Consider the following 41,801-nt stretch of genomic DNA (forward strand, 5'->3'; position numbering starts at 1 on the left):
TTCCTTCACATCAACCAGGATCGTTCCCGTCGGCAGCCTGGTCGCTGGAACCGGTAGAATCCCTGCCTTGAACCAGCGCCAGGCCGTCTGGTATCGTACGCCGTTTTGCTTTGCCCATTCTGACAGCTTCATGGGATTACTATAACATAGAAAAGCATAAATCACTGCACTATCGCCAGCAGTTAACAACCCCTAAGAACAGCACTGGGGAGGATTGAGACTCAAGACACGAAAAGCCACTCCAACGAGGCAAAGGTTGACCGGCGAAACCCTCGTGGCGCTTCGATCCTTGAGGAGCAACCGGGGGAAGCGGGGGCGAACTCAGGGCAGGTATCAAGTACATCGCCCAGGCAGCGGGATGAAGGATCAGGCCATGGAGGGTCCGTTTCTCGATATCGGGTCTGGGGAACTCAGCCACATGGAGATGGTGGCCACAACAAGATACCTGCTGAATGGGCACAGCCCTGGCGCTGGAGAACCCGGAAAGTGGAACCTACCCCGCAGCCTCGACCTGGCCAATAGGGATGCCATGGTCACGGCCAACTAATCCATCCAACACGGACCCATTAGGCAGGAGTCTGAGGAGCCGTGACCTAATTGATCACTTGTGGAATAGGGCTCTTGAAACAGGTGAGGGGGGGGTAGACCCTGAGCATTCGCAGCGCTTTTGTCCTAGCCCTTATCCTAATGGGGGCTCTCTTGTACGCCATTGCCCCTCCAATCACGGTGGCGCCTGGTAGCGCGCTGGATGCCTCCTCACATGCTGGTGACGAGGCTCCGGGCGTTTCCTCCCCAGAACTGGATGTGCTTCCCACAGCAACTGAACCCCTGGTCTACCGGGAACCCCTGGTGTACCAGGACGGTGTGTTGTTGGAGCACGGTTACCCTGACTTCACGCGAGACATAAAGGTGGTGAGAAGGGAACCGGAAGTCCAGCGCTTCACCAACTACCCAGGGGGATACGTGGTAGGTCTTCCACCGGGAATGGAGCTGGACTTCAAGTACTCCCCGGCCTATGTCCGGGCACTTTGCGCAGAACTGGATATCAAGATCTCCAGGGAACGCTCCCCCTATGGGGACGTGGAGATGTATCTCAGGGACTATCCAAACCGCTTCACAGCCCGGGAGGACTTCAGCTCCCACCGGCAAGTCAACGGGATCGAGCTCATTGAAGACACCTGGCAGGTACTCAACGGGCACCGTGCCCGTATAATAGCCCTCCGCCGCACTCCTGCGGCCGGCAGCGAGGAGACGCAGAACGAGTACCTGCTCGCGTACGTGCTTGCCTCTCAGCGGGAGTTCTACTGTCTCTTCTTCAGGACGGAATCCCTGGAGGCCCAAAGGGCTGTCATCGAAGGTGTTCTCGGCTCCTTCACCCCGGTGGAGCCTCAAGGCTCCGCCCGGTTCAACCTGGATCTCCATCCAGTGCCAGGCAACTGGAACGCAGAGACCCGGGCATTCTATGACCAGATGGTGAGCGGCGAGGGCTTCTACTGGGGGGTCTTTTACCCCTGGGCCCTTACTGACCCGGAGGCCTACGAGAGAGTGACAGTAATGGAGCGGGCTCTCGGGTTCGAGTTTCCCATTCTCCTGCACTACCTCCACGCGGACCATCCCTTTCCCACCGGTGGCATGCAGCAGGCATTTGAACGGGGGCAGGTTGTCGAGCTGACCATGCAGACGGTGACCTTCGACAGCGAGAACGCCGGTCTCAGAAGCGCCCACTGGGCACTGCTTGACGGCGAGATGGACGATGTACTCAGGGAGTTCGCCCGGGATGCAAAGGCCTTTGGGCACCCCTTCCTCTTCCGTCTTAACAACGAAATGAATACCGACTGGACCCAGTACGGTGGCGTCAGAACCCTGCTGGACGTCGACGTGTACATAAAGGTCTGGCAGCGCATTTACCGTATCTTCAAGGAAGAAGGGGTGGACAATGCCATCTGGGTCTTCAACCCCAACGAGTGCAGCTACCCACCCATGAACTGGAACCACCACTCCTGTTACTACCCAGGGAATGAGTATGTGCATGTGATTGGCCTCACCGGGTATAACACCGGCGATTACTTCAAGGGGGTGACAGGGGAGCGGTGGAGGTCCTTTAGCCAGATCTATGAGCCCCTTGCCTTGCAGTACAGGGCGCTGTACAGCCAGTTCCCGTGGATAATCACGGAATTCGCCAGCAGCTCGGTGGGCGGTGACAAGGAACGGTGGATCCGGGAGATGTTTGCGGCCCTGCCCCGGTTTCCTGAGATACGGGCGGCTGTGTGGTGGTCGTACGCCGACTTCGATTACAGGCCAGGCCGGGAGGACATTGCTGCCAGGCGCTACTGGCTGGACGAGTCCGAATCATACCTTTCGGCATTCCGGGCCGGGCTAGCCGGCCAGGGGCTCATTGAGTAGGCTGTCTACCCCTGGTGCATTGACCGTTAGGGTAGAGGCAATAGATTGGAGGAGGGACCATGTCCAGGGTGAAGATCGGCGTTGCACAGATGGAATGCAGGCTGGGGGATTGGGAGAAAAACCTGCTAGTGGCCCGGGACCTTGCCGGGCGCTGCCTGAGCCTAGGGGCACGGCTCGTTGTTTTCCCGGAGATGTTCAATACAGGGTATGTTCTGGATGACAGGATCCCAGCCCTGGCCGAGGAGGCCTTTCCCGCCACCATTGAGTCCCTTTCGCGACTCTCAACCCAGCATGGGGTTTACGTTCTTGCCGGAATACCTATCCCGGGAACGCCCAAACCCATGAACGGCCTTGTGCTGGTTACTCCTGAGGGGAATGCAGCCTATGGGGGGAAGATGCACCTGTGCCATGTTGGAGGAGATGAGGGGGCGCAGATGTCTACTTCCAGCGAGGCCTTTTGTTTTGACGCGGGCGGGGCGCGGATGGGTGCGTGCGTGTGCTATGATGTTGCCTTTCCCGAGGTCGTGAGGGTACTCGCGCTGGAGCGGGCGAAGGTGGTGCTGGTGCCAGCGGCGTGGAATCTGTCGCCCAGGGCCTACGTCTACGACATCTGCACGAGATCCAGGGCGGTGGAAAACGGGCTGTGGGTGGTCACGGCCAATCAAACCGGAGGCCCCCGTGACAGCGCCTTCTTCGGGCGTAGTCGCTTCGTCAATCCCAAGGGGGAAGTCACCGGTGAGATGGGTGGTGAAGAAGGCGTCATGGTGCAGGAAGTGGATGCGGGCCTGTACGACACCATGGTTACCGCAGGTTCAGCCTATCCCTTCCTTGAGGATCGTGTGCCTGGCTGCTATGGCAGGCTCGTGGAGTAATTGCATGGCTTTCGGTTTTACCTCAAAATGACGTGGAGGTAGCGGGCCTACACCGAAAAGTCAGCCACCAAGAACTGCCTGCAACGCCATGCATTGAAACCAGTTGGGGCTGGAACTGCTATTGATTTGCAGCAGTCTACCTGCTGGTGAGGCGGAGATACCTAAACCCGAAGGGTCTTACGGTGGCCCCTATCCTTTTCCCGGGAGGAATGCGGACCCGTGGTGATGGGTCCAGCCGAAGGTGTGGTCTTGCACAGAAGGTAACGCCATATCCCACCTTGAGAAGGATAAGAGATGACTTCTAGGGAAGGCTGAAGGAGGAAGCCTTCAGGAGTGACTGAGCACAACAGGGTGCCAGGGAAACAACAACACACAACACCGGATTGATTGAAGAGAACCTGCAGACACTTGCCTCCTTGGGGGAGGTGAGTGAAGACTCCTTCCTAAGGAGTTTCAGAGAATACGATGCAGCAAGGTATAACCTGCAGGCCACCATCGAGGCCATGCTGGATATCTGTAACCACGTCATATCCCGGATGACCCTGGGAATGTCAACGGTCATGCAATTCACCCACCTGAGGGGAAATTCCGTCAAGTAATTCACACATCCCAGAGTCAGGTAATTCACCCACCCTTAGTGTCAAGGAATTCACCCACATAAGGGGTCGTGGAGCGCAGCGGAGAATACAGCCATTCTGGTGATAAGAGAGAAGAAGGAGGCACCGGAATGGCACGGAGGGATTTCGCTGTGCGCGTTCTCATTGAGATCTACCTTCACTGGCAAGCGGGGAGTTCAATTCGGAGAATAGCATCGAGTTTGGGGACAGACAGAAATACGGTCAGGAAATACGTTCGGAGAGCGGAAGAAGCCGGAATCACCCGAGACACACCCGTATCTGAGGCAGATTGGGTTCGGTTCATACGGGAGGCTTTTCCGTTTACTCATGACCCTTTCGCACGGTGCGTGAGCTTTGAGGGTCTCGAGCCGTACAAGGAGCATATCCGGGAAGCTTTAAAGGAGAACAAAGCCAGTACTGTATGGCAAAGGCTCAAGGACGAAGCAGGTATTGGCGTAAGTGAGAGCACCTTCAGGCGATACACAAAGGCAGCGATGCCGGAGGTGCTATTGGTTTCACGTCCCACCGTATGGCGGCCCGAAGTTGCCCCTGGTGAAGAAGCCCAGATAGATTTCGGTTACCTTGGTCTTTGGGAGGATCCACCTGGAGTCAGGAAGAAAGCATGGGGCTTCATCATGGTGCTCTCCTTCAGCCGCCACATGTTTGTTCGAGTCGTCACGCGGATGGATAACCGGAATTGGCTCATGTGTCACGTGATAGGCTTTGAGTTTTTTGGAGGACGTCCCCAAAGGCTTGTCCTGGAATATGTTCCGCGGAACATATTCGACCACCATTTTCCCAGGAGGTTTTTTGCTGTCAAAAGTCATTCAAAAGTCTACAGGAATGCTTGATCACCTTCTTCCACGTACTGCCGTCCTGGGACTTACCCTGGCAGGTTTTCTTGCCGAAATCGGCGTCCGTATCACGCCTCCTGTCTCCAGACTCTTCCCGCTTCCCGGGCATGGCATGGGACGGAATGGCTTTGCCGTCTACCGCAAGGCGAGTCCCTAAATCCGGAAGCAAGCCCCTTAATTCCTCTATCACCCGGTCGAAGATGCCCTGGACCATCTTCTCCTTCTTGAGCACCTTCCCAAGAAACCGGCTATATACCCATGAAGGTGGCACATCCTGTAGACCACATACGTATCTGATCCGGGCATTCCGCCCAAGTTCCCGCCTTAGGCTTTCGATGGATGGATGCCCAAACACCACACCCGCCAGGATCGAGTTCCACACCCCGCGTATTGGGTAATCGTCCCTGCCGTTTCCCCTCTCGGACTCCAATTCTCTCATCAATTCCCCATCGGGCATGTGCTCCACTACCAGCCTAAGCCGCTCCAGGTCCCCAAGTTCCTCAATCTCCTCCCACCCAAACAGCCGCCCCTGTGGTATAATTGCCATGGGTGATCCTACATCCTGTCAGGGGTTTTGTGCGTCAAACATCACTTCGACAACGAGGGCAGGATTACCTGGTTCTTTCTTGGGGTCGATTTCCGAAAACCCTCCCTATCTACGACCAAAAACCCCACGTATGCACTATCCCGTGGGGTAAACCTTTTCTTCCCTCAACTATCATCCATGCTCAGCCTGCCGATTTTCTGGAACGCAAATGGCTCAGAGGACTTTGAGGATTTCGTTAAAGCCATAACCCGCTTGTTGGAGAAGGAGACGGGCAAGGCTCCACTGGTTTGAACTCCGCCAGGAGGCCCGCAGGTAATACCACAAGATTTAGGAATTTCCCCCTGCCAAGAAGGAGAAACCTCCATGGTGTAGAATAATCAGCAAGTAAGGAACAACGCCGTTCCCCTGGCAACGAAGCCTGTTGAGCCGACGACTGTCGGCCAGCAGGCTGTATTCTTTCTCAGTACCCAAAAAAGGAGGAGTTCGTAGTGTCCACCTCAAGTTTCGGAAGGCCGGGGCAGCAGTTCGCGTGGGATAACCCGCCAAGGGTACTATTCGGACCCGGCTCACTGGAGCACGTCGGAGACGAGGTTAAGGCGCTGGGGCAAGAGTCCAAGAATGTGCTGGTCATCACTGACAAGTTCCTCGAGAGTTCGGGGGTGATATCCAGGGTCACTGACCAGATGTCAAAGAGCGGCCTGGACGCTACGGTGGTTGCCACCGAAGCCACAGAGCCGGACATGGAGAGCATGAGGCATGTTGCCTCAAGGGCCCGGGAGAAAGACTTCAGTGTGGTCCTGGGTGTAGGCGGAGGCAGCTCCATGGATAGGGCCAAGGTTGCCGCCCTGATGGCCACCAATCCGGGTGACGTCAAGGAGTACTCCGCTCCCGCCGACACTGACGGGATGGTTCGTTCTCATGCCCTCCCTAAGGTGCTCGTTCCCACCACCTCGGGAACAGGAAGTGAGGTCTCCAACACCGCAGTACTGAGCGAAGCCGGCATCAAGACCTGGATTACCAGTTCCCAGCAGCTGGCCGCAGTAGCCATAGTGGACCCGGTGCTGACCCTTACCGTCCCGCCCTACGTCACGGCTGGCACAGGGATGGACGCCCTGAGCCACTGCGCTGAGGCAGTGATGTCCATGCAGTCAAACCCCCTGTCGGATTCCATGGGCCTGGAGGGGATCCGCCTTGTAGGGAAGAGCCTGCGCAAGGCCTACTATTGGGGTGAGGACCTGGAGGCCAGGACCGACCTGTCGTTCGCAGCGATGCTGGGCGGGTGGGTGATAGGTTTCCCCTGGGTCGGAGGGCCAGCGCTTCTAGGGCACTGCGTATCTGAAGGCATATCGGCAAGGTACTCCATCCCCCACGGGGTTGCTTGTGGGGTGGCCCTTCCCTACGTAATGCAGTTCTGCATGGCGAACCCGTACTGCGAAGGAAAACTTGCCTCGATTGCCACTGTCCTGGGGAAGGACATAAGCGGCCTGTCCCAGCGAGACGCTGCCAAGGCCGGTATCAAGGCTGTATTCGAGTTGATGGAGGACGTGAGCCTGCCGCTGTGCCTGAAGGATGCGGGCGTACCGGAAAGCGACCTGGACGAAGTCGCGGACTACCTGGTCAATGAGAGACAGTTCATGTATGACCTGGCAAGCTACAACCCCGTGAGGCTTACCACCGAAAACACCCGGAAGTTCATGCGTGACATGTACAACGGCAACACGACGGTCTGACCAGGAGGGATTAAAGGTATGAACCGGTTGGATTGTGATCCTAGTCTGTGTACAGACTGCCGCACCTGTCAACTGGCATGTGCCTTCGAGAAGGTGGGTACCTTCAACCCCCGGAAAGGCGTGTTGAGGATCGCTGTGGAGAAGGACGGCGTGTGGGCAAGGCCATGGGTCTGCCTCCAGTGCAGGAACCCGGTATGTGCCAAGGTGTGTCCCTCCGAGGCCATTGCCCGGGATGAGGAGACCGGCGTAGTGAAGATAAGCGCGGACGACTGCACCGGGTGCGGCGAGTGTGCCAAAGCGTGTCCTCAAGGCGTGATCGTCATGGACGGTGACATTGCGCGGAAGTGTGACCTTTGCGGGGGAAGTCCATCTTGCGTGGAGTGGTGTCCTACCGGGGCGCTCTCTTACGGTGGGAGGTGAACAGCCATGTCCTATGCGGGGAAAATCCTGCAGATTGACCTGACTAGCAGGAGGCACTCCTTCGTCCCACTGCCTCAATGGGCAAAGGAGAGTCTCATCGGAGGCAAGGGCCTTGGAGCGAAGATGCTCCTTGAGAGTTTCAAGGACAAGGCATTTGGGCCATATGACCCGGAAGCCCCGTTGATGTATGTCTCAGGCCCACTCACGGGTACGATGGCGCCTTCGATGAGGGGATGCGTTGTATGCAAGTCTCCTCTGACAGACATGTTCAATGACTCATACTTCGGAGGTCATTTTGCCCAAGAAATGAAGTACGCCGGGTACGACGCCATAGTCATTACCGGGCAGGCCCAGGAACCTTCGTACATCGTCATAGACGATGAGAGCGTGGAGATACGGCCTGCCCGAGAAATGTGGGGCCTGGACACGTACGAAACCTACGCGTGGCTTCGCAAGAACCTCGGTGACGATGGCTTCAGGATCTCGTGCATAGGCCCTGCAGGGGAGAACCTGGTGAGGTACGCCGTGGTGGATTGCGACCCCCACAGGCAGGCCGGTAGGTGCGGCGCCGGGGCGGTCATGGGTTCAAAGAAGCTGAAGGCCGTGATCATCAGGGGCACAGGTGGCCCTCGGGTAGCTGACCCCCGTGGTTTCATCGAGGCTGTGCGGGAGGCAACGAAGGAGATCGCGGATTCCACCTCAAGCCTGGCACTGGCCAATTCGAGCAGCCTCTCGCTCCTGGACTTCTCCAACACCTACGGGTTCTTCCCAACCAGGAACTTCTCCGACGGGTGGTACGAGAAGGCTGACCCCATCAACGTGGATGGCCAGTCCAAGCTCTGGGTCCGGCACGTAGGGTGTGCCGGGTGTCCCATTCACTGCAGCAAGATGGTGTACCTGTCCAGCGGGCAGGTATGCGACAACGTGGAGTATGAGACCACTGGCCTTCTCGGCGGGAACCTCGACATAGCGGACCCGTGTGACCTGGCAGAGTTCAACGAGCTGGCCGACCGCATGGGGCTAGACACAATTAGCCTTGGTGCGGTCCTCGGCTTTGCCGCGGAGGCCTTCAAGGAAGGACTCCTGAAGAGCGATGAGTGGAGAGAAGGGGGCATTGCCTTCGGCAACTCGGGCGGTCTCATGGCTCTATCGAAGGACATAGCCTACAGGCGTGGCACCGGCGACCTGCTCGCCGAGGGACTCGAACGGGTAACCGGTGAGTTGGGACCGAAGAGCCGGGAACTTGGGTGCTTCATCCAGGGCCTCGAGACGCCGGCCTGGGGCCCGAGGGGCTCAGCTGGGATGGGGCTTGCCTACCTCAGCGGCGACCGGGGTGGCTGCCACCAGCGGGCCTTCCCCATCGGCTATGAGACAGAGGGAACATGGCTCGACAAGCCCGTTGAGGACGGTCGCAGCACGCAGGGCAAGGCCGAGATCGTGGCATGGGAGCAGAACCTCCTGGCAGGCCTTTACTCCCTCGTTGCCTGCGAGTTTGGGAGGTCCGGGATCTCCACGGGATCCTACATCAGGATGCTCAACGCGGCCACGGGCCTCTCCTATGATGAGAAGGCCTTCTTCGAGACAGGGGAGAGGATCTGGAACCTGATCAGGTGCTTCAACCTGTCTCAGGGGTGGACCCAGGAGAGCAAGGCCAAGATGCCACCACGCTTCCGCCAGCCCCTGCCCAACGGGATGATGAAGGGCCACGCCTTTGACGAACAGACTGAAGCCTTCCTCCTGAAGGAGTACAATTCCGTCCGGGGATGGAGTGCCAGCGGTGAGCCCCTTCCCGGAACCAAGGCAAGACTGAAAGTCAACGATCTACTGGGCAAGACGATGTTACGGTAGGCCTACGGAGGAAACCCCATATGCCAATTGTGAGAGTCTGGACAGCCGGCGGATTGACTCCATGCAAGCACACGGGTAAGGATGAGGTGGTACTTGAACCGAAATCCACTCTGCGAGACTTGTTCAAGGTCTTGGGCTTGTCACCCGGACCCGGAGTGGTGGTTCTAGTGGATGGAAGACGCATTGAACTCGATGACCTTCTTCCGGACGGCTGTGAGGTTACAGTCTTCCCGCACGTTGCGGGGGGAGCCTAGGACGACTGGAGCACCTCTAAAGGTGTTGCCAGGGCTAGAGACAGGTTCACTGGAAGGCATGCGGGCGGGCCAGGTGGAACAAGAAGGGGAAGACCAGTGATGCCATGGCCCGCCGCATGCCCGGTAGCGGCGGCTGGAACAGACGGCCCTGGATGATGATACCGGAATCACGGCAATAGGAAGCCAAGATGGCTAGGATGCCTTTGCCTGGGGGCAATGGTGCAAGTCTCAGGCGTTCCCTGGAACCAGCTTTTCGGCTACGCCAGGGCTTGGGGGGGACATCTGGAAAGACATTGCCAGAACATTCCCATAAAATCAAGGGGGGTTGAAGCTGGATGAGCCGGAAAAACAGAGGGTTCCTCGTCATTAGCAGGTATGTGATGGTGGTGATGTTGATCACGGTCATGATGGTATTGAGCGGTTGTTCGCAGGGAGCATCCGCTCCGCCGGAGAATTCCTCCGGCAGCAGTATTTCAGCTCCGAAGGGCGAGCCCATCAGGTGGAGACTCCAGTCCTATGCAGGTTCTGCCCTGAACGAGCACGTTGTGCTGAACGCCATCAAGGAGTTCAATGAAGCGGCAAACGGAGAGATGATCATTGAGGTGTACGCCGCTGACCAGCTGGTCCCTCAGTCGGAGATCTTCCGGGCACTGAAGGATGGGACCATCAACATGGCGGTCAGTGACGATGACTCAATGGCCTCCCCCGTGGATGTCTCCATCTTTGCCGCCTACTTCCCGCTGGCCGCGCGCACCGGGCTGGATGTGAACGTCCTGTGGAACTGGTATGGACTGAATGAGATCTGGGAAGAGGCCTACGGTGAGATAGATGGCGTGACTTGGATAAGCCAGGGTAGCTGGGACCCCTGCAACATCGCTTCCGTCAAGCCCATTAACAGGCTGGAGGATCTTAAGGGCCTCAGGTTGTACATGTTCCCCACTGGCGGCAAGTTCATGCAGCGCTTCGGCGTTGTACCGGTGACCATCCCCTACGAAGACGTGCAAATGGCTATCCAGACCGGGCAGCTGGACGGTGTTGCCTGGTCTGGCATCACTGAGGACTACACCGTGGGATGGGCCGATGTCTGCAAGTACTATCTCACCAATCCCATCTCAGGAGGTTGGTCTGGCGGCTGGTTTGCCAACACGAAGGCCTGGGAGGCCCTGCCGGACCACCTGAAGACCATGTTGAGACTGGCAATAGACAAGTCTCACTACTACAGGCTCCACTGGTACTGGTGGGGAGAGGCTCACTACCGCGTGAAGGGTGACAAGTTGCAGCTCACAACTATCCCGGCAGACGAATGGGCCATCGTGGAACAGGAGGCACTCAAGTTCTGGGACGAGATTGCTGCTCAGAGCCCCAGGTGCGCCGAGGTTGTGGAGATCCTGAAGGAGTACGCTGACATCTTGGAGAAGGCCGGTCCTCCCTACAAGTAAGGACCACAGGGTTCAGGATTATGCGCTTGGTGGTGGATAAACGTTGTTAGAGAGACAGATGAGAGCGTACGTACGCTTCACGGACAGGCTGACCGAGGTAGTTGGCGGTTTCGCCAAGTACCTGATCTTCCTGCTCATGGGGATCTTGATTTACGAGGTATTCTCGCGAACCATCTTCAACAAGCCTCACATCTGGCAAGTCGAGATGTCCGCGTTCACCATGACGGCCTACTACATGCTTGGCGGCGCCTACACCCTTATTCGCGAAGGGCACGTGAGGATGGACCTTTTCCACTACAAGTGGTCGGCCAGGGGAAAGGCCGCTGCTGATGTGATCACCTTTCCCATAATCATGGTGTACATGGCCATCTACCTTTATGGCAGCATCACGTCCCTGCAGTATGCCATGGAGTACCGCCAGGTAACGTACTCGTCATGGGGACCGCCCCTGGCGCCCATCAAAGTCATTATGCTCATCGGGATCGCCTTGATGACCATGCAAATGCTTTCGGAGTTCTTCAAGAACCTCTTGAGGATGAGAGGGAGGGAGACCACTAGATGAACTACGAGATGATAGCCATTCTGATGTTCCTTTCCATGCTCACCCTCCTTCTTACGGGCCGCCACATATTTGCGGTTATCGGCTTTGTGGCGGCCCTCTTCGCCCTTTTCCTGTGGGGCGAAGGGTCCTTAGAACTTGCCTACCACGGAAGCTTCAAGCTGCTGAACTGGTACGCGCTGGTAAGCCTCCCGATGTTCATCTACATGGGCTACATGTTCTCAAAGTCAGGAATAGCGGATGACCTCTACCAGATGATGTATGTCTGGTTTGGCCCGGTCAAGGGCGGCTTGGCCATAGGCACTGTGATCCTGATGTCGATCATCGCAGCCATGAACGGCCTGAGCGTGGCCGGTATGGCCATTGGAAGCACCCTGGCTTTGCCGGAAATGCTCAAGCGCGACTATGACAAGATTATGGTTACAGGGGTTATCCAGGCGGGCAGTTCACTGGGCATCATGATACCACCCAGCGTGGTCCTGGTTCTTTACGCGATGATAGCGCGGCAGCCGGTTGGGCGGTTGTGGATGGCGGGCATCTTGCCTGGCCTGCTCCTGGCGGGCCTGTTCATTCTCTACATCTACATAAGGTGCCTGTTCCAGCCGCACCTGGGGCCTGCGGCGACGCTGGAGGAGCGGCAAATCCCCCTGGCGAAGAAGCTGGCACTGCTCAGTGCCGGAGTGATCCCCCTGATCATCATCTTCACCATGACGGGACTGTTTCTAATGGGGATCACCAGCATGGTAGAGTGCTCAGCGGTGGGTGCTCTCGCAGTGACGGTGGTTGCCCTTGCCAAGCGAAGGCTCGACTGGAAGGGAATGATGGAGGTACTTCACGAAACCCTGAATGTGAGCTGCATGTTCATGTGGGTCATCTCCGCGGCCCTGGCCTTCAGTTCTGTGTTCGATGGTCTTGGTGCAGTGAAGGCTCTGGAGAACGTGTTTCTCAACTATAACTTGAGCCCCTGGGCGGTAATGGGGGTGATGCAGATATCCTACCTTCTAATGGGCACATTCCTGGACGACACCGCCATGCTGATCATCGTTGCCCCGCTCTACGTTCCGCTTGTAATCAAGCTGGGCTTTGACCCAATCTGGTACGGGGTTCTGTACACTATTACCTGCCAGGTTGCCTACTTGACACCGCCCTTCGGGTACAACCTGTTTCTCATGAGGGCCATGGCCCCCAAGGAGATAACGCTGGCGGACATCTACCGTTCGGTGGTTCCCTTTGTGCTGATCATGTGCCTTGGGTTGTTGATCGTCATGGCGTTTCCGCAGATCGCATTGTGGATCCCTGACATGTACTTCTCGAGATAGGCTGGTATGGCCTAGTCACATCAATCCGGACAGGTCTACACTGTAGGAGGGTGACCAGGCAGTATTTGCCGAGAGCCGAGGAAAGGAGGTGTGCTAGCCCCGGTGCTGGCGGTACCAGTGTGCGAGGACGTTTCGCTCAGTAGTGTCCCTCGTCTTGCGAGATGGCACCTGAGGGGAGCCCATAGGCGAGAGGCAAAGGTTCGGAGTAGGTCAACCTAGTACATGCGCCAGTGTTAACGGGTAAGGCGAGGGGGCGCCCATTATCTTTAGCGGCTGAGTCGTAGGATATGGGCCGCAGGCCAATGAGGCGCTTCCCGGGGCCTTCCCGCGAATCTAGGGAGGTAGCGGAGCCCGCCTGACTTTGCGTGATGGCGGCCGGCCATGATCTATCTCTTAGTCTCGGACAGAATCAACGTTTCCACGGTCTGGTATTCCGCTCTACCAGAGAACGGGCAGCATGGTCTTAACCCACTCACGGGATGAACTAGTGGGCAGATGCGGAGGGAGCATGGGGGGAAGTAGACGGTTTCGAGCACATATGCACTAACATTTGGCCGTGAGATCTGCAGGAATTCTCCCACAATTGCCGAACTTCTGTGTGTGTACCTTCTCTCAGGGCCAAACTGCGGAGTTCCTGGCAAAAAGCGGCATGGGGGTGCAGTGCGTGAATGCTCCAAGGAATTGCTTGTCCGCGGTAATAGCGGATGACGACCCTCTGATTAGGCTAGACCTGCGAGAGGTATTGAATGATGTTGGAGTATACGTGTGTGGGGAAGCAGCTGATGGTGTGACGGCCATGGTGATGGTAGAGACAACAAGACCTGATGTGGCCATTCTTGATGTGAAACTACCCCGCCTTGATGGCCTCGAAACCGCATTTGAGATCTTGCAGAGGAGACTCAGTGCGGTGGTGCTCCTCACCGCATATTCTGACCAGGTTATGGTGGAACAGGCATTGCTCTGCGGGGTGCAGGCCTACTTGGTCAAGCCCATCAAGCCTGATGGTCTTCTTCCTGCGATAAAGGTGGCGGTATCCAACTTCCGGAAGATGTGTGCCCTCGAGGAAAAGGTGAACAGCATCGCCACCAAACTCGAGGCAAGGAAGCTGGTGGAGAAGGCGAAAGGGCTTGTGATGAAGCACACGGGCTGTTCCGAGGAAGAAGCCATGAAGGTGCTGCAGCGATCGAGCATGAACGCCAGGAAGAGCATGACAGAAATCGCAGAATCGGTGATTGCCTCCTATAGCCTGCTAAGTCGTGAGGTTTCTTCTCGGGATCCGGTAAGGGAGCCGGCAGGCGATCTGTTCCTTGGCCGCTAGTCGCTTCATCACCCCGGCGGGCCTCATGTTCCTTGACAGCCCGCCCATTCAGGACAAGGCGGGACTCCGCCGCCACCCCCACATGGTGAAGGTCTAGGCAAAACTGCTCATGGGAAACTCGAGCTCCGCGACTGCCCCTCCATCATTCAGAAGGCGGATACTGCCGCCGAATACCTCTCTTACAAGCACGTTCACTATCTGAAGCCCCGTACCCTGTACTTCGCCGGTCAACACCCTTCCTCCAAATCCTGAACCGTTATCCGAAATGCGGATGCGATAGTGGGAGTCTGACTTCTCCAACTTGATTAGCACCCTTAACATGCTGGTGTCTGCTGCATGCTTGAAACAATTCTGCACGATCTCATGCAGGATCAAGGCGACAGGAGTTACCTTCTCCGGGGATATCTTCATCTCAACCCCTGAGACAGATATGTCAGCCCTGCCGCCAAACTGGTACTGGTCCTGGATGTTGCGAATGATCCGGTTAACGACCTCCTCTATGTTGGTTAGCTGGGTTGTGGTTGCCCCCATAGATATCTCATGGAAGGTGGCGATGGTATTGATGAGGCTTATGGCCTCGAGGTATGCCCTCCGCCCTTCCTCTGATGAACAATTGCGTTGCCTCATGCGCAAGAGGGCACCCAGCGTGTGGAGGTCGTTCTTGACCTTGTGGTGCACCTGGCGGATGGTAAGCGTCTTTGCCAGGAGCTCCTTTTCCTTCCTCTTGATGTCAGTAACATCCCTCATCACCAGGAATGCACCTACCAAGTGTTCCCTGTCAAAGAGAGGTACCACCTGGACCAGGAGTGTCTTGTTCTGCATCTGGACCTCTCTCTCCAGCTGCACAGCCCTGCCAAGACCGTCCTGCTCCGCAAAACCCCTACCGAGAATGATCTCGATGTTCCGGCCTTCAGGGACGGGCACATCATACAGTTCTGAGAAGAGGCGGCTTGCCGATGCATTCACATAGGTTATGGTACCGGAAGCGTCCACGGCCACTAGTCCGTCCAAGAGGATGTCAGGCAGTCCACCGTTCTGAAGGGCCACCTGGAGAAGGCTCTCAGTGAGTATGTGAGTTCGGTTTTCCAAGAGTTCCACCCGGGCTCTCTGCTGGATGTGCTCTGTGACGTTCTGCTCCATGATGAGACATCCAACGGTGACACCGGAGGCGTTCTTGATGGGGATGGCGCTCTGGCTGACACACACCCCTTCCTGGCTGACCCCCCTGGTGCTGTGGGTGGGGATCCCATACTCCAGTGTTCGGAGAACGCCAGGCTCCTTATCACGAAAGGCAAGCTGTCCCAAGACTGAAGACCGGTACTGGGAGTCTCCCGTTGTTGGCTTGCCGTGGGCCACTACCACTGCTGAGGACGAATCGCGGGTGAGGCAGTCGATGAATATGTCTGACCGGGTCAAATCCGCTATCAACTGGACGTGCAGTTCCACCGACTCGAGGACTGCTATGTCGTCGGAAGACAGTTTGCTGTGAGACCGGCATATCTGTCTTAATCCACTACCCATGTCTGATCACTTCATTCCTTTTTGTAAAGGATTGTCTATTGATTCTTCAGTGGAGGAGCCATTCCCTTCAGGACAGGTTACCATACGTGGCCTCCAAACCCCCATCAGTCTCTAGATACCCTCTTGCCAATTCTCTTAGGACTAGTTGATGACCCACAGGAAACTCGATTTGGCCTACGCCAAGTGGCATGGTACCACCCTGACGTTCTTGCGCCCGTTGGCATCACTGTCATTGGTGAAAGAAGTATCGTGAGCCAGCGAAGATTGCCCCCGGCCCTCCGGCGTATTCTCCCAGAATCGGCTTCGCTCCCGCCCGTACTTGCTTTCTTGGGTAGCCCGGTGGGTTCGCCTCCGCACGCAGCGCCGGAGATTTCGAAACCAGGACTGGCGCTTATGCGCTCTTTGCTTCTGTGGCTGACGCTTCAAAGTCGGCCAGCACATTAATGCCGCAAAGGAACCAGTACGTGAACGAGGCGAGGCTTACAAGACGGCATCTTTGTATCGGCCACGCAAGAGGGTTTGAGCGGTGGCGCCCAGGGCGAAAGACGAGCAAGGCTAGAGGAGATACACGGAAACTTCATTCCGAAACTGCCGTCGCGGCTTCTGGAAGGAATCTGTTCTAACCCGCAGAAACCATTCCAAAAACCGTTAATGGAAGAAACAGACTCCCCATCCCCACCACTCTGCCCACTGCACCGTAAGTTGCCGTAATCCGCAGTTAGGTTCAGCTGACTAAATAATTCCGGCATCACGAGAGATGGGCAGGGATCCTCATGAGTCATCTCTACGATGCTCTTTATCCAGAGGCTACAGGGATTACCGTCAAAGAGGCGCTAAACCTTGGCGCGTTGACGAAGGCTCGAGTTGTGGCAGGAAGAGGCGGCCTTTCTAACATCGTCCGGCACGTGAGTGTCATCGAAGTCCCTGATGCCGTACGCTGGTTTAGCGGGCACGAGCTCATGATAACCGCAGCATACTGTTACCGCACCGCGAAAGATCTCGTCCAGCTGGTGGAGGATCTTGTGTGTGCGGACGCAGCAGCCCTTGCGGTATGCTATTCCGAGAGATATCTTCACGGGATCCCGGAAACCGTGATTGCCCGGGCGAACGAGCTGGAATTTCCCATTTTGGAAATCCCCCTAGATGTAAGGTATATCGAGATCATCACTCCTGTAGTCACTGCTATTGTGAACAGGCGAGCGCAGTACCTGGACTTGGCCTTCCAGGCACACATCGAACTTGAGACCCAGATTATTGAGGGCATGGGCCTTGAGCCCATGATACAGAAACTGGCCGATTTGCTGAAGGTGCCCGTTCTCCTTCTAGATCCAAAACTAAAGGTCCGCTTCCTTGCATGCCCGCCTGGGGAAGTGATGCCCATCGAGGTGATAGGCATTGACTTGCGGGCAGCCCTGGACGGAGCGCGACTGGATGGGGAAGAGAGCACCTGCCTGGTGCAAGAAATAGACGGCATAAACTACTTCACTGTCCCTCTGGGAGCCAAAGCGCTTATGCTCGGCTACCTCGTGGCATTGGAGACCAAGCGCGATGATACCAAACGCCTACTGCTTGCACAGTGTTCACTGCCAGTCGCATTGGCGCTGCTTTTCGAAAGAACCTTCAAAGAAGCGGAGTGGCGAATGCAGAGGGGCTTCTTTGATGATCTGCTGGACGGATTGATACCCAAGGAAGTGCTTCAGAGAAGAGCACACGCATACGGGGTCAATCTCGCGGGCTGTCACTGTGTGTTGGTGGCTGATACCAAGGTGCGGGCTGGCAGGGGCCGGGACCCAGAGCAAGAAGATCCAGTGTCTATCGAGAAGGAGAAGCTGAAGAAGATGGCAATCCGGATGGTAGACACCGAAGCCGATGGGGGCTTCGTGATGTCCAGGGGGGACCTGCTGATAGTGCTCCCCCAGTTCCCCAAAGCACATAGGAGGGCAGTGTTGCAGGAAGCCAAGCGCATAGCCGAGATGTTGGCCCAGGAGATCTCTAGACGTCTCTCACACGTCACCGCTTCCATAGGGGTTGGATGCTACTGCGCCGAGATCGGAGAACTGCCTAAAGGTTTCTCCACCGCCCGTAACGCAATCGAGGTGGGGTCACGGCTCCGAGGGTCCTCCGGGGTCCACTGCTGGGATGATCTGGGCGTCTACCAGCTGCTCTTGGCGGTGAAAGGAGCGGGAGAGCCCGCCGCTTTCGTTTCGGAAAGACTGCGACCCTTGCTCGACCACAGCAACCCGCGCAACGCGGAGCTCCTGCAAACCTTGGAGGTCTTCCTGGCGTGTCGAGGGAACCATGAGCAGACGGCGTCGCGCCTGCACCTGCACCGCAACACTGTCAAGTACCGCCTTCAGCAGGTCCGCTCGCGGCTGGGGTATGACCCCATGGAACGCTCGCTCGAAGTCGAACTGGCCTTGGCGTTGCGCAAGCTGCAGTAGGCTGCTTTTCCACCCGCCACCCCCCCAGGAGCTTCTCATCCTTCTCGCCATACCGGGCATGTTGTACTGCGGGGCGCCCCCACCTTGAAGGAGTGCCTCATCCAACCCCGGGCCTTCTTCACATTTCGCTCGACCTAGACCTTTCCCGGCTGGGTCAGTGGGTTCGGACAAGAGATGCCCCAACCGTTTGTGCATGCCTGACAACAACCCGGACCTTGCCTCTTCCTATCACGGAATATGGCATCTTATCCCAAAATTGACTCTTAGCAATATTGTCCAAGCGTGGGGCTGAACTTCGGTCGTCTTCGACGAAGGGCTCCTGGCCTGCCAGAGGGAAGTGGGTAGGCAGATTATGGCACGGAGGTGTAGTGAATAATGCCGTCCATTCAAGACCTTGAGCTGGCGACGACAGGGCACAAGATTATCAACGAGTTGTGTAAGGTGAAACCGGGAGAGAGCGTCCTCATCACCATCGACTCAGCCTCGGAATGGAAGCCCGCTGAGGAGATCGCCAAGGCTGCTGAGGTGGCAGGGGCCAATGTCATGGTTGCCTGGCACTCCACTCCCGCAGGCTACGGCAAGGTTGCCGACCCTAGGCTGGCTGACGGGTTGAAGGCTGCCATACCTAACACTGACGTATGGATTGAGCTCAACAACCAGTGGCTGCTGTATTCCTCGCCTTGGCTGGAGGCGATGAACGGCACCCGGGTCAGGTACCTTTTCCTGGGTGGCCTGGATACCGACCAGTTCGTCCGCTGTATAGGGAAGATCGATATACCCGCGCAACACGCTTTCCAGTCGGAGCTCGTCTCCATGACTCGCAGCGCCAAGCACATGCGTATCACGAACCCTTCGGGTACTGACGTGAGCTTCGAGAATGATCCAGAGAGGCCGGTCACCAACGAACTCTTTGCAGATGTCCCCGGAGCGCACTTCCTGATAGGCCAGATCGGCTGGGCTCCAGTGGAGGAAAGCATAAACGGGGCAATTGTGTTTGACGGCTCTTTCTCGGGCGGAGGGGAAGCTGATCTGGGCATCCTGAAAGACCCCGTCAAGTTGACCGTCAAGGAAGGAATCATTACCGGGATCGAGGGTGGGGCGGAAGCAGCGAAGGTCAAGGACTGGTTGGAGAGGCTGGGCGATGAGAAGATGTATCACATGGCCCACGTGTGCTATGGGTATAACCCCGGGGCACGCCTTTCAGGGTTGTGCACTGAAGACGAACGCGTATGGGGCTCCACGGAATGGGGCATCGGCTTTCAGGGGCCCTTCTTCAAAGGAAAGGTAGGCACGGCGGCGACTCATGCCGATGGGATCTGCTTGAATTCATCCGTATGGATTGACGGCGAGATGATAGTGGAGGAAGGCAGGGTCGTGCATCCTAAACTGGCCCGCTTGGCCGCCGGTCTCGGCAAGTAGATAGGGGTCCAGAAGGTGCCGCCTCTTCAAGACGGGAAGTAGACGCTCTAACCTGGACAATGCGTGCTTAATCCGAGCGGCGGCAGTCAATCACCAGGCTTGTCCAGGGAGGGAAGCGAAGATGCAGCAGGACCTTACGGCCAGACTACAGGCAGGAGCGCTTGTAGCCGTCAGCCAGTGCCTAAGCGTCCAGCAAGGTGAAACCGTTCTCATAGTGACGGACCAGCACTGCCTCGATGTGGCATGGGCTCTGTGGCGGGCCGCCTGGAAGGTCCGGGGAGAACCCATGATGATGGTCATGCGCCCGCGGGAGGCGCACGGAGAAGAGCCCCCTCTACCGGTGGCGAAGGCCATGAAGGAATCGGCCGTATGTCTCCTCCCGACCTCCAGGTCTCTCACCCACACGGTTGCGAGAAGAGAAGCTAGCGAAGCCGGAACCCGCCTTGCCAGCATGCCGGGCATTACCTCTGATATCGCCGCACGCTCACTGGATGCTGACTACGGGCAGATCTCGTGTGTTACCGAAAAAGTGGCTTCGCTGCTGGATGCGGGAGCCTCGGTGCAGCTGGAGACGCCCGCAGGCACGCATCTTACGATGGACATTTCCGGCCGCAGGGCAGTCCGCGATACGGGCCTATACACATCCCCAGGCGCTTTCGGCAATCTACCCGCAGGCGAGGCTTACATTGCCCCGGTTGAGGGTTCGGCCACCGGGCACATGGTAGTTGACTCGACTATGGCTGGCATAGGGTTCCTCGACCATCCCCTTGTGATAGAGGTGGTGGAGGGGAAGGCCGTGTCAGTGACAGGGCGCGGCTACGCGGAGAGGCTGGAGGCCATGCTTGACGCAGCAGGTCCTGCCGCCCGAAACCTGGCCGAGCTGGGGATTGGCACGAACCCGGCGGCAACCATTGTGGGGAACGTTCTCGAGGATGAGAAGGTGCTGGGCACAGTGCACGTGGCACTGGGGTCCAACGCTAGCTTCGGCGGGCGGGTTAGGGTAGCCTGCCACCTTGACGGGGTGATGCTGCGCCCCAGTCTTTGGGTTGACGGAGTCTTGGTGATGGAGTCGGGGATGCTGTTGGCGTAGAGAGGCATAGAACGCCAATGCGCTGGAGGCGAGGTTGAATGAGAATTAAGGTCATAATACCCAATTCCTCCCTGGAGTTTCTAGGACTGGCCATTGAGGAACGCAGGAAGGCTGTCCCTGAGGGTATTCGAGTCGACACCGTCTGTTTGGAGCACGGCCCCGTGTCGCTGGAATCAGCCTCAGACGAGGCTCTGGTCGCATCGCATTTGCTAGGGGAGGTGCGTAAGGCCGAAAACGAAGGGTACAATGCAGTTACCATAGACTGTGCTGCGGATCCGATTGCCAGGGCGGCAAGAGAGGCTGTCAGCATACCGGTAGTGAGCGCTGGACTAGCCAGCTACCAGTATGCCATGGGCCTGTGTCGCAGGTTCTCGGTAATAACTGTGCTCAACTGTACAGCCAGTCTCATCAGGGACAATATCAGCAGGTATGAGCTATCCCAGAAGGTGGCTTCGGTAAGGGCCGCGGACGTGCCGGTTCTAGCCTTGAAGGAGCACAACAAGGCGATCACCGCAATTATTTCAGAGTCCAGGCGAGCTATCGAACTGGATGGAGCTGAAGCCATAGTGCTGGGGTGCACGGGCATGTCTTCCTTTACCGACCTCCTGCAATCTGAGCTGGGGGTTCCGGTGATAGATCCCGCAGCTGCTGCCTTGAACATGGCCATTTCTCTTTGCCGGATGAATCTGACGCAGAGCAGGCAGTGCTTCTTAATCTCGCCCGCTAAAGAGGTGTTATAGGCACCACGATTGGCTGTGGGAAAGACTCTCGGCAAGAACAGCGACAAGAGGACCTTGCTGGTACTGGATGGCAGCAGGTGAAGGTCTGAGGAGGTGAATCTCGTAGAGGAAACAGCATCGCCTAGGGCAGTATGGCATCAGGAAATGAGGGAAAGGAGGAGTGTGCATGAACAAGAAGACGCTTAAAGCGCTCGCGGCGTTGTCACTGGCGATACTACTCGCCGGAGGTGTCACGTCATGCACTGCACCGACCGCCCCTGCACCTACTGACACCACCCTACCGGCTATCAAGATTCTTGGCACAATGCCATTGTCAGGGGAAGCTGCCAACCTCGGACCAGCGTATGACAGGGCGATTCGCATGGCGGTGGACGAACTGAACGAGACTGGAATTCCCGGGTTTGCCGGCATCGATTACAAGGTGATTGACACCGAAACCAAACCTTCAACGTTTCAGAAGAAGCTCGAACGGGAAGTCCAGACTTGGGGGCCGGACCTAATCATCGGTGCTGCGCTGGAAACGGAGCTCCGAGTGCCATGCCAGCTGTCGCCACAGTACAAGCTTCCCTGCGTGGTTGGTGGTCACCTAAGCATGTCCAAGTACATCCCTCCAGGGGAAGTCCCCCTATCCAAATGGGTCTGCTACTATGGATACTCCGACTACTACTGTGGGTGGCTTGCTGGCCAGTTCTTCCACGAGATGGGCGCCAAGAAGGTAGCCTTTGTAGGTGGCGATTACGATTGGAGCTACAGCAACAGCATGGGCCTGAAGGCATACTGGGAGAATAACGGGAAACCTTTCGAAATCTCACCCGTCATTTATACCCCACTTGACAAGACCGATTTTGCCACTGAGGTAGATATCATCAAACAAGCACAGCCAGATGCCCTCTACTGCGCCTACATGGGGGCCGGTTGGTTCAGCTTTCCCAAACAGCTTCGAGATGCCGGAGCCGTCCCGGAGTACTTCCTGTACGATCCCACGTATTCAAACATGGGAGGTGCCAAGATCACAGGAGCGTACGGAGCGGAAAACATCTATACGCTCGCCGATCACGACCCGGACAGTTCGGCCTGGGCTGAATTCGTGAAAAAGTGGAAGGAAAGGTACGGGCAGGACGCTTATCCCGAAGCCTATACCAACAACCACTATCAGGCCATTTACTGGTTCATTGAAGCCGTTAAGAAAGCCGGGCCTAAGGCGCTAGAAGACCACGAGTTGCTCATTGATACCATGCTTGAGACGTCCTTCCAAAATGTCTGTATCAGCCCCATGGGACCATTGTGCGATTATGGGAGCAACGCGGGGGCAACGGGGGCGATCATACAGTTCCAACCCGGTTCCGGGTTGGACCCAAGCTTCCCTTTGCACGAGGTGATGATTAAGACCTACGAGACTCCCAAGAAGGATTCAATGAGCGTTCTCCAGGAGATGAAAGGTCTCACGAAGCTGGAGCAGGGTCAGGCCTACCCTGCGGGGGATTGATTCACCGGTGACTGTGCCCCCGTTGTCATGATTAGACAAGCAACGGGGGCAGCAATTATCCTTTCAAACGGAGCGTCAAGAAGGATGCTGGAGACAAGAGGTGTCAAGAAGGCTTTCGGGGGTCTTGTGGCCTTAAAGGGTGTTGACATTGCTGTTCCCCCGGCAAGGATCACGTCCTTGATAGGGCCCAACGGTGCCGGCAAAACAACCTTGTTTAACATCATTTCCGGTGCTTTGAAGCCTGACTCAGGAAAGGTCATTCTTGCAGGCACGGACATTACCGGGAAGCCACCGTACAGGGTCTCCCAGCTTGGGATTGCGAGGACATTCCAATTACGCAACATATTTCACGACCTCAGTGTCTTCGAAAACGTCAACGCCGGATTCCTGAAAGACCAGGGCTCAAGGCCATCGGAGAACCGTGAACGGGCCATGGATATTATTGCCTACCTAGGCCTGAAAGAAAAGTCAAATCGGCCAGTGAGCAGCCTGTCTCCCCTCGAAATGAAACTGGTGGAGCTGGGGAGGGCGTTAGCCACAAGGCCAAGACTCCTTCTTCTTGACGAATTGCTTGGAGGTCTTATAGGGCCTGAGACTCAGAAGATCTGCGAATTCATAGAAGACTTGCGTTTCAAAGGCTATACCATCCTGCAGATTGGGCACGAAATGAAACCGATCATGCGCACCTCTGACTGGATTTATGTCCTCAGTGAGGGAGAGAAGATCGCGGAAGGACCCCCAGAGACAATACGTCAAAATGGCGAGGTACTGGCAATTTACCTGGAATTGGAGGAGTAAAGGTGCCTGTTCCCCTGTTGGATGCAAGACAGCTTACGGTAGCGCACGGTCCCTACCTGGCCCTTAAGGGGGTAGATTTCTCTGTGTCCGAAGGTGAGATCGTGGCTATCGTTGGGCCAAACGGTGGTGGCAAAACCACCTTGTTAGAGACCTTCGCCGGCCTGAACAACCCAAGGTCGGGAGACCTGATCTTCTTGGGCAGGGCGATCGCGAGGTTGAGCCCGCTGCAGCGGAGGAAAATGGGCCTTATGCTGATCCCACAGGAAGGGAACCTCTTTCCCGCGATGTCTGTCAGAGACAACCTGCAACTGGGCGCCTTCTTCGGGAGCAAAGACACAACCAGTGAACTTCTAAGGCACGTCTTCCATGCTTTTCCCAGGCTCGAGGGTCGCATCTCCCAAGTCGCTGGAACGATGAGCGGTGGAGAACAGAAGATGCTGGCCATAGGCATAGGGATAGTGTCTGATGCGAGGGTCCTGATGATCGATGAGCTCTCTCTGGGGCTAGCACCCAAGGTAGTGGCAAGCATCTTAGCCATCCTGAGGGATTTCCGTGACAGGACCGGCATTACCATAATCCTTTCTGAACAGAGCATCAAAGCACTTGAGGTCGCAGATCGAGTCTACGGCCTGGACGCAGGCGAAATAGTGTTTACCGAGAACGCCAGGGAGATGAACCGGGAACTGGTAAAGGCCCTTTATATGGGCGCCTGACTATGAGGCTTCGATACGGGAGGAGTTGGCCTATGGGGGGCATCATCACAGGGGTCATCATAGGAGGGGTTCTCTCCTTGCCGGTAATGGGTGTTGCGCTCGTCTATGGGGTTTCGGGAATCCTCAACTACGCCATCGCCACCATCGGCACCTTCGGCGTATTCGTCACCTGGATGCTGCGCCCGTCTCTCGGGACCGTCCCTTCTATCATGGCAGGCTTGCTCAGCAGTTTTGCCCTAGGTTTCGGACTGCAGCGATTCATCTTGAACCCAGTCATCAGGAAGAAGGGTATCGATCTTACATTGTTCTTCATCATTACTTTTGGCATCGCTACGGTCGTGTCGGGATTAACCAAGATCCTCTTCCCAAGGCCGACAATATCCATAGAGCTGCCAAAGGTCGGCACTCTCCTCATGGCGGGCGCTGCGGTGGATGTGAGTAAGGTGATTGGTGTAATCATCGCTGTGGCAGTGCTGTTCGGCATTTGGATCGTTGAACTGACAACAAAGACTGGCAAGGCATGGGTTGCGACATCCCAAAACCTCAAGATGGCCAAGCTGGTGGGGATCAATGTTGAACTGGTATTCAGTCTAGTCTCAGGCATTGGCCATGCCCTGGGTTTCGTTGGCGCCCTGTTCTGGGCGGTTCTGTACAACCTCACGGTTAACACGGGCTGGGATCTGTGTTTTCTCGGTTACATCATCGCTATCGTGGGTGGGATAGGAAACGTGTGGGGCGGGATGATCAGTGCTTTGATCATGGGCATCGTCATAAGCCTTGCTGGCTACTGGTTAGGCGGAATGTGGCAAAGCGTTCTCTTGTACGGAATCCTGCTGGTCATTCTCATCATTGCCCCTAGGGGGATCCTCGGCAAAGAACGTTAGCCAGCGGAGGATGGTCGGTAGCATGAGCTTGCACAGACTGCAAAACAGGTGGGTTATACTTCCAATCATTATGGTCTTTCCTGCGCTCTTTGTCCTCACAGGCGGCTACGCGCAATGGGTGACCGGGTATCTTTACCTTTTCATCATCCAGGGATACGCGAGTTGGCTTTTGTTCTACAAGACCGGCCAGCCGTTCTACGGGTACTCCGCCACTATGGCACTCGGGGCCTATACCTGCGTAGTATTGCAGCGGTTCATTGATGCTTCGCCTTTTCTCGGGATTTTCCTTGGCGCCTTCTTATCCTTGCTTCTTGCGGTCACATTCTACCTGGCGATCAGCCGCTCAAGGGGTTTCTACACCGGAATGGCCTCCTTCTTGCTGGCGATCCTCATGCCCAAGCTAATCGAAGCGCTTTACCCCATTACGGGAGGGCGAAGTGGAGTTCAAATCGACAGCCTGAACAGGCTGCTCGGCTCCACACACTACTTCTTGATGGTGGTCTTACTCACCGCAGCTACAGTGTCTTTCATTGTCTGGTTGACCAAGACGAAGTTGGGGCAAATCTGGACCCTGATAGCCGGAAACGAAGACCTTGCCCAAGCCGTGGGATTGAACACCTTCTACTTCAAATTGCTTGCCTATGCCATAGCCGGCTTGGTCTCTGGACTGGGTGGGGCGCTATATGTTCATTACGCGAGTTCCATCTCGTCTGTGGATATTAATGTGTTCACCTCTGTCTCCATCTTCTTCATTCCCTTGCTGGGAAGCAAGAGATCGATGTACGGCCCTTTGATTGGTGCCTTGTTCATCGTCTTGTTCCCAGAGCTCTTCAGCTCAATCGAAAGATATGTGGAAATCCTTTATGGTCTGTCATACATCCTGGTAATGATCTTCCTGCCCAACGGTTTGATCGAGGATCTGGGGCGACTGCGGAAGAGCCTGCCTTATGGAAACTTCATCAAGAACTTGAGACGGAGTGAGTCAAAGCCAATGCTTGAAGACAAGTAACCGGAAGTGGGGGATATGGGAAAGCACCCGGTGCGGCGAATGAGGTCCGCTGTCCTGACGGCGCTAGGCCTCACGGGGCGAGCTTCCGCCAAGCATTCGAAGCACACACCCTGGGCAGCGCTGGCACACTATCAGATCCATGACACTGCGGAAGGCGGGAAACCCCCATTCCGAGTGAACCTGGCGCATACACAGGCTGCGGAAACGCATCCAATCATGACCTCGGGATCAGGACCAGTGTAGTGCTCTCTTGAAGGAAAGGCTCCTTATGATGGCGCATGCATGAAAAGGAGGGAAGCAGGATGAGCGAGAAGAGGAATAAGAGAGCATCCTTCGATGAGGACGTGTACGAACCCATCCCCGAATCCAAGCGTGTTCCTTGGCCATCCATGATGATGATCTTCGTTGGAATGTGGGTATCCCTTTACTCCGTCGCCATAGGCTATCACATTGGCATGAACCTATCTGCCGCCCCAGCTATCTGGTCATGCATCCTTGGGTATGGAATTGCGGGCATTATCGCTGCCCTCATGGGCGAGATCGGTAGAGCCAGGGGACTGCCAAGCTACGTATTGGCAAAAGGGCCCTTACAGTGGTACGGGCAGACCCTCATTGCCTTGGTCATGTTCACGGTCATAGGTTTCGGCTCAATAGGTTTGCAGGCTGACGCTGTGGGGCGTTCCATCGGGGAGACCTACCCCACGCTTTCTGGAAGCCTGAGGCCACTGGTGTCAGGACTCGTGTGTGCGATGATGATGCTAAGTGCGATACTGGGAATCAGGTACATGGCCAAGGTCAGTTGGGTCACAATGCCCTTCTTCTTCGTGATTTCGCTGATTGCCACGTTCATAGCTGTCAGGGGCTTTGGGGGCTTGCAGGCGGCCTTAGCCGTGGAAAAGACTGGAATGGACTTCTCTTACGCCGTGTTTCTGAATGCCGGGGCTTGGGGTGGCTTCGTCATGCTCATGGCAGACGTGAGCAGGTTTCTCAAGTCAAGAAGTGAAGCCCTTACAGTAATTCCCATCGCCTTCTTAATAGGGGCCATTCCACCCATATGTGGGGTGCTGCTGGGCGCGACCATCCAGGTCCCCTTGGAGGCCCTGTTCCCCACTCTAGGCCTAGGATTCTTAGGCCTGTTGTCCATCATCGGCATAGGGTGGACGACGAACGATAACAATGCCTATACTGCTGGACTAGCGCTGTGTACTGCCATTTATCCCTGGAAGAGAGTTGGACGAATGAAGATAACCATGATAGTGGCCGTGCTTGGAGTCATGGGCGCCATTACCGGAATAGGGAGACTGTCGGTATTCGAATGGATCGCTGGATTTCACGGCTCCTACAACATGAGTTTTGTTGGCGTATTGATCGCCCACTACTACATAGTATCCAAGGATCGATTCGTGCAAACAAACGGCTTTTCCGGACTGGTTTCATGGCTCCTAATAGGTACACTGAGCCACTTTCGTATGCTTCCCGTGCCTTTCATCACCGCCACGCTCTTTTCACTTGTGCTGTACCTAATCCTCTACTATGCGGTGGAGAAGCCTCTGTTTGGTGAGAGGGTGGAAGGCGGGATTGAACCCAAGGCTTTCGTGAGGAGCGCTCCATGATACCTGCCCGGTAACAGAAACTGACAGTGAGTGCTTGGGGTTTGCCCTGGAGAAGGCAGGTCACCGGCAATTGCCCCGCAAACGAAGATCACGCTGTGAGAAAAGGGCGCCCGAAAGGTGCCCTTCTCTCGTGGTAGTATGCCCGGCATGGGCGTTATCACTCCTTGCGGAAACATGGCCTGCCTTCCTTACCAACGGCAGAAGAATCCAATGCCCAGATCAGTTTTACTTGTGACCTGGGCTAAATCTAAGGCTGCCAAGAGAGCACTACCGGCTAGAGCGACCCCACCTTAGGAAGAAACCAGGGACAGCCCTCGCTACTGTTCGGGGTCTATAGTTGCGTGGGCTGGTCACTCTTTGCCCGGACTGGTGCCCTCCCTGGCGGCAGCGGGCTCGGGAAGGGAGAAACCGGGCATACTGCGGGATGCTCCTTGCCGGCGATCTCTTAGGAACTGCCATCTAGCATATTCTTGGCAACGGGTTTCCCACGAGCATCTGGAGCGGCCGGGTGCCTCCCAAATTGGTCTTGAGGTATACATTCCCCTTCCCTTTCTCCAAATGGCCGATGACCTCAGCACCCTGACTGAGCGGGTGCTGCCTCAGGGCGTCAAGTATACAGCTCTCCCTTCCCTGCTCCGCAACGATGACCGCTCTGCCCTCCGAAGGAAGGTATAACGGGTCCACACCCAGGATATCCGTTACAGCCCTGACCTTCCCGGACACAGGAATCCTGTCTTCCACTAGCAGGATGTCCAGGCTGCCGCTCCGGACCAGCTCTTTCAGGCAAGTGGCGAGCCCTCCCCTGGTGGGGTCCCTCATGAACCTGATGCTTCCAAGGTATGGCGACAACACCTCCAGGAGAAAGGTGAGCGGGGCGCAGTCGCTCTTGGGTGATTCATCCGTATCCAGGCCTAACCTGGAGGAGAGGATGGCCGCGCCGTGATCCGCGATGCTTCCCGTGATGATTACGCTGTCAAGCGGTTGAAGCCTGCTAGTGCTGAAGTCACATTCAGGATGGATCCTCCCGATACCGGTGGTATTGATGAAAATATCGCGGGGGTTGTACCCGCCGACCACCTTTGTATCGCCGGTTACCACTGGGACTCCCACTGAGCGCGCAGTCTCCGACATGGACTGGACTATCTCGGAAAGGACACTCACGGGCATTCCCTCCGCCACTATGAAGGAGGCAGACAGGTAAAGAGGCCTGGACCCGCTGACGACAAGGTCGTTGACAGTACCGCACACCGCCAGCTTCCCTATGTCCCCGCCGGGAAAGAAAGGCGGAGAGACGATGAAGGAATCGGAGGAAAACGCATACTTGCCCGCCTCCAGAGGGAACCTGGCCGAGTCGCCAGCCTCATCGAGGATGTCATTTCGAAAGGCTGGCAAGAACAGGCCATCCAGCAGCTGGTGTGTCAGAAGGCCTCCATCGCCATGGCTTAACAGGATGACGTCGTGTTCCTGAGGGGTGTTTTTCACTGTGGCACCTCTCCTCGGTTGTGGGAATGGCGCCGGTCACGATAGTGATAGTAGGCGCTGCAAGCCCCTTCTGAGGACACCATGCACGGTCCCATCGGAGAAAGTGGATCACAGCCATTATCAAAAAAGCTGCAGTCAAGAGGGCTCATTTGGCCAACTATGATGTCTCCGCACCGGCACAGGTGGTCGTGCCCCTCAGCGCTCTGCACGGGCTGAAGTGGCATCCCGAGCCTTCTTTTGGCATCGTGAGCAGCGTATTCGGCTCTGAGCTCCAGGCCGCTGCCGGGGATAAGACCGAAACCCCTCCACAGGGTGTCTCCTTCCTCAAAGCATCGTGACAGCATTCTCATGGCTTCAGGGTTCCCAGACTCCTTAGCGACGTGGGCGTAGGCGTTGACAGTCAGCGATCTGCCGGCGTTGACCAGGTTCAGCAACGTAGACAGCCCTAAGAGAAGGTCAACGTCCCCAAACCCCGTAACCACTGAAGGGATCCCGTACTCCCAGGCCAGGAAGTCAAAGGCCTTCTTCCCGATGAGGGTTGACACGTGGCCTGGCAGTATGAGGCCGTCAAGGCCGGTATTGCCTCTTCCCAAGAGAGCCCTCAACGCAGGTGGGAGCACTTTCACCGCGCTGTACACAGAGAGGTTGTCGAGTCTTTCTCTCTTAGCCTGGATCACAAGCGCCGCAATCGCCGGGGCGGTGGTCTCGAAGCCTACTCCAAGAAACACGACCTGCGCCGTGCTGTGTGACTTGGCAGCCTCGAGGGCTTCCATCGGAGAATAGCAGATGTGGATGAATGCGCCCTTTGCCCTTTCTTTCTCCAGGGATGTTCTGTATCCTGGCACCCTGAGAAGGTCGCCAAAGGTTGCCACGATGACATCGTCCATCTGCCCGATACCGATCATCCGGTTCAGGTCTTCCTGGTGGGTAACACAGACGGGGCAGCCAGGGCCGCTGATGAGCTCAATGACGTCTGACAACGCCTCGGTGATGCCTGTCCGGGCCAACGCAACGGTATGGGTGCCGCAGACCTCCATCAGCTTGACCCGCCTGCCCTTCTTGTGGGCAATCCGAGACCCAATATCCCTTATCTTCGAGACATACTCAGCGGATGCCAGGTTACTGGAATAGCCGGGGTGCCTCTCGGGATAATCGGCTCTAGCCTGCATCTTCTTGGTCCTCCCCCATGTCTCCCAGAAGCCGGGCCAAGAACTCGAGCCTGTGCTTGGCCAGTTCAGGATCGATGATCTCAATGGCAAACCCTGCGTGAACGACTACCGAATCCCCAGCGCTAACCTGAGGTACAAGGTCTATGCGTATCAGCTGTGTGATCCCCATGGTCTCCGCCCGGGCGACAAGCGAGTTACATATCTCCTTTACCTGCATTGGAACCCCGAGACACATCTTCCTGCCACCTCCTGTAAGCGATAACTGCCTGCCCGAGGGCAAGTCCTCCGTCATTGGTGGGTACCTTATCGTGAACCAGGACATTCATTCCCTGTTCAGTTAGGCTCCTGGTTGCCCTCTTGATGAGATAGGGGTTTTGCCACACCCCTCCCGAAAGCGCAACCGTTTCCAAAAAGGTCTCATAGCTAACGCTGTCAACAGCCTTGGCTATCGCCTCCACAACCGTATCATGGAATCTCTTGACAACTGTCACGACCTCGCGGCCCACAGTTATTTCCTCGCATATGGCTGAGAACATTGGGGAAAAGTCTATCTTGCCCTCGCCTATGGAAACGGGGTAGGCCTCCGGGGCTCCCTGCGGGTCAAGCCCTTCAAGCAGTTCGCTCATCTGGATTGCAGCCTGCCCCTCGTACGTGCTATGGTGGCAGATACCTAGGAGCGCTGCAACAGCGTCGAAAAGACGCCCACAGCTGGAGGTTGGAATGGAGTTCTGGAGCGAGCGAGCCTCCCTGAAGAGGATATCCAGCTCCTTTCCACCGACGCTGCCGAACAACCGGCTGCCTATCTCGACCCCCGTCTCGCCCAGGGTTTGGTACAAGTAGCTCAATGCCATCCTCCAGGGCCACCTGATGCTTCCTTCTCCACCAAGCAGGGGGACGTATCGCTGGTGGTAGTGTCTCTGGAAATCCATGTGATCACCCGTTATGATCTCGAAACCCCATATGACACCGTCAAGACCAAACCCTGTGCCGTCCAGGATCACCCCGATGGCTGGCCCCTCATGCCCGTGTTCGGCCAGGCACGACGCAAAATGGGCGTGATGATGCTGGATCGCGTACTTCCAGGGCACCTTGAGGCCCTTAGCCAGTAACGCCGTATGGTAGGCGGGATGAAGGTCATGCCCCAGGACCTCTGGGGGACTGTCCAGGAGGCGCTCGAAGTGCCTGAGGGCTTCGAGGAAGAAGGCCTCGGACTCCATCGTGCCCATCTCTCCCAGGTGCTGGCTCATGAATGCCCTTTGGCCCTTGAGGATGCAGAAGGTGTTCTTCATGTCCCCTCCGACCCCCAAGACCGGTTTCTCTGTGGCAAATGACAGGTCAATGGCATCGGGCACGTAACCCCGGGAACGGCGAATGACCTGCACTCTCTTATTGATCACCCTTACGACGGAATCATCGCATCTTTGGACTATGTCACGGTTGTGCACGAGGAAGAGGTCGGCTATGCCTCTGAGTGTCTTGAGAGCCTCGTCATTCTCGGATATGAGGGGTTGATCCGATGGGTTGGCGCTTGTCAGGACCATTGCGTCAAAGGGACCCTGTAACAGGAGGAAATGCAGCGGGGTATAGGGGAGCATGACACCCAACGTTGCCATCCCGGGGTTCACACTCCGGGGCATGGGTGTGTCCCGCTTCATTCTCATCAGGGTGATAGGGGAGGCCGAAGACGCCAGGACATCCAGGTCGCCATCGTCTACTTCGCAGTACGTTGCTATGGTCTCTACTCCCCTGCACATTATGGCGAAAGGCTTGAACGGCCTTTGTTTTCTCACTCTCAGCCTGGCGATTACCGGCTCCTCAAGGACGCAGGCGAGATGGAACCCCCCCAGCCCCTTGACAGCCAGTATCTTGCCCTCTGCTAGTTTGTCCCAGCAAAAGGGCAGCCAATCACCGGGCTCGACAACGGGGGTCCCACTGTCGTCCAAAACCTGGATCCCTGGCCCGCACAGGGGGCAGGCAACCGGCTGCGCGTGAAACCGGCGGTCCCTTGGGTCTTCATATTCAGCGCGACAGCTTGGACACGGGGCAAATCCCCTCATCGATGTGTTAATGCGGTCATATGGGACATCCTGGATGATTGTGAATCGCGGGCCACAGTGCGTGCAGTTGGTGAATGGATACCCATAATGCCTATCGGTGGCGTTCAGGACGTCATGCAGGCACTCCCTGCAGGACGCCGCGTCCGCGGGGATAAGGGCGTCTCTCCTCCGGTGGGTCCGGCTTTGGATGATATCGAAGGAACCGAAGTCCTGGGGCACTATGGCCTCTTGGTGGACGGAATCAATCCTGGCCAAGGGTGGCGGGTCAGTGGTCAGGCGAAGACAGAAGGACACGATCTCCGAGGGGTCTCCCTCTATCTCTACCAGAACCCCTTCGGTGTCATTTCTCACCCAACCCTTCAGGTTTAGTTCCTGCGCCAGGCCATACACGTAGGGGCGGAACCCGACCCCTTGCACGATCCCTTGGATCCTCAGCCGGAGAGCCTCTTTCTCTTGTCCTCGAGCTGCTGCTCCAACCACTGGCACCATTGTCCGACACCCTCCCCGGTCTTCGCTGATACCTGTATTACGGTCGCATCCTCGTTGGCCAGTCTCAACTCCTCCAAGACTCCAGCGACGTCAAAGTCGCAGTAAGGCAGCAAGTCGATCTTGCTGATCAGGATCGCCTGAGATCCCTTGAAGGCCAGAGGGTACTTGCTAGGCTTGTCGCTTCCTTCGGTGGCGCTCATCATGGCGACCCTCAGGTCTTCACCCAGGTCGAATTCCGCGGGGCAGATCAGGTTGCCGATGTTCTCTATGAAGATGATGTCCGATGCCAGCAATGCCTCGTTATCCTCGATTATCCTGCCGATCATGCCGGCTTCAAGGTGGCAAGCCCCTTCAGTGTTTAGCTGGATGACCTCCCAGCACCAAGGTTCGAGCCTCTGGGCATCCTTGGCCGTGTAGAGGTCAGCCTCAATAACGGAGGCCCTTCGACTCTTGGATAGGTTTTGGAGCGTATGCTCCAAGAGGGAGGTCTTTCCCGCACCGGGGGATCCGATCAGGTTTACCATCAGGATCCGCTTTTCCTGGAGGATTTCCCTGTTGGCGTTAGCCCCTGACCTATTGGCTTCCCGAAGGTCCTTGGACAGATAGACTCTCATATCTCATTCCCCCTCGTAGTAGTCAAGATGGATTCCGTCACCCCTGGAGAAGGATGCCAGTCCCTTGCCGCAAACGGGACACAGGAAGAAGGGGGGGGTGGGTTTTCGATCCTCCCCGCAGGTGCGACACCTCCCCCGGGCCTCCTCCCGTTCCAGGTTGAAGGAGGCCCCTTCAAGAATGGTGTCCTTCGTGAGATGCTCTAGGGCAAAGGCAAGCGTATCGACATTTACCATTGAAAGCTCGCCAATCGTAATGGACAGGCGGTTCACTTTGCCAAATCCACGTTCCGTGGCGTCCCGGGTTACTGTCTCAATGATCGACTCAGCTACAGATAGCTCATGCATTGGTCTTAAGCCAGTGGCCTATCTCCTCCTCGACGCAGGTTTCAAGCATGGGTAGACGTTCCCTCATCTCTTCACTTAGCCCCATTTCTGGCTCAATGGCGGCTACCTGGATCCCGAGAAGGATAACGTTCTTAGGCAAGCAGCCCATGAGCCTGGCGTGGCTAAGAAGGTCCAAAACCCCTGATTGATGGTGGGAGACCTTGCCCTCCCCCTCGGTCGCTTCCAGGTCATGCAGTGAGTACCAGATCAGGGTTCCTGGCTCGGCCCCCGCATCGGTCGAGTCAATGATTATGACATCGGAATAGGACTCGAACAGATAAAGGAGACCCAGGCCGATTGTCCCACCGTCAATGATGTCCACGTTCTCGTGTTCAGTGCGGTGGGAGAGCCTCTCGGCCAGCACTGAGCCTATGCCGTCGTCACGGCAAAGCCGATTTCCTATTCCCAGAACCAGGAGTCTCTTTCCCTCATTCAAGGGCTCACCTGCCTCCTTACAGTGCGCTGCTTGCCGGCGGATCATCCAACTCGCAAGCCAAGGGGTATGACCTTTTCACCTTTCGGGTGGATCATGTGTATGGCGCAGGCAAGGCACGGATCGAAGGAGCGTATAATGCGCACCACGTTTACGGGGTTGTCCACGTCCGGCACGGGTGCTCCTATAATGGCCTCCTCCATCGGGCCGTGGTTTCCCTGTTCGTCCACTGGCGAGGCATTCCAGGTCGTTGGCACTACCATCTGGTACTGCTTGACCTTCCTGTCGGCGATTTCAATCCAGTGACCCAGGGCCCCACGCGGTGCCTCGTTCAGCCCTGCGCCCCGGCCTTCCTTGGGTGGTTCCCAGGCACCCGTGTCGTGAATGAGGGCACTTCCGGTGTCACCGTAGATCCCCGTTGTCCCAACGAGCTGGATGAGTTCTCCGATCCACGTATCCATCATGTCAGCCATGACCAAGGTGTCTACCGCCCGGGCCGCATGTCTCATCACAACCCCAGGCCTGGTGATTCCCTGTTCCTTGAGGAGCTTCATGAAGCTTGGGTTTTTGGACACCAGCATCCTGGCGAGGGGGCCTACCTCAATGGGTTTCCCCTGATAGCGTGGGGCTTTTATGAATGTATAGGCCCTTGGCTTGTCAAACTCAACGGACGTGAACGTACTGGCGGGGTGCCCGGGCCTGGGTTCATCTTTGTACCAGGAATGGGCCAGGTCTTCGACGACGGCTGTGGGGTCGAAGGGCTTGACGCTGTCCAGATCACCGTCAAGGATTACCCCGCTCGGGAAGAGCATCCTGTCACCGTGGGAGTCCAGCGGGTACCCGCCATAGCTCATGTAGTGTCCCGCGGTGGCACCAACCGATGCTCGTTCCAGCGGCAGTAGGTACTCGCTAGCCACTGCAAGCACGTCCGGTACGTAGGTGCCTCGAACGAAATCGATGACCTCCCGTATGATCCGCCTGAACTGCTCGATATGTCCCAGCGTAGGATAGAAGGTTACCCCTCCCACAACCATAGTGGAGTGATGGGGCTGCTTGCCGGCAAAGATCGCGGAGGCCTTCCTTCCCTTCGCCTGTATTTCCAACGCCTGTATGTAGTGGTATACAAGCTCAGTCACCACATCAGGATCCCTGACGCAGAAATCATCCGGAGCGTAACTAGGCAAGATGGGGTGGAGATCCCCTGCTTCTGCCAACGCCTTGATCTTGTCCCGGACCGAGATGAGCTGGGGGGACCCGCCCGTATAGCTCAGGATCGCGGTAGGGTCAATATAATCCAGCGCTGAGAGGTGGTAGAAATGCAGTACGTGATCATGGAGCCACAACGCCCCCATCATCAGGTTCCGCAACACCCGCCCCATCTCAGGGACGACGGCGTTATGAGCCTGCTCAACGGCCATGCAGGATGCCCAGCCGTGCACACCTGCGCATACACCACAGGCACGTTCAACTACGTACGGCACGTCCCTGGGGTCCTTGTCTATGACTATCTGCTCCAAGCCCCGGAACATCGTGCCCACACACCGCGCGTCCGCAACCTTGCCCTGTTCCACCGTGACCTCTACCTTCAGATGCCCCTCTATCCTGGTAACTGGGTCTATGACTATCTTGTTACTCATTCTGTGCCCTCTCCTTTATGTTCTTTTTCAGGAGTTTTTCTACTTGTGTTGCCACCAGCGGCACCGCGGCTATGCCGACCCCGAGCGCAACCGACGCTGGGTCAAGCCCTCTCTGGCTCTTGACGAGCGGGAGCATTTCATCCTCCGTTCCAGGTGCAAAGGGAGATGCGTACAGCGGGGATAGTTCCTTGTAGAATTCCGGCTGAACGCAACCGGCGCACGGGGAGCCTGCTTTCACACACGAATTCGCCCCGTCATTCCAGAAGACGCTGTTACAGTCGGCATATGTAACCGGGCCCTTGCATCCCTTCTTGAGCAAGCACCAGGCTGACGTTGACGGGTCGTTCCAGTCCTCAAGGAACTGCCCCCTCTCAAAGTAGGCAGCCCTGGCACAAGAGTCGTGAAGGAAGTGCCTGCCGAAGTAGGCCAGCGGTCGCTTTTGTGCGTCCAGGGCGGGAACCTCTCCGAAGGTGAGGTAGTACAGAAGCGTGCCCACCAGCCAATCGGGTTTTAGAGGGCACCCAGGAACGTTTATGATGGGTTTGTCGCTGATTAGGTCAGAAACGCTCTTCGCTCCGGTAATACCTGCCTGCGGTATTCCGCCATAGGCAGCGCAGGTTCCAGCCGCGATGACTGCTGAAGCGTTCTTTGCGGCTTTCATCAGCAATTCGTCGAAGGGCATGCCCTCTACCATGCAGAACCTGGGGTCTGCTGTGGGGATTGACCCTTCCACCACCAGGAGATAGTCGCCTTCCTGCATGGAGCTTTTCAGGACTTCTGTGCTAACATGTCCTGCTGAGTTCATTATGGTGCTGTTGAACCTCATTGAGATCGCATCCAGCAGGATCTCAGCAGGTCCCGGGCTCATTGATGAGAGAAGGGAGCAACTGCAGCCGGTACACCCCTGGCCCTGGATCCATATGACGGGCTTCTTCTTCACAGCAGTAGTTGCCGCCTGGGCCAAGAGACCACCGAAGCAGTAGTTCATCCCCAGCATCATCGCTGTTGCGCTACAGTACTTGAGGAAGTCCCTTCGTGAGACTCCCCTTAGTTCCAGTTTGAGCAAGCCTGTTTCCAGGTTGGTGGTACCCATAACGCTCTCCTCCAATCTACTGATTAGAGTGGTTTTTTAAATTGGGGCTCTGAAGATGCGAGACTGACAGCCTGTTGGATACCAGGCCAAAGGTTAAGGCCGCTATTGCCAGGGCCTTTAGGGGCTTGAACAGCGGAGCCCAAATCTGAGCGTGTGCTGGCAATTGAGGGTCTTCGGGCAAGCCGTACTTCTCAAGTGAGGATGTCTTGCCTTCATAAAGAAGGCATGCCACTCCGAGACCTCCCAATTCCTCGATGCCGTAAACGTCCGCTTCCGGGTAGTTGTTCTTTCGCGCTTGCACAGTCCTGTCTTTAGCCTCAAGGACTAGGCTGTCTCTTCTCCCAAAGATGAGCGCGTCGGTAGGACAGGCTTGAACGCACGCAGGGTTATCCCCCCTAAGCAGCCGGTCATAACAGAACGTGCACTTTCGTGCAACGCCTGCGGATTGGTCAAATCCCATTGCCCTGAAGGGGCATGCGGAAACGCAATAGTTACAGCCGATGCACACGTCTTGGTTAACATTGACAGTGCTGAACTGGGTATGAGTGCACGCACCCACTGGGCATACCTTGACACAGGCTGCATCCGCGCAGTGCATACAGCTGTGTCTCATGTATCTCACGTCAGCTCCTGGCTTGTTGTTTGACCACATGCTCACCCATCTGGTGCCCGTGAGGTTTCGGCGATTCCGGTACAGGCCGGTTGCCTGGTCCTCCTCTACGGGCAGTCTGTTCCACTTCCGGCAGGCGACCTCGCAATTACGGCACCCTGTGCACCTCCCCATGTCAAACAGGATTGTCTTAGCATAGCTCACTGCATGAGCCTTGGTATTCAGGCCCATCATTGTCAAGCCCATGGCCGTTACCACTAACCCACCAGCTTTGAGAAAATCGCGCCTAAGAACCTCCATTGATCGGTCTGCCCCCCTTCCTCTTGCCCGGAAAACTGGCATTCTTCATTCACTCTTCCTGGTAATTCATGAAAGGCCGCTGGCTTCCCCATTCCTCCCCTCATGTTCATGACTCAGTGCTCCACACCTGTCGTGCCAGGGATCTCCTGACCTTGCCATTCTTGGATCGAGGGGCATATGCCCGAATCCGGGGCAGCCAGCTAGGTGCCTGCAGGTTGGCTCCTCGCCAGCGGCTCTGAAGCTCCGCAGGACAGATGCTCCGTTGAGAACAGCGCTATACTGGTCCTCCGCCGCTCCCTGTAGACTCAAGGCTGTCTCCCACCGGCTGGCCACCTCAAGGATGCCGTCACTGCACCTGCTTGGACCCAGGTACTCTCTTCCCCTCACTTACTCGGCTCTTCGAACCCTCGGGGCTCGAAAAAAAAGAACCTCCCGCCCTATTGGCGGCAGGTTGTCTCCTGGTAGCAGTTTCTTCCGCCATCTGTATTTGCACTTCCACCAGTGATTATGTTCTAGTGTCATACTCCACCTATCCCTACGGCATGCCCTTCTGGAGATGGGGCTTTGCCGATAGAAAGCCCCGTATTCGGACAGTACAACTCCATTATAAACTGAACACGACATAAGTCAAGCCCGCGCAATCACTCACCTATAATGCTACCCAAAGAGGAGTGGCTCACTCGCGACAGAATGTTACCGCGACGGGGGGTCTTAGTGAGGATGTCAGTGAGAAGCCGTAAAGAGTACTTGGAGAAGATGCATGAACGGTACTGCAAGACCGGGAGTCAATCAGCCAGGACTGCCATGATCGACGAAGCAGTGAGTGCTTGGCTATCACAGAAAACACGCTATTCGGGTTCTCAACGGGATGCTCCCTGGCAAGCGGCCTTCGGTTAAGCGCAGAAGACAGGTCAAGTATCTTGAGTCTCTCCCTGCCATCCAGTTAGCCTGGGAAGCTTTGGACTATCCATGTGCCGAAAGACTTCATCCGGTTTTGGCAAAAACCGCTCAGATACTGGCCTCTCATGGTGAGACCCACCTCACACCAAGTGTTTGCCAGCAACTTACCCAGATCAGTCGTTCCACCTTGGCAAGGCGGATATCAAAGTGGGACTGCCCGAAATTCCGTCATGCCCTAAACAAGAGACCCAATTCATCCGCAATGTCCCAAGTACCAATGGGGCGCTATGATTGGAATGAAACACGCCACGGCGCCCTAGGAGTAGACCTTGACACAACGGTGGCTCCTGCATTGGTCACTTTGCATACACATTGACCGTAGTGGACACTGTCAGCGGTTATAGCCGCCGCAGGGCCATCCTAGGGCGAGGTCAGGCCGGGGTCTTCGCCGAACTCACTCCTGATAGGGACTCCCAGTCTCCAGCTTCCGTGGTAGGGTTCGTTATCCCTAGAATATTGTGCTAATCCCCGGCTTTGCCCCAGCAGCACCCCATAAAGACTTCCGCTTGTAGGCTAATTCAAGACGGGCAGGGGATCTCGTTATTGCTTTGTTTTAATTGATTTCAGTTGATTATTCCCCTATAATCAAAGTGGAGGTGGTATTATGGCCCATGATCTAATCACCGCCGAGGCCCTGGCCGAAGCCCTGAACCTTTCTGTTGAGACGATCTGGCGCTATACCAGGGAGAATAAGATCCCTTTCATCAAATTGGGCACCAGGCAGTACCGCTATAATTTCTCAGATGTAATCGGCGCGTTGTCGGGAGCAATCGTCCGGGAAAAGGAACCTGAGTACAAAGCCGGCGGCAAGAAATATACATACCAGGATTACCTGGAACTGCCCGAGGAACCTGGCTATCGTTATGAGGTCTTGGATGGCGAGCTGATTAGAGAACCTTCCCCGAACGTTCCCCACCAGCGTAGCTCGCGCCGCCTGCAGCGCATTCTTGAGGACTACTTCTGGCAGGTTGACCCTGAAGGCGAGGTATTCTGCGCACCGCTGGATGTGACATTTCACGATACAACCGTGGTCCAACCGGATATCTTCTACGTGTCAGGGGAGCAAAAGGCCATAGTAGAATATGCTCGGGTTGACGGACCACCTGCCTTGGTCATCGAAATACTGTCCCCTTCCACCAGCAGCAAGGACCGGTTCAAGAAAATGCACATCTATCAGCGCGTCAGAGTACAGCATTACTGGCTTGTCAACCCGGACGAGAAGTCCCTGGAGTGTTTCTCCCTCAATGATGGTGTGTATGAGCTTGTCGCATCCGGTACGGGCGAAGACATCGTGAAACACCCGGGTTTTGAGGGGTTGACTATCGATTTGAAAGGCCTGTGGTGACCAACCTAGATCTTTTGGAATAACGGCCGTAACGGCAGACTCGTGGCTGTTGGGTGCCAGGGTGCACCCAACCTACCAATCCCCGCAGGTTCACGGCTATCTCCTACCGGCCGGCCTCATTGAGCAGGGAGCCGGCCCCGCACATCGCTTGGGACGCACGATCTTCATTCTCCCGGCTCACGTGCACTGTTGAATCTATCGGGGCTACGAGAGAAAACCTCCCGCCCTATTGCCGAGAGGTCTCACTCGATAGCAGCTTCTTGCGCCATCTGTATTTCCGCTTCCACCAGCAATTATGTTCTCGCGTCATACTCCACCTGATCCCTGCGGAATGACGTTGTGGATCTGCGGCTAGCCTGTAGAACACCCTCATGCTCGAACAGTGAACTCCATTTATGAACTGGACAGAGATTCAGCTTTTTTGAATATCTGATTGACGGGAAGCACTATCACGGATTATTATTGGAGGTAGTGGATGAGAGGTGAGTGCATTGGCAGGAGAAACCATTAAAATGGGAAAACGAGGCACTGTGGTTATACCTCGAGCCCTAAGAGAATGTTACGGATTGACTGAGGGAGCGTTCATGGTCGCAGAGGCGCGGCCCGAAGGGATTCTGTTCCGACCCATGGTCACGCTGCCTGTAGAAATCTATTCCCTGGAGCGCAAGGCCGAATTCCTCCTTAACAACGCAGTCACAGCGGAGGACTACCACCGTGCGATGGACCAGGTGCGCCAGCTCGGGCTTGACCCTGAGACAGTGCCCCACGAAAGACCGGAGGGTATCTGAAGTGAATGAGGTGTTCCTGGACGCGAACGTGCTGTTCTCGGCTGCGTACGGCAGTTCAGGTTTGATGATCCTTTGGGAGAGGGCCGAGAAGGATTGCTGTGTGCTCCTGGCCTCAGAGTACGTCATTGAAGAGGCTAGACGCAATCTGGTCGGTTGGGAATCCCAGTCGAGACTGGAGGAACTGTGCGCCGGGCTCAAGATTATACCGGAGGCCGATCCATCGCTGCCTTGCCCCATAGACCTGTCCGTGAAGGACCAACCTGTTTTTATGGCGGCGCTATTGGGCAAGGCCACTCACTTCCTTACCGGTGACCGGAGACATTATGGGCGCTACCTTGGCACCACCGTTCGCGGTATGTGGGTTGGGAGTCCTGGGGGTTACCTGAAGGGTTAGGTCTTAGCGGCCACTAATCCATCCGAACCGTTCCAAAAAGCATAGCGTTTTATCAACTGCTAAGACGCCGGGCGAACAGCGCTCCCGACAATTTGCGCCGGGGGATCGCACCCCGGTGCCGGAGCCAGACCATCTCGCGGCGGGCCGTGTGC

At 56.4% G+C, this 41,801-nt stretch carries 39 protein-coding genes; 26 read left to right on the top strand and 13 right to left on the bottom strand.

Features of this window, described 5'->3' with window-relative positions; translation table 11 throughout:
• On the bottom strand, positions 1-132 hold a 132-nt coding region (locus AB1576_04040; GenBank protein MEW6080943.1), incomplete at its 3' end, for an IS607 family transposase.
• Between the two features lie 82 nt (positions 133-214).
• Here AB1576_04040 and AB1576_04045 point away from each other — a divergent pair.
• The 5 genes from AB1576_04045 (at position 215) to AB1576_04065 (ending at position 4,743) form a co-directional block, all read left to right on the top strand.
• Complete coding sequence (locus tag AB1576_04045; protein ID MEW6080944.1) at positions 215-547, top strand: hypothetical protein; 333 nt, start codon at positions 215-217, stop codon at positions 545-547.
• 152 nt (positions 548-699) lie between these two features.
• Complete coding sequence (locus AB1576_04050; protein ID MEW6080945.1) at positions 700-2,403, top strand: glycosyl hydrolase; 1,704 nt, start codon at positions 700-702, stop codon at positions 2,401-2,403.
• A 59-nt stretch (positions 2,404-2,462) separates the two neighbouring features.
• On the top strand, positions 2,463-3,275 hold the full coding sequence (locus tag AB1576_04055) for a carbon-nitrogen hydrolase family protein (GenBank protein MEW6080946.1): 813 nt from the start codon (positions 2,463-2,465) through the stop codon (positions 3,273-3,275).
• Between the two features lie 383 nt (positions 3,276-3,658).
• On the top strand, positions 3,659-3,874 hold the full coding sequence (locus AB1576_04060; protein MEW6080947.1) for a HepT-like ribonuclease domain-containing protein: 216 nt from the start codon (positions 3,659-3,661) through the stop codon (positions 3,872-3,874).
• Between the two features lie 128 nt (positions 3,875-4,002).
• The gene (locus AB1576_04065) at positions 4,003-4,743 is read left to right on the top strand and encodes a helix-turn-helix domain-containing protein (GenBank protein ID MEW6080948.1); all 741 of its coding nucleotides are present in this window, start codon (positions 4,003-4,005) and stop codon (positions 4,741-4,743) included.
• Here AB1576_04065 and AB1576_04070 read toward each other — a convergent pair.
• Complete coding sequence (locus tag AB1576_04070; GenBank protein ID MEW6080949.1) at positions 4,709-5,293, bottom strand: transposase; 585 nt, start codon at positions 5,291-5,293, stop codon at positions 4,709-4,711. The two genes, AB1576_04065 and AB1576_04070, sit on opposite strands and share 35 nt — an antisense overlap.
• 488 nt (positions 5,294-5,781) lie before the next feature.
• Between AB1576_04070 and AB1576_04075 the strand changes: the two genes are divergently transcribed.
• The 8 genes from AB1576_04075 to AB1576_04110 all read left to right on the top strand — a co-directional run bounded on the left by AB1576_04075 (position 5,782) and on the right by AB1576_04110 (position 14,180).
• The gene (locus AB1576_04075; GenBank protein MEW6080950.1) at positions 5,782-7,023 is read left to right on the top strand and encodes an iron-containing alcohol dehydrogenase; all 1,242 of its coding nucleotides are present in this window, start codon (positions 5,782-5,784) and stop codon (positions 7,021-7,023) included.
• A gap of 18 nt (positions 7,024-7,041) precedes the next feature.
• Complete coding sequence (locus AB1576_04080; protein MEW6080951.1) at positions 7,042-7,443, top strand: 4Fe-4S dicluster domain-containing protein; 402 nt, start codon at positions 7,042-7,044, stop codon at positions 7,441-7,443.
• A gap of 6 nt (positions 7,444-7,449) precedes the next feature.
• Positions 7,450-9,291 carry an aldehyde ferredoxin oxidoreductase family protein gene (locus tag AB1576_04085; GenBank protein ID MEW6080952.1) on the top strand — a complete coding sequence of 614 codons (1,842 nt, stop codon included), beginning with the start codon at positions 7,450-7,452 and terminating at the stop codon, positions 9,289-9,291.
• Positions 9,292-9,311: 20 nt separating this feature from the next.
• On the top strand, positions 9,312-9,545 hold the full coding sequence (locus AB1576_04090) for a MoaD/ThiS family protein (protein ID MEW6080953.1): 234 nt from the start codon (positions 9,312-9,314) through the stop codon (positions 9,543-9,545).
• Between the two features lie 407 nt (positions 9,546-9,952).
• A complete protein-coding gene (locus AB1576_04095; GenBank protein MEW6080954.1) occupies positions 9,953-10,984 on the top strand; it encodes a TRAP transporter substrate-binding protein in 1,032 nt (343 codons plus the stop codon).
• 43 nt (positions 10,985-11,027) lie between these two features.
• A complete protein-coding gene (locus AB1576_04100; protein MEW6080955.1) occupies positions 11,028-11,546 on the top strand; it encodes a TRAP transporter small permease subunit in 519 nt (172 codons plus the stop codon).
• Positions 11,543-12,862, top strand: a complete 1,320-nt coding sequence (locus AB1576_04105) for a TRAP transporter large permease subunit (GenBank protein ID MEW6080956.1) — start codon at positions 11,543-11,545, stop codon at positions 12,860-12,862. Before AB1576_04100 ends, AB1576_04105 begins: the two co-directional genes overlap by 4 nt.
• 649 nt (positions 12,863-13,511) lie before the next feature.
• Positions 13,512-14,180, top strand: coding sequence for a response regulator (locus AB1576_04110; GenBank protein MEW6080957.1), 669 nt, complete (start codon positions 13,512-13,514; stop codon positions 14,178-14,180).
• Between the two features lie 93 nt (positions 14,181-14,273).
• Here the strand turns inward: AB1576_04110 and AB1576_04115 are convergent, their stop codons facing one another.
• On the bottom strand, positions 14,274-15,701 hold the full coding sequence (locus tag AB1576_04115) for a histidine kinase N-terminal domain-containing protein (GenBank protein MEW6080958.1): 1,428 nt from the start codon (positions 15,699-15,701) through the stop codon (positions 14,274-14,276).
• A gap of 773 nt (positions 15,702-16,474) precedes the next feature.
• On the opposite strand from AB1576_04115, the gene AB1576_04120 reads away from it, so the two are divergent.
• The 10 genes from AB1576_04120 to AB1576_04165 all read left to right on the top strand — a co-directional run bounded on the left by AB1576_04120 (position 16,475) and on the right by AB1576_04165 (position 27,894).
• A complete protein-coding gene (locus tag AB1576_04120; GenBank protein ID MEW6080959.1) occupies positions 16,475-18,142 on the top strand; it encodes a PucR family transcriptional regulator ligand-binding domain-containing protein in 1,668 nt (555 codons plus the stop codon).
• 375 nt (positions 18,143-18,517) lie between these two features.
• Positions 18,518-19,561 carry a leucyl aminopeptidase gene (locus AB1576_04125; protein MEW6080960.1) on the top strand — a complete coding sequence of 348 codons (1,044 nt, stop codon included), beginning with the start codon at positions 18,518-18,520 and terminating at the stop codon, positions 19,559-19,561.
• Between the two features lie 121 nt (positions 19,562-19,682).
• Positions 19,683-20,651, top strand: a complete 969-nt coding sequence (locus AB1576_04130; protein MEW6080961.1) for an aminopeptidase — start codon at positions 19,683-19,685, stop codon at positions 20,649-20,651.
• A gap of 38 nt (positions 20,652-20,689) precedes the next feature.
• Entirely contained in the window at positions 20,690-21,391 is a 702-nt protein-coding gene (locus tag AB1576_04135) for an aspartate/glutamate racemase family protein (GenBank protein MEW6080962.1), read from the top strand.
• A gap of 166 nt (positions 21,392-21,557) precedes the next feature.
• Positions 21,558-22,877, top strand: a complete 1,320-nt coding sequence (locus AB1576_04140) for an ABC transporter substrate-binding protein (GenBank protein ID MEW6080963.1) — start codon at positions 21,558-21,560, stop codon at positions 22,875-22,877.
• A 126-nt stretch (positions 22,878-23,003) separates the two neighbouring features.
• Entirely contained in the window at positions 23,004-23,675 is a 672-nt protein-coding gene (locus AB1576_04145; GenBank protein ID MEW6080964.1) for an ATP-binding cassette domain-containing protein, read from the top strand.
• 2 nt (positions 23,676-23,677) lie between these two features.
• A complete protein-coding gene (locus AB1576_04150; protein ID MEW6080965.1) occupies positions 23,678-24,388 on the top strand; it encodes an ABC transporter ATP-binding protein in 711 nt (236 codons plus the stop codon).
• A 32-nt stretch (positions 24,389-24,420) separates the two neighbouring features.
• Complete coding sequence (locus AB1576_04155; GenBank protein ID MEW6080966.1) at positions 24,421-25,272, top strand: branched-chain amino acid ABC transporter permease; 852 nt, start codon at positions 24,421-24,423, stop codon at positions 25,270-25,272.
• A gap of 22 nt (positions 25,273-25,294) precedes the next feature.
• Complete coding sequence (locus AB1576_04160) at positions 25,295-26,281, top strand: branched-chain amino acid ABC transporter permease (protein MEW6080967.1); 987 nt, start codon at positions 25,295-25,297, stop codon at positions 26,279-26,281.
• A gap of 302 nt (positions 26,282-26,583) precedes the next feature.
• Positions 26,584-27,894, top strand: coding sequence for a hypothetical protein (locus AB1576_04165; GenBank protein MEW6080968.1), 1,311 nt, complete (start codon positions 26,584-26,586; stop codon positions 27,892-27,894).
• A 459-nt stretch (positions 27,895-28,353) separates the two neighbouring features.
• Here the strand turns inward: AB1576_04165 and hypE are convergent, their stop codons facing one another.
• From hypE to AB1576_04215, 10 genes are read right to left on the bottom strand one after another with little or no spacing between them, the layout of a single operon-like run.
• The gene (hypE, locus tag AB1576_04170; protein MEW6080969.1) at positions 28,354-29,376 is read right to left on the bottom strand and encodes a hydrogenase expression/formation protein HypE; all 1,023 of its coding nucleotides are present in this window, start codon (positions 29,374-29,376) and stop codon (positions 28,354-28,356) included.
• Positions 29,373-30,545 (bottom strand): hydrogenase formation protein HypD, encoded by a 1,173-nt coding sequence (hypD, locus tag AB1576_04175; GenBank protein ID MEW6080970.1) that lies wholly within the window; start codon positions 30,543-30,545, stop codon positions 29,373-29,375. The genes hypE and hypD overlap by 4 nt, the downstream gene beginning before the upstream one ends.
• The gene (locus AB1576_04180; GenBank protein MEW6080971.1) at positions 30,535-30,780 is read right to left on the bottom strand and encodes a HypC/HybG/HupF family hydrogenase formation chaperone; all 246 of its coding nucleotides are present in this window, start codon (positions 30,778-30,780) and stop codon (positions 30,535-30,537) included. The genes hypD and AB1576_04180 overlap by 11 nt, the downstream gene beginning before the upstream one ends.
• Positions 30,740-33,091 (bottom strand): carbamoyltransferase HypF, encoded by a 2,352-nt coding sequence (gene hypF, locus AB1576_04185; protein ID MEW6080972.1) that lies wholly within the window; start codon positions 33,089-33,091, stop codon positions 30,740-30,742. The genes AB1576_04180 and hypF overlap by 41 nt, the downstream gene beginning before the upstream one ends.
• A complete protein-coding gene (hypB, locus tag AB1576_04190) occupies positions 33,034-33,705 on the bottom strand; it encodes a hydrogenase nickel incorporation protein HypB (GenBank protein MEW6080973.1) in 672 nt (223 codons plus the stop codon). Before hypB ends, hypF begins: the two co-directional genes overlap by 58 nt.
• 3 nt (positions 33,706-33,708) lie before the next feature.
• Complete coding sequence (locus AB1576_04195) at positions 33,709-34,050, bottom strand: hydrogenase maturation nickel metallochaperone HypA (GenBank protein MEW6080974.1); 342 nt, start codon at positions 34,048-34,050, stop codon at positions 33,709-33,711.
• Entirely contained in the window at positions 34,043-34,525 is a 483-nt protein-coding gene (locus AB1576_04200) for a hydrogenase maturation protease (GenBank protein ID MEW6080975.1), read from the bottom strand. Before AB1576_04200 ends, AB1576_04195 begins: the two co-directional genes overlap by 8 nt.
• Positions 34,526-34,566: 41 nt before the next feature.
• Entirely contained in the window at positions 34,567-36,159 is a 1,593-nt protein-coding gene (locus tag AB1576_04205; protein ID MEW6080976.1) for a nickel-dependent hydrogenase large subunit, read from the bottom strand.
• Positions 36,152-37,252 (bottom strand): hydrogenase small subunit, encoded by a 1,101-nt coding sequence (locus tag AB1576_04210; protein ID MEW6080977.1) that lies wholly within the window; start codon positions 37,250-37,252, stop codon positions 36,152-36,154. The genes AB1576_04205 and AB1576_04210 overlap by 8 nt, the downstream gene beginning before the upstream one ends.
• A 16-nt stretch (positions 37,253-37,268) precedes the next feature.
• Entirely contained in the window at positions 37,269-38,162 is an 894-nt protein-coding gene (locus AB1576_04215) for a 4Fe-4S dicluster domain-containing protein (GenBank protein ID MEW6080978.1), read from the bottom strand.
• A 1,564-nt stretch (positions 38,163-39,726) separates the two neighbouring features.
• On the opposite strand from AB1576_04215, the gene AB1576_04220 reads away from it, so the two are divergent.
• From AB1576_04220 to AB1576_04230, 3 genes are all read left to right on the top strand, one after another.
• A complete protein-coding gene (locus AB1576_04220; protein ID MEW6080979.1) occupies positions 39,727-40,467 on the top strand; it encodes a Uma2 family endonuclease in 741 nt (246 codons plus the stop codon).
• A 566-nt stretch (positions 40,468-41,033) separates the two neighbouring features.
• Positions 41,034-41,255, top strand: coding sequence for an AbrB/MazE/SpoVT family DNA-binding domain-containing protein (locus AB1576_04225; protein MEW6080980.1), 222 nt, complete (start codon positions 41,034-41,036; stop codon positions 41,253-41,255).
• A 1-nt stretch (position 41,256) separates the two neighbouring features.
• Complete coding sequence (locus tag AB1576_04230; protein ID MEW6080981.1) at positions 41,257-41,649, top strand: DNA-binding protein; 393 nt, start codon at positions 41,257-41,259, stop codon at positions 41,647-41,649.
• Positions 41,650-41,801 lie beyond the last annotated feature (152 nt).

Source organism: Bacillota bacterium (genome assembly GCA_040754315.1).
In the GTDB taxonomy this organism is placed as follows: Bacteria; Bacillota; Sulfobacillia; order DUSP01; family JBFMCS01; genus JBFMCS01.

Bases quoted from the DNA above. Each gene is read 5' to 3' on its own strand.
- AB1576_04125 (MEW6080960.1), top strand. From the start codon at position 18,518: ATGCCGTCCATTCAAGACCTTGAGCTGGCGACGACAGGGCACAAGATT.
- hypD (MEW6080970.1), bottom strand. From the start codon at position 30,545: ATGCAGGCTAGAGCCGATTATCCCGAGAGGCACCCCGGCTATTCCAGT.
- AB1576_04205 (MEW6080976.1), bottom strand. From the start codon at position 36,159: ATGAGTAACAAGATAGTCATAGACCCAGTTACCAGGATAGAGGGGCAT.
- AB1576_04105 (MEW6080956.1), top strand. From the start codon at position 11,543: ATGAACTACGAGATGATAGCCATTCTGATGTTCCTTTCCATGCTCACC.
- AB1576_04180 (MEW6080971.1), bottom strand. From the start codon at position 30,780: ATGTGTCTCGGGGTTCCAATGCAGGTAAAGGAGATATGTAACTCGCTT.
- AB1576_04210 (MEW6080977.1), bottom strand. From the start codon at position 37,252: ATGGGTACCACCAACCTGGAAACAGGCTTGCTCAAACTGGAACTAAGG.
- AB1576_04220 (MEW6080979.1), top strand. From the start codon at position 39,727: ATGGCCCATGATCTAATCACCGCCGAGGCCCTGGCCGAAGCCCTGAAC.
- AB1576_04120 (MEW6080959.1), top strand. From the start codon at position 16,475: ATGAGTCATCTCTACGATGCTCTTTATCCAGAGGCTACAGGGATTACC.
- hypB (MEW6080973.1), bottom strand. From the start codon at position 33,705: ATGAGAGTCTATCTGTCCAAGGACCTTCGGGAAGCCAATAGGTCAGGG.
- AB1576_04080 (MEW6080951.1), top strand. From the start codon at position 7,042: ATGAACCGGTTGGATTGTGATCCTAGTCTGTGTACAGACTGCCGCACC.
- AB1576_04215 (MEW6080978.1), bottom strand. From the start codon at position 38,162: ATGGAGGTTCTTAGGCGCGATTTTCTCAAAGCTGGTGGGTTAGTGGTA.
- AB1576_04130 (MEW6080961.1), top strand. From the start codon at position 19,683: ATGCAGCAGGACCTTACGGCCAGACTACAGGCAGGAGCGCTTGTAGCC.
- AB1576_04165 (MEW6080968.1), top strand. From the start codon at position 26,584: ATGAGCGAGAAGAGGAATAAGAGAGCATCCTTCGATGAGGACGTGTAC.
- AB1576_04070 (MEW6080949.1), bottom strand. From the start codon at position 5,293: ATGGCAATTATACCACAGGGGCGGCTGTTTGGGTGGGAGGAGATTGAG.
- AB1576_04195 (MEW6080974.1), bottom strand. From the start codon at position 34,050: ATGCATGAGCTATCTGTAGCTGAGTCGATCATTGAGACAGTAACCCGG.
- hypF (MEW6080972.1), bottom strand. From the start codon at position 33,091: ATGGTGCCAGTGGTTGGAGCAGCAGCTCGAGGACAAGAGAAAGAGGCT.
- AB1576_04085 (MEW6080952.1), top strand. From the start codon at position 7,450: ATGTCCTATGCGGGGAAAATCCTGCAGATTGACCTGACTAGCAGGAGG.
- AB1576_04115 (MEW6080958.1), bottom strand. From the start codon at position 15,701: ATGGGTAGTGGATTAAGACAGATATGCCGGTCTCACAGCAAACTGTCT.
- AB1576_04095 (MEW6080954.1), top strand. From the start codon at position 9,953: ATGGTATTGAGCGGTTGTTCGCAGGGAGCATCCGCTCCGCCGGAGAAT.
- AB1576_04055 (MEW6080946.1), top strand. From the start codon at position 2,463: ATGTCCAGGGTGAAGATCGGCGTTGCACAGATGGAATGCAGGCTGGGG.
- AB1576_04110 (MEW6080957.1), top strand. From the start codon at position 13,512: ATGGGGGTGCAGTGCGTGAATGCTCCAAGGAATTGCTTGTCCGCGGTA.
- AB1576_04135 (MEW6080962.1), top strand. From the start codon at position 20,690: ATGAGAATTAAGGTCATAATACCCAATTCCTCCCTGGAGTTTCTAGGA.
- AB1576_04160 (MEW6080967.1), top strand. From the start codon at position 25,295: ATGAGCTTGCACAGACTGCAAAACAGGTGGGTTATACTTCCAATCATT.
- AB1576_04140 (MEW6080963.1), top strand. From the start codon at position 21,558: ATGAACAAGAAGACGCTTAAAGCGCTCGCGGCGTTGTCACTGGCGATA.
- AB1576_04065 (MEW6080948.1), top strand. From the start codon at position 4,003: ATGGCACGGAGGGATTTCGCTGTGCGCGTTCTCATTGAGATCTACCTT.
- AB1576_04090 (MEW6080953.1), top strand. From the start codon at position 9,312: ATGCCAATTGTGAGAGTCTGGACAGCCGGCGGATTGACTCCATGCAAG.
- AB1576_04155 (MEW6080966.1), top strand. From the start codon at position 24,421: ATGGGGGGCATCATCACAGGGGTCATCATAGGAGGGGTTCTCTCCTTG.